Annotated in this window: 42 protein-coding genes and 1 tRNA gene (2 of these 43 running past the window's edge); 14 read left to right on the top strand and 29 right to left on the bottom strand. The window is 53.7% G+C overall.

Translation table 11 applies throughout. From position 1 onward, the window contains the following. Positions 1 to 1263 carry the 5' portion of a tRNA lysidine(34) synthetase TilS gene (gene tilS / locus GEOB_RS17025; protein ID WP_012648495.1) on the bottom strand. It extends 117 nt beyond the left edge of the window, so 1263 of the gene's 1380 nt are visible here — the first part of the coding sequence; its start codon is at positions 1261 to 1263; its stop codon lies off the left edge, out of view. A gap of 76 nt (positions 1264 to 1339) precedes the next feature. Continuing rightward, a tRNA-Met gene (locus GEOB_RS17030) sits at positions 1340 to 1416 on the bottom strand. Positions 1417 to 1671: 255 nt separating this feature from the next. Here GEOB_RS17030 and GEOB_RS17035 point away from each other — a divergent pair. Beyond that, a complete protein-coding gene (locus GEOB_RS17035) occupies positions 1672 to 1917 on the top strand; it encodes a YtxH domain-containing protein (RefSeq protein ID WP_012648496.1) in 246 nt (81 codons plus the stop codon). Between the two features lie 358 nt (positions 1918 to 2275). Next, a complete protein-coding gene (locus GEOB_RS17040; protein WP_012648497.1) occupies positions 2276 to 3277 on the top strand; it encodes a GGDEF domain-containing protein in 1002 nt (333 codons plus the stop codon). Between the two features lie 2 nt (positions 3278 to 3279). Here the strand turns inward: GEOB_RS17040 and GEOB_RS17045 are convergent, their stop codons facing one another. Continuing rightward, positions 3280 to 4146: an SDR family oxidoreductase gene (locus GEOB_RS17045; RefSeq protein WP_012648498.1), complete on the bottom strand. Its 867-nt coding sequence runs from the start codon at positions 4144 to 4146 to the stop codon at positions 3280 to 3282. A gap of 134 nt (positions 4147 to 4280) precedes the next feature. Here GEOB_RS17045 and GEOB_RS17050 point away from each other — a divergent pair, with 134 nt between their 5' ends. After that, positions 4281 to 4847, top strand: a complete 567-nt coding sequence (locus tag GEOB_RS17050) for a tetratricopeptide repeat protein (protein ID WP_012648499.1) — start codon at positions 4281 to 4283, stop codon at positions 4845 to 4847. Positions 4848 to 4857: 10 nt separating this feature from the next. Here GEOB_RS17050 and GEOB_RS17055 read toward each other — a convergent pair whose 3' ends face one another. Together GEOB_RS17055 and GEOB_RS17060 are read right to left on the bottom strand one after the other, a co-directional pair. After that, a complete protein-coding gene (locus GEOB_RS17055; RefSeq protein WP_012648500.1) occupies positions 4858 to 6417 on the bottom strand; it encodes a 4Fe-4S binding protein in 1560 nt (519 codons plus the stop codon). Continuing rightward, a complete protein-coding gene (locus GEOB_RS17060) occupies positions 6414 to 7295 on the bottom strand; it encodes a DUF362 domain-containing protein (RefSeq protein ID WP_012648501.1) in 882 nt (293 codons plus the stop codon). Before GEOB_RS17060 ends, GEOB_RS17055 begins: the two co-directional genes overlap by 4 nt. Positions 7296 to 7425: 130 nt before the next feature. Here GEOB_RS17060 and GEOB_RS17065 point away from each other — a divergent pair, with 130 nt between their 5' ends. Next, a complete protein-coding gene (locus GEOB_RS17065; protein WP_012648502.1) occupies positions 7426 to 8847 on the top strand; it encodes a nicotinate phosphoribosyltransferase in 1422 nt (473 codons plus the stop codon). 9 nt (positions 8848 to 8856) lie between these two features. On the opposite strand, the gene GEOB_RS17070 is transcribed toward GEOB_RS17065, so the two are convergent. Continuing rightward, positions 8857 to 10518: a class I adenylate-forming enzyme family protein gene (locus GEOB_RS17070; protein ID WP_012648503.1), complete on the bottom strand. Its 1662-nt coding sequence runs from the start codon at positions 10516 to 10518 to the stop codon at positions 8857 to 8859. 153 nt (positions 10519 to 10671) lie between these two features. Here GEOB_RS17070 and GEOB_RS17075 point away from each other — a divergent pair, with 153 nt between their 5' ends. Continuing rightward, the gene (locus tag GEOB_RS17075; protein WP_012648504.1) at positions 10672 to 11274 is read left to right on the top strand and encodes a nicotinamidase; all 603 of its coding nucleotides are present in this window, start codon (positions 10672 to 10674) and stop codon (positions 11272 to 11274) included. A gap of 102 nt (positions 11275 to 11376) precedes the next feature. After that, the gene (locus tag GEOB_RS17080; RefSeq protein WP_012648505.1) at positions 11377 to 12438 is read left to right on the top strand and encodes a 3-deoxy-7-phosphoheptulonate synthase; all 1062 of its coding nucleotides are present in this window, start codon (positions 11377 to 11379) and stop codon (positions 12436 to 12438) included. Positions 12439 to 12564: 126 nt separating this feature from the next. Here the strand turns inward: GEOB_RS17080 and serA are convergent, their stop codons facing one another. The 8 genes from serA to GEOB_RS17120 form a co-directional block, all read right to left on the bottom strand. Beyond that, positions 12565 to 14187, bottom strand: a complete 1623-nt coding sequence (serA, locus tag GEOB_RS17085) for a phosphoglycerate dehydrogenase (protein ID WP_012648506.1) — start codon at positions 14185 to 14187, stop codon at positions 12565 to 12567. Between the two features lie 45 nt (positions 14188 to 14232). Beyond that, positions 14233 to 14856, bottom strand: coding sequence for a phosphoribosylanthranilate isomerase (locus GEOB_RS17090; protein ID WP_012648507.1), 624 nt, complete (start codon positions 14854 to 14856; stop codon positions 14233 to 14235). 67 nt (positions 14857 to 14923) lie between these two features. Continuing rightward, on the bottom strand, positions 14924 to 15727 hold the full coding sequence (gene trpC / locus GEOB_RS17095) for an indole-3-glycerol phosphate synthase TrpC (RefSeq protein WP_012648508.1): 804 nt from the start codon (positions 15725 to 15727) through the stop codon (positions 14924 to 14926). A 14-nt stretch (positions 15728 to 15741) separates the two neighbouring features. Continuing rightward, positions 15742 to 16794, bottom strand: a complete 1053-nt coding sequence (trpD, locus tag GEOB_RS17100; RefSeq protein ID WP_012648509.1) for an anthranilate phosphoribosyltransferase — start codon at positions 16792 to 16794, stop codon at positions 15742 to 15744. Between the two features lie 30 nt (positions 16795 to 16824). Then, a complete protein-coding gene (locus GEOB_RS17105; protein ID WP_012648510.1) occupies positions 16825 to 17406 on the bottom strand; it encodes an anthranilate synthase component II in 582 nt (193 codons plus the stop codon). A gap of 73 nt (positions 17407 to 17479) precedes the next feature. Then, positions 17480 to 18955 (bottom strand): anthranilate synthase component I, encoded by a 1476-nt coding sequence (gene trpE, locus GEOB_RS17110; protein WP_012648511.1) that lies wholly within the window; start codon positions 18953 to 18955, stop codon positions 17480 to 17482. An 84-nt stretch (positions 18956 to 19039) separates the two neighbouring features. After that, positions 19040 to 20965 (bottom strand): cache domain-containing protein, encoded by a 1926-nt coding sequence (locus GEOB_RS19495; RefSeq protein ID WP_012648512.1) that lies wholly within the window; start codon positions 20963 to 20965, stop codon positions 19040 to 19042. A 3-nt stretch (positions 20966 to 20968) separates the two neighbouring features. Next, positions 20969 to 22087, bottom strand: coding sequence for an ABC transporter substrate-binding protein (locus tag GEOB_RS17120; protein WP_012648513.1), 1119 nt, complete (start codon positions 22085 to 22087; stop codon positions 20969 to 20971). Between the two features lie 396 nt (positions 22088 to 22483). Here GEOB_RS17120 and htpG point away from each other — a divergent pair, with 396 nt between their 5' ends. Next, the gene (gene htpG / locus GEOB_RS17125) at positions 22484 to 24415 is read left to right on the top strand and encodes a molecular chaperone HtpG (RefSeq protein WP_012648514.1); all 1932 of its coding nucleotides are present in this window, start codon (positions 22484 to 22486) and stop codon (positions 24413 to 24415) included. A 103-nt stretch (positions 24416 to 24518) separates the two neighbouring features. On the opposite strand, the gene GEOB_RS17130 is transcribed toward htpG, so the two are convergent. The 10 genes from GEOB_RS17130 to GEOB_RS17175 all read right to left on the bottom strand — a co-directional run bounded on the left by GEOB_RS17130 (position 24519) and on the right by GEOB_RS17175 (position 34588). After that, on the bottom strand, positions 24519 to 25025 hold the full coding sequence (locus GEOB_RS17130) for a rubrerythrin family protein (protein WP_012648515.1): 507 nt from the start codon (positions 25023 to 25025) through the stop codon (positions 24519 to 24521). Positions 25026 to 25113: 88 nt separating this feature from the next. Next, the gene (locus GEOB_RS17135) at positions 25114 to 26013 is read right to left on the bottom strand and encodes a cation diffusion facilitator family transporter (protein ID WP_012648516.1); all 900 of its coding nucleotides are present in this window, start codon (positions 26011 to 26013) and stop codon (positions 25114 to 25116) included. Further along, positions 26013 to 27737 (bottom strand): single-stranded-DNA-specific exonuclease RecJ, encoded by a 1725-nt coding sequence (gene recJ, locus GEOB_RS17140; RefSeq protein ID WP_012648517.1) that lies wholly within the window; start codon positions 27735 to 27737, stop codon positions 26013 to 26015. The genes GEOB_RS17135 and recJ overlap by 1 nt, the downstream gene beginning before the upstream one ends. Before the next feature lie 71 nt (positions 27738 to 27808). Continuing rightward, positions 27809 to 28372, bottom strand: a complete 564-nt coding sequence (locus GEOB_RS17145; protein WP_012648518.1) for a tetratricopeptide repeat protein — start codon at positions 28370 to 28372, stop codon at positions 27809 to 27811. 15 nt (positions 28373 to 28387) lie between these two features. Further along, complete coding sequence (secF, locus tag GEOB_RS17150) at positions 28388 to 29287, bottom strand: protein translocase subunit SecF (protein ID WP_012648519.1); 900 nt, start codon at positions 29285 to 29287, stop codon at positions 28388 to 28390. A gap of 12 nt (positions 29288 to 29299) precedes the next feature. Continuing rightward, entirely contained in the window at positions 29300 to 30898 is a 1599-nt protein-coding gene (gene secD / locus GEOB_RS17155) for a protein translocase subunit SecD (RefSeq protein WP_012648520.1), read from the bottom strand. Positions 30899 to 30925: 27 nt separating this feature from the next. After that, positions 30926 to 31246: a preprotein translocase subunit YajC gene (yajC, locus tag GEOB_RS17160; protein WP_012648521.1), complete on the bottom strand. Its 321-nt coding sequence runs from the start codon at positions 31244 to 31246 to the stop codon at positions 30926 to 30928. A gap of 65 nt (positions 31247 to 31311) precedes the next feature. Next, entirely contained in the window at positions 31312 to 32439 is a 1128-nt protein-coding gene (tgt, locus tag GEOB_RS17165) for a tRNA guanosine(34) transglycosylase Tgt (protein ID WP_012648522.1), read from the bottom strand. An 8-nt stretch (positions 32440 to 32447) separates the two neighbouring features. Continuing rightward, the gene (gene queA, locus GEOB_RS17170; protein WP_012648523.1) at positions 32448 to 33479 is read right to left on the bottom strand and encodes a tRNA preQ1(34) S-adenosylmethionine ribosyltransferase-isomerase QueA; all 1032 of its coding nucleotides are present in this window, start codon (positions 33477 to 33479) and stop codon (positions 32448 to 32450) included. 2 nt (positions 33480 to 33481) lie between these two features. After that, complete coding sequence (locus tag GEOB_RS17175; protein WP_041267189.1) at positions 33482 to 34588, bottom strand: SpoIID/LytB domain-containing protein; 1107 nt, start codon at positions 34586 to 34588, stop codon at positions 33482 to 33484. A gap of 408 nt (positions 34589 to 34996) precedes the next feature. On the opposite strand from GEOB_RS17175, the gene GEOB_RS17180 reads away from it, so the two are divergent. The 4 genes from GEOB_RS17180 to GEOB_RS17195 all read left to right on the top strand — a co-directional run bounded on the left by GEOB_RS17180 (position 34997) and on the right by GEOB_RS17195 (position 39482). Further along, positions 34997 to 37066, top strand: coding sequence for an HD domain-containing phosphohydrolase (locus tag GEOB_RS17180; RefSeq protein ID WP_012648525.1), 2070 nt, complete (start codon positions 34997 to 34999; stop codon positions 37064 to 37066). 123 nt (positions 37067 to 37189) lie between these two features. After that, entirely contained in the window at positions 37190 to 38152 is a 963-nt protein-coding gene (locus tag GEOB_RS17185; protein WP_012648526.1) for an ABC transporter ATP-binding protein, read from the top strand. Then, positions 38149 to 39123, top strand: coding sequence for an ABC transporter ATP-binding protein (locus GEOB_RS17190; protein WP_012648527.1), 975 nt, complete (start codon positions 38149 to 38151; stop codon positions 39121 to 39123). Before GEOB_RS17185 ends, GEOB_RS17190 begins: the two co-directional genes overlap by 4 nt. Before the next feature lie 86 nt (positions 39124 to 39209). Beyond that, a complete protein-coding gene (locus tag GEOB_RS17195) occupies positions 39210 to 39482 on the top strand; it encodes an ArsR/SmtB family transcription factor (protein ID WP_012648528.1) in 273 nt (90 codons plus the stop codon). Positions 39483 to 39527: 45 nt separating this feature from the next. Here the strand turns inward: GEOB_RS17195 and GEOB_RS17200 are convergent, their stop codons facing one another. The 4 genes from GEOB_RS17200 to GEOB_RS17215 form a co-directional block, all read right to left on the bottom strand. Next, positions 39528 to 40865 (bottom strand): TldD/PmbA family protein, encoded by a 1338-nt coding sequence (locus GEOB_RS17200; protein WP_012648529.1) that lies wholly within the window; start codon positions 40863 to 40865, stop codon positions 39528 to 39530. 17 nt (positions 40866 to 40882) lie between these two features. Then, complete coding sequence (locus tag GEOB_RS17205) at positions 40883 to 41332, bottom strand: N-acetyltransferase (protein ID WP_012648530.1); 450 nt, start codon at positions 41330 to 41332, stop codon at positions 40883 to 40885. A 35-nt stretch (positions 41333 to 41367) separates the two neighbouring features. Then, positions 41368 to 43029 (bottom strand): DNA repair protein RecN, encoded by a 1662-nt coding sequence (recN, locus tag GEOB_RS17210; protein ID WP_012648531.1) that lies wholly within the window; start codon positions 43027 to 43029, stop codon positions 41368 to 41370. Between the two features lie 144 nt (positions 43030 to 43173). Further along, the gene (locus tag GEOB_RS17215; RefSeq protein ID WP_012648532.1) at positions 43174 to 44028 is read right to left on the bottom strand and encodes an NAD(+)/NADH kinase; all 855 of its coding nucleotides are present in this window, start codon (positions 44026 to 44028) and stop codon (positions 43174 to 43176) included. A gap of 111 nt (positions 44029 to 44139) precedes the next feature. Between GEOB_RS17215 and GEOB_RS17220 the strand changes: the two genes are divergently transcribed. The 3 genes from GEOB_RS17220 to pfkA are packed head-to-tail and all read left to right on the top strand — an operon-like array spanning position 44140 to position 48915. Continuing rightward, positions 44140 to 46656 carry a glycogen/starch/alpha-glucan phosphorylase gene (locus GEOB_RS17220; RefSeq protein WP_012648533.1) on the top strand — a complete coding sequence of 839 codons (2517 nt, stop codon included), beginning with the start codon at positions 44140 to 44142 and terminating at the stop codon, positions 46654 to 46656. Then, complete coding sequence (locus GEOB_RS17225) at positions 46643 to 47959, top strand: replication-associated recombination protein A (RefSeq protein ID WP_012648534.1); 1317 nt, start codon at positions 46643 to 46645, stop codon at positions 47957 to 47959. Before GEOB_RS17220 ends, GEOB_RS17225 begins: the two co-directional genes overlap by 14 nt. Beyond that, entirely contained in the window at positions 47956 to 48915 is a 960-nt protein-coding gene (gene pfkA, locus GEOB_RS17230; protein WP_012648535.1) for a 6-phosphofructokinase, read from the top strand. Before GEOB_RS17225 ends, pfkA begins: the two co-directional genes overlap by 4 nt. 84 nt (positions 48916 to 48999) lie before the next feature. On the opposite strand, the gene GEOB_RS17235 is transcribed toward pfkA, so the two are convergent. Continuing rightward, positions 49000 to 57671 carry the 3' portion of a carboxypeptidase regulatory-like domain-containing protein gene (locus GEOB_RS17235; protein WP_012648536.1) on the bottom strand. It continues 34 nt past the right edge of the window, so 8672 of the gene's 8706 nt are visible here — the last part of the coding sequence; its start codon lies off the right edge, out of view; it ends in the stop codon at positions 49000 to 49002.

The raw sequence follows: 57671 nt of genomic DNA on the forward strand, positions 1-57671 counted from the left end.
CAGCGGTATGCGGCGCCGGGACAGAAGGGGTACCTTGCGATCGATGAAGAGGTTCTTGACTTTTTTTGACCCGGCCATGCCGAGTGGGGAAAATGCATCCCCCGGCCTGAAGGTGCGAATTTGCCAGGGGAAAGGCACTGTATCCATATCTAAATAGACCACATGCGCCGATATATTTTCCCAGGTCCCCGGTGCCTGGGCAAATTCAACTGTAAAGGAGCCTCCACATGGAATGGCATAGCTGCCAGGGCCCTCAACATGAAGTTCATACTGTTCCGGCGGTGTATAGTTCTCACTGCTGAAGACAAGCTTTTCGTAGCGGCGCATCACGGTAATTCCGCGGCTGAGATTGACTTTGCCGCTTGGCTTGCGTGAGAGAAGAAGAAGGTCCACATCGTTGAGATGCACAGCGCTGATAGTTGACAGATCGCCTTTGAGTTGCTGCAGTGCCTGCCGATACATGCGGATGCGTATTCCCCTGGGTTCCATATCCGCTCCAGCGACTGAGATTGATACCTCCCCCGATCCTACTAAGGCATGGTTGGCGAACGCAGTTGCAGTAACTGCCTCCAGTATTTTCTCGTCTTCGGAGAGAGCAACGGCGGTTGTAGCCAGACGCTCGGTAATGGCTGGATTATAACCCCTGAGGAATGGGATCAATTCATGACGAATGCGGTTGCGGAGGAAATTGAGATCGGCATTGCTGCTGTCGGTCCGGTAGCCAAGCCCCTTTTTGTCCAGGTATGATTCAATTTCCCTGCGGGTAACCGAAAGCAGTGGACGGATGATCAAGCCGGCAGTAGTTGAGGTCATGGCGCGTAAACCGCTGCCCCCAGCGCCCCTGATAAGCCGCATCAGCACTGTTTCCGCTTGATCGTCGGCATGGTGTGCAACTGCAACTGACCTGGCATTGCAGTTTATGGCAAGCTCCTTCAAGAACCGATAGCGGGCAACGCGGCCGGCTTCTTCCAGCGACATCTTACTCTCTCGGCTAAGAGCAAGTACATCCACAGCCTTTGTCACGAAGCAAACGCCGTATCCTCCGGCCAATTTGCGGACAAATGCCTCGTCTGCATCAGATTCGCTCCCACGGAGACAGTGGTTGAGGTGGGCTACTATGAGACGAAGCTTCGATGACCTGAGGCCGGCAAGCACATCCAGCAGGGCAACTGAATCAGCACCGCCGGAAACGGCAACGATAACCGTATCGCCAGGACTGATAAGTCTGTGTGCCCTTATGTAGCTATTAACCTTTCTCCACATGAATATCGCCTCGAAAATCCCAATGAATAAACTGCGGCTCCAGATACAAAAAAACCCCTCGTTGGAGGGGTTGAATTGGTGGCGGTGCAGGGACTTGAACCCCGGACACTACGGATATGAGCCGTATGCTCTAACCAGCTGAGCTACACCGCCAAAATATTTATAAGTACGCTATGAATTGTTCAATTAACCAAAGGCGGTTGACAAGAGACCTCACTATATAAAACACCCACGGTAGATTGTCAAGAAAAAAACCTGTCGGAAAAACAGGGGCGGTTTCTCCGTCTTTTCCAGTAAAATGTGGTCTTTTCACGGACACAAAAAGATGACAACAGGGCTTTTCTTGAAACAGAATATATGTTAATAATATTTCTGGTTTTACATAATGAACCGAAAGGAGCTCTATCCATGTCAAATAACAGGAGTAACGAAAACACCGCAATCTTGGCTTTTTTGACCGGCGCCGTCATCGCTGCCGGTGTCACTCTCCTTCTGACCCCTAAAACGGGAAAAGAGGTTCGTGAAAAACTCGGTGAAGCCAAAGACGAGGCACTGGACAAACTGAAATGCTGCGCCAAGGAAGCAAAATTCAGAATGACACCAAAAACCAAGGGTGAAGCTCTTCAATACGATGGGGGCGATGGTTGGATATAAGCCCTCACGGGACAAAGTAAAGAAGCGACGGGAAGGTTCTCTCTTGCCAGAGGAACAGAGCCTTCCCGTTATAATGCGTGGCTACATTTGTCCAATTCTGCAATACTGACTCTCCATTTTAATAGCCTCCCCGTCATTTCCAACCTTTTCACTTTCTTGTCAAACTTGAAAAACAATCCATCTTCCGATGATCGCGGCACTGAATTTTATCACTAAAGAATTTTTCAAGCCATCCCAGACCCCAATCAAGCATAAATTATTACTGAGGAATTGAAAATATTTCTGTGAGATTTATTGATGGCAGATTTATTGCGTCTGTTTTTCATTAGTTCCAACATTCAAAAAAGGCCATATCTCTATGTATGATGCCGTCCACAACCGGGTTTTTGAATATCTGGAAAAAAGATCCAAGATCTCGCTTCTTTTCTCCGGTTACATTCTTGTGGCTATCCTCGCCTACGTTGATTACGTAACTGGCGATTTCTCGATTATTCTCTTTTATCTGATCCCGATATTCCTGGTGGGCTGGTTCGTCAACAAACGCTCCGTTTTCTTCATCTGCCTGTATGCCGCCCTAGCCAGCCTATGCAACCAATTTCTCACACACCCTGCCACCACGACATTTCACCATTCATGGGACTTCATCATCGAATCCAGCTATATGATCCTCCTGGGGCTGATGTTCTCAACCCTGCGGGAAAAACATGATCAGGAAAAGCAGCTGGCCAGGATCGACCCGCTGACACGTGTACTGAATCGCCGTTACCTGTATGAAATGGCGGAACAGGAGATAAATAGATCCAGACGCTATGACCGCTTTTTCAGCATTGCATATCTAGACCTGGACAACTTTAAGGCAATCAATGACACAAAGGGGCATCATGTGGGCGATGATCTTTTATGCGTTGTAGCCGGTACCATTGTGGAAAATATGCGCTGTGCAGACATGGTGGCTCGCATCGGTGGGGATGAGTTCGTCGTTCTCATGCCGGAAACTGGCGCATCAGACGCTAGATCAGCCCTTGTCAAGCTGCAGGAGAGGCTTATGGAACGGATGGGGGCAAGGAACTGGCCGGTCAGCTTCAGTGTCGGCCTGGTAACCTATTATTGCCCTCCGACATCGGTTGATGAAATGTTGAAAAAAGCGGATGGGCTGATGTATGAAGTCAAATCCCAGGAAAAGAACTCTTTCCGGCACGAAGTGGTCGAAACAAGTATGCTGAGGGAGCATCCTTCGCCGCCAAGGCCGGTAAGGATGCACTCGGGGAAGTCACTTTTATCAGGCGGATTCACAATAACCATCCTTACTGATTTAAAAAACAAAATTGATACGGCAAAAAAAGATCGGACGATTCAGTGAAGCTACACACAAGCTTTCAAACCGTCCTCAAGTGAAGGGTAGAGCAACTTGACCCCCAGCTTACGTAACATTTTGCCATTGTCCATGCGTCGTGTTTCGGAAATGTAGGAGAGCATCAGCGGGCTCATCACCTGGTGCGCCTCCTCATGGGAAACTTGACGGGGACGCGGGAAGCCAAGCAAATCAGCGGCGGCATTGAAGTACTGGGTCATGGTACCGGTCTGTCCATCGCTGATATTGAAAATATCTCCATCCTCCCCCTTGTCAGCTGCAGCAACGCATATCCGGGCCAGATCGGCGGCATGAACACGATTGGTTGGCGGCGACAGGTGCTCATACAGAAGCGGCTGCCCAGAGGCCAGTTGGGTGACCGGCAGCCGTCCCGGCCCATAAATGCCCGTTACCCGCAAAATTATGACCTCGACCTTCTGTTCCTTCCCCCAACCCTGAAGCACGGTTTCGGCGTCAAAACGCCGCTTTGCCCGGGCAGTCTGCGGATTGGGTGGAGTTTCTTCGGTGACGACTGCATCCCCGCAGTCGCCGTAAACACCGCTGGTGCTCATGTATATAATCCGGCGCGGCCCATTTTCTGCCTTTATGGTTGCGCAAAAGTTGCGCATGCGTGAGTCCTGGTAACCTCCACCCGGTGGAGGAGCCAGGTAATAAACCAGGGCATCCTTTAACGGCAGATCTGCCAAGGAGGCGGGATCATCCAGATCTCCCGAAATCCCCCGAATGCCAAGTGTCTGCAGCTGCCCCATCTTTGCCTCTGCCCGTGAAAGGGCGGTGATGGTTGCTCCTGTCTCCTTGAAAATAGCGGCAACACGCTTGCCAATATCTCCACATCCTATAATCACTACATTCTTCACCGGTTATCCTCCATCTTTTACGAACTTCACATCAGTCTCTTAGCAGAATCCTCCTTCTGTTTCCAGAAAAAATCCTTCTCCAACTGAAGTTATCGTTTTTTTTTGCTATACTGGAAACAAATGAGGAGAAAATAATGAAAAAAATTATCCTTACTTTAATTTGGAGTTGTCTCATTCCGTTGATGGCCTTGCCGGCAGCATATGCCCTGGTGGAAAAGGAACCCCCGATCGAAGAAGAACAGGGGTTCGAGTTCCTTGGTGCCGCCGAATGGATGCAGAAAGGGCTGGAGCTGAATGGCCAAGGGCAGTATGAGGAGGCCGCCGAGGCGTTTCTAAAGGTAATATCCGTAAACCCCGACGATGCTGTCGCCTGGTTCAGCCTGGGCACGGCCAAAGCCTTCAGCGGCAGTTATGAGGAAGCGGCCGGGTTCCTCAGCCAGGCACTTGCTTTTGATCCCGACCTGATGGTTGCCTACAGCAACCTGGGAGCAGTATATGGGAGACTGGGGAGGTTCGAGGAAGCACTCGATGCCTATTCCCAGGTGCTTCGTCTCAGACCTGACGATACAAACGCCCGTTACAACAGGGGCATCGTTTTTGCGGGTCTGGGAGACCGGGACTCGGCCCTCAAGGAGTATGAACTGCTGCTGGCAACGGATAAGGAATTGGCAGCCGCGCTTCTTCAGTTCATCGGCATGTAACAGAAGTAGATCAGGTTTTCTCGCCCCCATAAGGATCTTCAGCTTCCCTTTTTCCCGGATCTGCTTTAAGCGGTGAACGATCTTTGACGGCAAATACCTTAATCCCCTCTTTTCCTTCCAATGGGCAGACATTCTCGCAGATACCGCAGCCGTTGCACAGCTCATCCACCACATACGGCTTCTGAAGCAGGATCTTCCTGCCGTTCAGATCAACATCTTCTACCGATTCAGATCTGATGGCCTTTTGCGGTATGGGGCAGTGCTCCTCGCAGACAATGCAGTTGGTTTTGCGGGCAAAGGGGAGACAGTGGTTCTTGTCCAATACAGCCTTGCCTATGACCGCCAGTTTTTTTTCGGCCACGGGCAGATTGGGAATTGCCCCAGTGGGGCAGACCTGACCACAGAGGGTACAGTTGTATTCGCAGTAACCCAGTCGAGGAATGACGACAGGAGTGAAGAGGGACTCTGGCCCGGACTGCATGACTGCAGGATAGAGAGCACTTTTAAGACAGACCTTCATACACTCGCCGCAGCGAACGCACTTCTTCAGGAATTCCCCCTCAGCCCTGACCCCCGGTGGCCTTAACACCAAAGCCTCCGCTTCAGGGTGGCGAAAGCGAAAGAAACCTGACAGGAAAAAGCCGGACACCAGTCCCCCCAGGAGGACCCGCCGCTCGGGGAGATAGGGTTGATCGTTTTTACCCAGGAACCGGAAGTTGAAACTGATCCTCCGCAAGCGGCAGGCCCGAAGACAGTCCATGCAGAGGATGCATTCATCCTGCTGCAGGATTTCCCTGTCGAAGGAAGTGGGACAGACGGTACTGCAGGCCTTGCAGTCCGGACAAAGATCGACCGGCATTCTTTTGAGAGGCGAAAAACGGGCGACCATTCCCAGCAGGGTGCCCAAGGGACAGATATTCCTGCACCAATTGCGCCGTTCATAACGTTCGAGAAAGATGATGGCGATAAACATCAAGGCCGAAACGAAAGCGAGCGGATAGAAAGTTTCCCGGAACGGAAGCAGGTGGTCGCGCATCACCCCGTAAGCCGGTTCGAGAAAATCGCGCTGCTCTCCCACCAGCTGGTAAAGCTCCGTCCATCCCTGGCGCACGGCATCACCCATGAGTGGATAGAAGAAAAAGGTCAAGGCTCTTAGGAAAATGGCTATTGGATCCAGAACTCCCGCCAGATTGATATTGAACAGGGCCAAAGAAAGGAGGGGAAGGAGCAGCCAGTATTTGAGATTTCCTTTCAGGAATTTCAGCGGCGCCGTTTTTTTGATCCGGTCGGTGACCAGGTCGAGAAAGGTGCCCAGGGGGCAGATCCAGCCACAGAAAAAACGCCCCAGGATCAGGGTGAAGAGGATTACCAGCAGAGCCGGCAACAGCAGCCAGGTAAAAGATCGGACAGCTGCCAGATAGGAGGCCAGCACCAGCGGGTCAGTCCGAAAAAAGCTGTTTATGGCTGCAGGAATGGTATCGTTGCCGCGATATTCGGTCTGAACGAACAAAAAGAGAAACAGGATTAAAAACAGCAACTGGCTCAGTCGGGCGGGATTGATCTTCTTCATGCTTTAACTATTGTCACCTTTTTCAGATCCATTTCACCGAGTCCTCTCTTGCTGGCGGCAACAGTTACAGCAATATCCTTTGGTTTCAAACCGAAAAGAGTGGTCGCATAGGCATCGGCAGCAACTATGTCCGTGGAAGCTATGACTTTATTGAGAATTTTTACATCCTTAAGGTCGCCACCTTGCGGACCGTGGGCCGTCAGCACCCTTGTGGCATCCACCACCACCAGGTGTGTTTTCAGCACGCTGTTCACGTCTGCCAGTGCCGCGTCGATATTTTTGTGGATGCTCCCCCGGTTCCCCCCCATCACCCCCATGACATTCTTCAGCCCCAGGGTCAGCTTGGTCAGCCCATGATGCTTGGCAACGGGCACATTGATAAAAACATCGGCCTTGAGCACCTCGTCGTACAGGTCCCACTCGCTCAACACTCCCCCACTGATGGGCACCTTGCGGTAGCGGCCGCTATCCATGTACTTTACCTCGACTTTTTTCATCCCCTTAAGTGCCGCCGGTATACCGCAGTTTGCATAACAGCGCCGCTCGTCATTGCAGGTGCGGTCGAAGACCTTTACCTTTTTTGCTCCGGCGCGCAGGGCTTCTTCAACCACCGCCCTCACCACCAAGGGATTGGTGTTGGCTGCCTGCTCCGGGTTCCGGTCCCATCCCATGTTGGGTTTGACCACAACCACATCCCCTTTTTTGACGAACCTGTTCATACCACCTATGGCAGCAATGGCATTTCTCGTTACCTGAGCATGGTCCTTTCCCTCGGCAACAGCTACCACCGGACCGCCGGCGGCCATAAGATCCCTGAGCAGCCATTGATGGAAAACAGCCGAAATCCCTAAAAGCCTGAGAAATGCCCTTCTTTTCATTGGTCGCCCCCTCCGCTAGCGATGAAATTTCTGAATTTCAACTATACCTTTCACCCTTTCCATGTCAACACTGTTCTATCCATGACAGAGCAGGAAGATGTGTTATAGTTCTTGATCAAAGGAGACGCAGATGCGATTTTCACCCCTTATCACCGATCTCTATGAACTGACGATGCTGGCGGGCTACCTTGAGGAGGGAATGCACGAAACGCCGGCGGTGTTCGATCTCTTCTACCGCCAGAACCCGTTCAAGGGTGGCTACGCCGTTTTCGCCGGGCTGGATACGGCTCTCACCTATCTGGAAAACCTTGCCTTTGATAAAGAGGAAATCGCCTATTTAAAGGGGCTCAATCTCTTTCGCCCCCGTTTCCTTGAGTTTCTCCGGGACTTCCGTTTCAGGGGGCGGATAACGGCCCCTGCCGAAGGGACCGTTGTCTTTGGCAACGAGCCGCTTCTGACCGTGGAAGGGAACTTGGCCGAAGCCCAGTTCGTGGAAACGGCATTGCTCAACATCATCAACTTCCAGACCCTTATCGCCACCAAGGCAGCCCGCATTGCCCATGCGGCAGGAAATGCCAAGGTAATAGAGTTCGGACTGCGTCGCGCCCAAGGGCCCGATGGCGGTTCAAGCGTCGCCAGGGCCGCCTATATAGGCGGAGTACGCAGCACCAGCAACGTCATGGCTGGTATGCAGTATGACATTCCGGTAAAGGGGACGCACGCCCATAGCTGGATCATGGCCTTTCCCGACGAACTGACCGCTTTCCGCGCCTATGCAGATGTCTTTCCCGACAGCAGCATCCTGTTGGTCGATACCTATGACACCCTCAAAAGCGGCATGGTCAATGCCATCACCGTCGCCGGAGAACTGCGTGCCAAAGGACATGAACTGGTCGGGGTACGCCTCGATTCCGGCGATCTGGCCTACCTGAGCAGGCAGGCCAGACGCATGCTCGATGAAGCCGGTTTTACCGAAGCGAAGATCGTCGCCTCCAACGAAGTGGATGAATACGTCATCGAATCGATCCTTTCCGAAGGGGGAAAGGTGGACATCTATGGAGTCGGAACCAAGCTGGCAACCGGTATGGGAGATGGAGGAGGAGCCCTCGGCGGTGTCTACAAGCTGGTGAGGATCGGCGCAGAACCCAAGCTCAAGGTGACCAGCGATATTGCCAAAGCAACCCTCCCCGACCGGAAGAAACTGCTGCGCGCATTGTCAGAGGATGGTTCCTGCATCATGGACATTATTGCCCTGGCTGACGAGAAGATCGAAATCGGCCGAAAGGTCTACAACCCGGTCAACCCGCTGCAGTTTACCCATATTCCCACAGGGGTGCGTTTAACAGAACTGCGTACAGTTGCTATGGAAGAGGGCAAAAGGACAGGCTCTTCGTCGACTCTGGATCAGCTTGCGGACCGTTGCCGCCAGCAGCTCGCCTGCCTCCCCCAGGGATGTCTGCGCTTTATCAATCCCCACACCTATAAGGTTTCAATCAGCAGCGGGATTCATGATCTGCGTCTGAGGCTTATGGAAGAGCTGCAGCAGGCTTAGGTTCGAATCTCACCCATGGGACCCGGTCCCGGAAATGATTGCCACATCCGGCTTGACATCCTGGTCCTGCTTTGCTTCCAGCATGGTTGCGCTCAACGTAGCCATGCCGGCATCCTGCACCACCGCCGCACACTTCGGATAGTCGATTTTTGCAGTGGCCGTTTTCGGCAGGGCATCCATGAGCCTTACTTCTGCCGGCAGTTTGTATCTGGGAAGCAATTTTACACAGCGGTTCAGAATCTCCTTTTCCGAGCATCCCTTCTCCAGGGGCGAGGCCACAGCCAAAAGCCGCTGCCCCAACAGCAGGTCAGGCACACCGACAACCGCCACCTCAGCCAGAAGGCCTGTGGACATCATGACCTCTTCTATTTCCCGTGGATTTATCCGGTGGCCTCCTATTTTGAGCAGGTTATCTTTCCTGCCCACAACGAAATAGTATCCTTCGCGGTCTCGGTAACCAAGATCTCCCGTATGATAACCATTGTCATCCAGAACGTTCGCCGTATGAACGGAGTCCTTCCAGTATCCCTGCATGATGTTTGGGCCGGCGGCCACCAGTTCGCCCGTCTCCCCTACCGGCAGCTCCCTCCCCTGCTCATCCAGAACACGCAGCGTGACGCCGGCAATGGGCCTGCCGATGGAGTCGATCCTGGTCCTCAATGATTCGTGCTCCAGCACGGTCAGGCGTGCCGAGGCCTCGGTGGCGCCGTACATTATATAAAGCTTTGTATGGGGAGGCAGCACCTGCAAAAGTTCCTCCTTCAACTGCCTTGACATGTGTCCCCCCGCCTGGGAGCAATAGCGCAGAGAGCCAAGCCGGTCACGGTACTGCAACAGGGGTGAGCGCTGAAGCAGATAGGCATAGCTGGAGGGAACCCCGGAGAACCCGGTCACCTGTTCCTTCACCATCTGTTCAATCAACTGTCCAGTGAAGGCAAACTTGTTGTTGACGACCACCGTCCCGCCGGCGGCGAAATGGGTGTTAACCAGCGATTTTCCCATCACGTAGTGGAAGGGAAGCACGCTCATCTGGATATCGGATTCTGTGATCCTGAGAGCTTGGATGATTGCATGGGTATTTGAGACGCAATTCCGGTGGGAAAGCATAACACCCTTGGGTATGGCTGTGGACCCCGAAGTATAGACGATGCTTGCCAATTCGTCCGGGTGCACGGGAATCGCCGGGTTGTCGGCTATGACATTGCTGATGATATCTTCCCACGGGGTGACGGCAAAAGTGACGTTGCAGAAATCACGCGATGGTTCCTTTATCAGGAGTGCCTTCAGCTTACTCCCTTCCAATCCGGATGAAAGATCGAAAAAAATGTTCTCGTGGCGGGATGCAGTAACAATTGCTCCGGGCTGAAGCTCATTGAGCAGCAATTTCAGGCGGTCCGGGTGCATGTCCGTACTGAGGGGCACGGCAACGGCTCCCGCTTTCAGGGTACCATAATAGCTGATGAGATACTGAAGGCCATTCTCAACGAAAATGACGACTCTGTCGCCACGAGAGACCCCACAAGCCATCAAATGTGCTGCGAACTGGTTAGCATTGTTGTTGATCTGGAAGTAGTTGACCCTCAAGTCCTCATGGACGAAGGCGATCTTGACAGGCCTGACAATTGCGTTAGTCTCAAGAAAATGATGAATGAGCGTCTGTGACTTGTACATAGCCCCTCCTGGAACGAGATTGCAAGCAAAACCGGCACATCCCGGACAATTTATTAATTTGTAAATTTTAACAAATCAATAATAGCAGGAGTTTTGTCAGATACAAAGGCGACATGGTGATTTTTTTCCACGATCGTGAAAAGGAGCGTATTTATGCCAGTCAAAATTGAAACTAAGCCGGCACTGCTGATTGTGGATGTGCAGAGAGACTTCTGCCCGGGAGGTATGCTGGCCGTAGCCAAAGGTGACCGAATCATTCCGGCTCTAAACGGATACTGCGAGCTGTTCCGCAAGAAGAACCGACCTATTTTCTTTTCCAGGGACTGGCACCCCCAAGAAACGTCGCACTTCGAGGCCTTTGGCGGTGCCTGGCCGGTACACTGCGTCATGGGAAGCAAAGGAGCGGAATTTCATCCTGCCCTCAAGGTGCCGGAGGTGGCTACGATCATCTCCAAAGGTATGAATCCATCACGGGATGACTATTCTGCCTTTGACGGCGTCGACGACTCCGGCACTCCTTTTCCTGAGCTTTTACGGCGTCTGGATGTGGATACAATATACATCGGCGGACTGGCCACTGATTATTGCGTCAAAGAGTCGGCATTGGCAGCGCTGCGGCAGGGGTTTTCCGTAACCTTACTGGAAGACGCCGTCCGTGGAGTGGATCTCAAGCCGGGCGACAGCTCAAAGGCTATTGCTGAGATGAAAACAACCGGGGCCAAAACCACAAACTTGTCCACTATTGATTTAGGCTGACCTGCGACTGCAACCTCACCCATCATGGCGATTTCGTTGACATTTCAGGTCAAAAGAGCTAGAGTACCGCAGCTCTCACCCTAAGTCGACAAAGGAACAGCCATGATCAAGACCAACAACCTGAAAATCAAGAGCATTACCCCCATCATCGCCCCCACCGATCTGCGGCAGGTATTTCCCCTTTCCATCGAAGCCAGTGAATTCGTCAGCGCCAGCCGGGAAAGCATCAAGAACATCCTGCACGGCAAGGATCCACGCCTGATGGTGGTGGTCGGGCCATGTTCCATCCATGATCCCAAAGGGGCGCTTGAGTATGGGGCAAAGCTGGCCAAGCTTTCTGCCGAAGTTTCAGATCAGTTGCTCCTCATCATGCGAGTGTATTTTGAAAAGCCGCGAACCACCGTCGGCTGGAAGGGGCTGATCAACGACCCTGACATGAACGGCACCCACCTCATTTCCAAGGGGCTCGGCACTGCCAGAAGGCTATTGACCGAGATTATCACCATGAAAATACCGGTCGCCACCGAAATGCTCGATCCTATTACCCCTGAATACCTGGCCGACCATCTCTCCTGGGGGGCCATCGGAGCACGCACCACTGAATCCCAGACCCACCGCGAACTGGCCAGCGGACTTTCCTTTCCCATCGGTTTCAAGAACGGCACTGATGGTAATCTGCAGATCGCCATAGACGCCATGATCGCAGCAAGACATTCCCACAGCTTCCTGGGCATCAACCGGGAGGGGCTTACTTCCATCGTCCAGACCACCGGCAATCCAGACGTACACATGGTCCTGCGGGGTGGAAGAAAACCAAACTATTCTCCCGAAGATATCCGCAATACCGAAGAAAAGCTCAAAGCCGCCGGTCTCCTGCCGACCATCATGATCGACTGCAGCCACGGCAACTCCGAGAAAAACCATGAAAAACAGCCCATGGTGCTGGAAAGTGTTGTCCAGCAGATTGCTGCAGGCAACACCTCTATTTCCGGGGTGATGATCGAAAGCTATCTGGAGGGGGGAAATCAAGCGATGCCAAAGGATATTTCCCAACTGAAGTACGGCGTATCCATCACCGACAAATGCATAGACTGGCAGACTACCGAGACTATCCTGCGCAAGGCACACGCCAGCCTCAAGGCCTGTGGCGGGAGAAAACGGTGATTGGTTATTGGTGATTGGTTATTGGTGATTGGTGATTGGTTATTGGTTATTAGTGATTGGTGATAAAAAAGCCCCGCTGGGAATTCCCGCGGGGCTTTTTTTCACCATTCACCATTCACTGTTTCTTCAGGCGCAGCAGCCCCGATTGCACTTCACCGTGCGCATGTGGATGGCACGGATATAAGTGGCATCAATGGCTGTTTTCATTTCCTCAACAACCTCAGGCGGCACTGCAGAGTCCAGGGAAAGGATGACCATCGCTTCCCCCTTTTTCTCCCGGCGTCCCAGATTCATTGAGGCTATGTTAATGCCATGGGTGCCCATGATGGTGCCGATCTGGCCGATCATGCCCGGACGATCGGTGTAATTGAGAAGCAGCATGTGCTCGTCGGGAGCAAAATCCATGGAATAATCCCGCAGACGGACAATACGCGGTGCTCCCTCGAAAAGAGTACCGGAAACCGTGCGGCGTTTTCCCCCCTCCACTTCGACAATCAGGGTGATCAGGTTGGAGAAGGCCCCGGCCTGGGTCGATTTGGTCTCCTCTACGACAATGCCCATCTGCTCTGCAACAAGACTGGCATTGACCAGATTGACGTCCTGGTCCACCCGGCGATTGAGTAGTGCCGAAAGGCCACAGACGCTGAGGGGAGAGCAGTCGTAATGGGCAATATTGCCAGAATAACTGAAGATAACCTTGGCTATGTTGGTGTCCACCAGCTGGATACCGAAGTCGGAGAGCACGCTCATCAGGTTGAGGAACGGACGCATCTGGTCCATGAGCGCCATATCGAAACGGGGAATGTTGACGGCATTCTCCAGGGGCTGTTCATCCAGATAGTTGAGGATCTCCTTGGATACGTCGACCGCTACGTTGATCTGGGCTTCGAAAGTGTTGGCACCCAAATGTGGCGTCACAACCAACCTTTCCTGGGAAATCAGTTCTTTGAGCACTTCGCTTTTTGGCGGCTCTTCGCTCCACACATCCATGGCAGCGCCATAGACCTTACCGCTTTTAAGGGCATTTAAAAGCGCCCCTTCAGTGATAATGCCGCCGCGGGCAGCATTGATCAGAATAACGCCGTGCTTCATCATGGAAAGCTCCCGCTCTCCTATCATGTTGCGGGTCTCATCGTTCAAGGGTGTATGCAAGGTGATGATGTCGCAGTTCTTGTAGATCTCATCGTGGGATACCAGCTTCACACCAAGATCATGGGCGCGTTTGGCGGCAATGTAAGGATCGCAGGCGAAGACTTCGCATTCAAAGGCCTTGAGCCTGGTAGCGACCCGGCCGCCAACCTTGCCCAGACCAATGACTCCTGCGGTTTTCCCTTTCAGCTCGACACCGGTGAAGGGGGCGCGTTTCCATTCGCCGTTTTTCAGGCTTGCGTTGGCCTTGGTAATATTGCGGCAGAAGGCGAGCAACAGAGCCATGGCATGCTCGGCGGCACTGTTGGTATTGCCGAATGGCGCATTGACAACGATGACCCCTTTGGAGCTGGCGTAATCCACGTCCACGTTGTCGATACCGACTCCTGCCCTGGCCACCATTTTCAGATTTCTGCCTGCATCCAGCAGGTCCTTGTCCACGGTGGTTCCGCTGCGGGTGATAATCACCTCGTAGTCGCCGATAAGTGCCAGCAACTCCTCTTTTTTCAGGCCGAGACGAATATCCAGCTCCACCCGTGGATCTTTCTTCAGCAGCTCCAACCCTTCCTGCGCCACCTCGTCTGTTACGATAACCTTCATTGCTCTTTCCTTCCTTTGTTTAAATCAATCTCCGAACTTCGAACTTTACATAGAACCTAAACATTCCTTGGCCCGCTGGATGAACTGCCGCACCTTTTCCGGGTCCTTGACCCGGTGGGCCGCTTCCACACCGCTTGAGACATCGACCCCGTATGGAGACACGTAGTGGACGGCTTCTGCCACATTTTCCGGGGTCAGGCCTCCCGCAAGGATGATCGGACCGAACTTCTTGGCAATCAATGCCGTATCCCAGTTGAAGGTGACACCAGTACCGCCGAAGGCCTTTGGTGACCAGGCATCCAGCAGATATCCGGCCACATTGTATTCATCCATGTGGTCCAGGCTGGTGATGTCCTTGATTCGGAAAGCCTTGATAACACGCCTGTTGACCGCGGCGCAGAATTCCTGTGGCTCATCGCCATGGAGCTGCACCACATCCAGACGACAGCGGTCGGTAACGGTATTGATAAAATCAAGGGGCGCATGGACAAACAGGCCCACCACCTGGACAAACGGTGGAAGCACCCTGATAATTTCAGCTGCCTGGGCCGGCTCAAGATTACGGGGGGATTGATCGTAAAAAACAAAACCAAGGGCATCGGCGCCAGCTTCCACCGCCATCATGGCATCGGCAACAGTGGTTATACCGCAGATTTTCACCTTTGTCATTTGTGTATACCCTCAGGAATATGCTGATGCTTTATTGTAACACAAGTCAGAACTGTCCCTGAACCTGCTACTCGGTGAGAAGCTCCCGCAGCTTCGCCCCCATATCCGGCTCCCGCATCAGCGACTCCCCGATGAGAAAAGCACCAGCGCCGGCATGCTGCAGACGAATCACATCTGCCCTGAAATGAATACCGCTCTCCGCCACAATCAGCCTCTCCGGCGGAACCAGCGGAGCGAGCCCTTCCGTAACGGCAAGGTCACAGACGAAGGTTCGCAGATCCCGGTTGTTGATGCCGATCAGGGTGCAGTCGGTTTCAAGTGCCGTTTCCAGCTCGGCCCGGTCGTGGACCTCAAGCAGCACGTCAAGGGACAACTCTTTTGCCAGGGCCGACAAGCCCCGCAACTGGTGAATATCGAGCATGGCAGCGATGAGAAGAACCGCATCAGCTCCGGCAGCACGGGCCTCATAGATCTGGTATGGGTCAAAGATAAAATCCTTGCGCAGCAGGGGTAAGCCCACCTGCTCACGAATAAGAGCCAGATAGCTCAAGTGTCCCAGGAAAAAATGTTCTTCGGTCAGCACCGACAGGCAGGCGGCGCCATTTTTTTCATAAACGGCAGCAATCTCCACCGGATCGAAATCGGCCCGGATCAAGCCTTTTGACGGAGAACCCTTCTTGACTTCGGCGATGATGGCGGTCCAGCCGGATTCGCCTGCATTTCTCAATGCCTGCTCAAATCCCCGCGGCTGGTCTTCCAGGTCGGCAAGGCGCGCCTGCACCTCCGCCAGAGGCCTTGCCCCTTTCACGGCAGCAAGCTCCATCTTTTTATGGGCGACTATTTTCTTCAGAATGTCCGGTGCATCAGCCATGAATGATCCGCCTGCTATGCGTTGGTCAGCGCCTTGAGTTTTTCCAGCTTTGCCAGTGCTGCTCCGGAATCTAGCGCCTCGACGGCCAGTTTCACCCCTTCGGCCGGGTTCGCCGCCCTGCCGGCGGCCACAAGTCCGAAAGCAGCATTGATAAGGACCACGTCACGCTTGGGTCCTTTCTCCCCTTCAAGAATGCCCCGCACCGTTACCGCGTTGGCCACGGCATCCCCGCCGCGCAGATCGTCCATGGTACAGCGAGCGAACCCCAGGTCTTCCGGCTTGAACAGCCAGGCCTTCACTTCTTCGGGAGTTACCTCAGCCATGCGTGTTTCCGTGGTCAGGGTGATCTCGTCCATACCGTCCATGCCATAAACGACAAAGCCGCGTCGGCAGCCGAGATTTTTCAGGACATGGGCCAGTTTTTCAACTAACTCTTCCCGATAGACCCCCAGCACTTGGCATGGTGCCCCGGCCGGATTGGTCAGTGGGCCGAGAATATTGAAGATGGTGCGGATGCCGATTTCCTTGCGCGGGCCGATGGCAAATTTCATGGCGCCGTGCAGAGCCGGGGCGTAGAGAAAACCGATCCCCGCCTCATTGATGCAGTTTTCAACGGTTTCCGGCGTCACTTCAAGGCTTATTCCCAGCGCTTCCACCACATCGGCGCTGCCGCAAGCCGAAGAAACGGAACGGTTGCCGTGCTTGGCGACCTTGACGCCGCAGGCGGCAACGACGAAGGAAACGGTGGTGGAAATATTGAAGGTGTTGGTTCCATCGCCGCCGGTACCAACCACATCCAGGATGGTTTCCAGGTCGATGTTGATGTCGTCACGATCCAGGTCGAGCACGTTTTTGCCTACTCTGATCCGGGTTGCCCGGTCACGCATCACCCGTGCGGCACCGGCGATTTCAGCCACCGTCTCCCCCTTCATACGCAAAGCAGTGATAAATGCCGCAATCTGTGCCGGTGTCGCCTCACCGGACATGATCTGGTCCATGACCTGGATCATCTCTGACTGGGAGAGATCCTCCCGTTCCACTACCCGTGCTATCGCTTTCTTAATCATAACGTCCCCTCACTCTTCACCCTTCACTCTTCACGCTTGCCGTCCCCGGCTCATCTCCAGGAAATTACGCAGAATCTCCCTGCCCCCCACAGTCAGGATCGATTCGGGATGAAACTGCACCCCCCAGATGGGAAACTCCCGGTGCCTCAGCCCCATGATGTTGCCATCCTCAACCCAGGCCGTCACCTCCAGACAATCGGGAAGCGAAGTTCGCTCCACCACCAGGGAATGATAACGGGTCGCCTCGAAGGGGTTGGTAAGCCCCTTGAACAGCCCCTTGCCATCGTGGTGTATCTGGGATGTCTTGCCGTGCATCAGGTAATCACAGCGGATTACCTTGCCGCCGAAGGCAGCACCGATGGACTGATGGCCAAGGCAGACGCCGAACAAGGGGATTTTCCCGGCAAAATGCCTGATCGCGGGAAGAGATATGCCCGCTTCAACCGGCGTGCACGGTCCGGGGGAAATGACAATTTGCTCCGGCTTCAGCCGCTCGATCTCTTCAAGGGTAACCCTGTCGTTACGAAAGACCTGCACCTCCTCGCCCAATTCACCAAAGTACTGGACCAGGTTGTAGGTAAATGAATCATAGTTGTCGATCATCAGCAGCATGTGGCTTCCTTCGGAAAGTTCGAAGTTCGAGGTTCGAGGTTCGAGGTTCGAGGTCTAAAGTTCACTTACCAGGTTATTCCAGGCCCAGCTCCACTGTTTCTATGGCCTTGACCACCGCCATGGACTTGTTGACAGTCTCCTGGTATTCGGCTGCGGGCACCGAGTCGGCGACTATGCCGGCCCCGGCCTGCAGATGCACCATGCCATCCTTGATCACCAGCGTCCTGATGGCTATGGCCAGATCCATGTTGCCCGAAAAAGAGAAGTAACCCACGGCGCCGCCGTAAACTTCACGCCGCACCGGCTCCAGCTCGTTGATGATCTCCATGGCCCTGACTTTCGGCGCTCCGGAAAGTGTCCCGGCGGGAAATGTCGCCCGCACAACGTCAAAGGCATCCTTCCCCTCCTCCAGATCCCCCTGCACATTGGAAACGATGTGCATGACGTGGGAATAGCGTTCCACCACCATCAGTTCGGAAACCTGAACGGTGCCGGTTCTGCAGACCCGTCCCAGGTCGTTTCTCCCCAGATCCACCAGCATAACATGTTCGGCCCGCTCCTTTGGATCGGCGAGCATCTCCTCTTCCATGGCCAGATCTTCTTCCCCTGTCTTTCCCCTCGGCCTGGTGCCGGCAATGGGGCGAAGTTCAACCCGGCTGCCTTCCCTGCGCACCATGACCTCCGGTGAAGCCCCCACCACCAGCGTGTCGTCCAGACGGAGAAAAAACATGTACGGAGAAGGGTTGAGGGTCCGTAGCACCCGGTAGATGTCCAGTGGGTCAACGGTCAGCTCTGCCGAAAAGCGCTGGGACAGCACTACCTGAAAAATGTCCCCCGCCCGCACGTATTCCTTGCTTTTTTCCACAGCCTTTTCAAAATCATCCCTGCTGATGCCGGACTTGAAAGAGCATTTTTTTGCCGGGGAGGCAGAAACCTGTGCCGGTAGCGGTGTTTTCAGCTTTCTGATGAGTGCATCGATCTTTGCCGTCGCCTCTGCATAGGCGGCCTCCACCGTTTTGCCGTTGTCCAGATGGGCATTGGAAACGATCTTGATCTTTTGGCTGACATTGTCGAAGATGAGAATGGTGTCGGTGATGACGAAGTAGGAATCGTAGGCGCCGATGACTGCGGGTTTTGCCGCCGGCAGTTCTTCAAAATGGCGCACCATGTCATAGCCCAGGTAACCGACGGCCCCGCCGAAAAAACGTGGAACACCCTCGATCATGACCGGCTGATAACGGCTGAGGTGATCACGGACAAAACCGAGCGGGTCGGCACAGGTCAACTGCCGGGCAGTACCGTCTTCGATAATTTCCACATCATTGCCGATGGTACGGATGACAACGGAAGGATTGGAGCCGAGGAAGGTATAACGTGCCCATTTCTCCCCCCCTTCGATACTCTCCAGTAGAAATGCATATTTGCCGTCGTCAATCTTCTTGAAGGCGCTGACCGGGGTATCAAGATCGGCCATGATCTCCCGGTAGACGGGGATAAGATTGCCCTTTTCGGCAAGGGTGCGGAATGCGGCTAAATCGGGGTAATACATTGGAGCCCCCGTGGACAGGGTGAGGATGTGGTAGCGCTCTGATTAAAACGGAAAGGATTTAAATAGCATAGAGGCCGGAAGGTGTCAAGGAATGGGGGCTGATTGGGGCAGGGTAAAGTAAAAAGTGGCGCCTTTGCCCACCTCCCCCTCACCCCAGACACGTCCTCCGTGGCGGTGGATGATGCGCTGGACCGTGGCAAGGCCGATGCCGGTTCCCTCAAAATCGGCTTCACTGTGCAGCCGCTGAAACGCACCGAAAAGCTTCCCCGAATAGGTCATGTCGAAACCGACGCCATTATCCCTGACAAAAAATATCTGCTCTCCCTCCTTTATAATGCTGTCGAATACGATGGAGGCTTCCTGCTTTTTGGAGGTGTATTTCCAGGCATTTCCCAGCAGATTTTCCATCACGAGCCGCAACAGGTTTCTGTCACCGCTGACAACAATATCCGCTACACTCTTGAATGAAGCATCTCTCTGGGGCGCTGTCTCTTTGAACATCTCTATGATGGACCAGGCCATTTCACTCAGGTTTACCTGTTCGTGCTTCATCTCATTGCGGGATACCCGGGATAGCTCAAGAAGGTCGTCGATCAGGAGCCCCATACGGTCTGTTGCCGCGCATATCCGCCGCAGGTAATTCTGCCCCTGCTCATCCAGTGACGCCAGACAATCTTCGAGAAGTGCCTGGCTGAAACCATTGATGTGACGCAGTGGCGCACGCAGATCGTGGGAAACGGAATAGCAGAACGATTCGAGTTCCTTGTTTGCCGTTTCCAGCTGCAGGGTTCGCTCGGCCACCCGTTGTTCCAGCTCTTCGTTCAGGCGTCGAACCTCTGCATGACTCTTCGACAGTTCATCCTGGCTGTGCAGATACTCATCGATCTGCTGACGGAGTTCCTCTTCAATGGAAGTCAACTCCTCGTTCCGCTCCATCAGCTCTTCTTCCCGCTTGTTGATGGCGTCGGCCATATAGGCAAAAGCTCCCGAAAGTGCCTCGATCTCCCGGAATTCTCCGGGTACGGGAACAAGGGAATAGTCGCCTCCGGCAAGCTTCTGGGCGTTGGTCATGAGCCGGTTCAGGGGAAGAAGAATTTTGTTCAGGCTCCAGGTAGCTGCCAGAACAGAGAAAAAAAGCGCTGCCAGAAGACCGAGCAAGAATATTCTTTCCGTTTTTTTCACCGGTGCATAGGCCTCTTCCACGTCATGGGCAACAACGACCAGCCAGCCGGTTTCGGGAATTTGTACGGCGGTTCCTTCCTTTTCCTTACCTAAAAAGGTGTAACGATAGGTGCCGAATCGACCGGCAAGACCGTCACTGATAATGGGAAGATTATTCAGATTGAACTGCTGCCGGACAATTTTATCATCGGGATGGGCGATGACGTTACCGGCCCTGTTGACTACATAGACATAACTGTAGGACGTGTTGTCCAACTGTTTGGTAATGTTCGTCAACTCCCTCAGATTGACATTGGCGATGACAAGTCCGCCGTCGATGGGAACAGACACCGCAACTGTAGGTTCACCACTGATGGGCGAAATGAAGGTTCCCGACCAATAGATCTCCCCTTCCCGGCTGGCCTTGCGGTAAAAGTCCTGGCCGGTGAAATCTATTCCCAGGTAGTTCTCCCTGATCATTCCAGATGCTCTTCTGTAGCCCACATGGCTGACCTTGCCCCGTGCATCCAGGACGAAAATCGATTCGAAGAATTCATCCGCAGCAATTTCTGCGTTCAGGATCAGGTTCAGATTCTTGCTTTTTTTCAACGCCGGATCCATGTCCAGCTGTTCTGCCAGCTGTCTGACTATCTTCAGCTGGCCCTCAAGGTGACTGCTCACTTCACCGGCAACGGCCGTTGCCAGATTCTTGTTCTGGCGGGCAATATCGTTGCGCAAATCCTGAAAAAGGAAACGGTCGGCAACCAGACCGATAACCATGATCGGTGTTAATACGGTCAACAAAGTAATTATAAATAGTGCATTTTTCAAGGTAATCTTCTTTTTCACGTTTTATCTCACCCTCTGGAAGGTACCGTTTTTAATTACCATAAGAAAAGGTGTACGCTTGGGGTCACCGAATCTGTCTATCATTATTTGATCCTGCAAGCCATTGAAATTTGCCATTGACAGAATTGTCTGTTTCAGCTTTTTCGGGTCGCTGTCCCGTGTCAGCGCTGAAAAAACCAGTTTCGCCGAATCATAGGCATGTACCGAAGCAAAAGTCGGCTCGCGCCGGAATCTCTCCCGATAGTTTTTTCTGAACGCCACATATGCAGGTTGGTCGCTGTTGCGGTCAAAGGTCTGGTAAAAGTTGATACCTTCAACGGCGGTTCCCCCCTGACTCAACAACTCGTCAGTAGTTGACCATTCGGAAACTACGATCGGCATCCCAAAGCCTGATCTACGCAAGTGCTGGCAGATCATTGCCGTATCCATGGCGCCTGCGATAATGAACAGCCCCTGGGAACCACCGGCCTTGATCTGTTCTGCCAAGTGCGAAAAGTCAGCTTTTCCTCCCTTGAAGGGAAATTCCTGCACGATGCGTCCTCCCAGACGCTGATGGTTTTCTCTGAAATATTTATACCAACCCAGGGTGTGGGCTTCGTTTGAAATGTCATAGACGACGGAAATGGAACGAATGTCCAGCTTTTCAATGGCATGGGTGGAGAGAAGGTGCGCCACCTGGCTGCTGGGAGGGTAAACCCTCAGAAAGTAATCATCGATGCCGGTAAGGTCATTACTGCTGGTGGTGGGACTGAGCATGACCAGATGCGCACGGTTGACGACAGGAAGACCGGCCACCGACATGACACTGGTCATATGGCCGATGACTGCAACGGCTCCGGCATCCACCAATTCCTGATCCACCTTCTGCGCTTGTTGCGGATCCTGGGCATCGTCCTTTGACAGAAGCTCTATTTCCCTGCCGGCTATTCCTCCTCCGGCATTTATTTCCTCCACCGCCAGCACGACGCCATCTCGGCCGGCAATACCAAGATCGGCAAATTTCCCGGTCAAAGGCCCTGCATAACCGAGATAAATGGGCTTCTTATCCCGGCAGCCGGTCAGCACCAAAGCCGTCAGCAAAAGAATCATGCTAATAAGCTGCGGGAAAAAACGTCTGGCCATAAACATTCCCCCTTCCGTGGCAGAATCTCGCGGAATACTACATAGTTTCCATCCGGAAACTCCGGATGGAGAAACGCGGAAAGAGGGGATTTTGTTCTGGCAAGGAAATCAAGGGCTTGTGCGGAGACGTACATCGGTACGTCGCACAAGTAAGCCCGCAGATTGACGCTGCCAGGGCAGAAAAGAACCCTTTCCGGATGGAAACTACATAACATGTCGGCTGTAGCGGGAAGAAACTAAATGAAAACATATTATAGTTTTGCGGGTTAATTGTCCATAATTAGTACCCTTACTACATTCGGAAGGAAATAATGTAAATTGCACCTTGAAAAATGAGGCGACAATGATTAGTTTGTTCAGGACCGACCTACTTTTGCAAAAGGAGAAAAACCGTTCATGACCAAAAGCACGAAAAAGTTTGAAACCGAAGTCCAGCAGCTCCTTGACCTGGTTATACACTCGCTCTATTCCAACAAGGACATCTTCCTGCGCGAGCTCGTCTCCAACGCCTCTGACGCAATAGATAAAATCAAATTCGAGTCTCATTCAAACATGGATCTTCTGGAGGGGAATGCCGACTGGAAGGTTAAACTCATAGCAGACAAGAGCGCCGGCACCCTGACGATCCGCGACAACGGTATCGGTATGAATATGGCCGAGGTTGAGGAAAATATCGGCACCATTGCCCGCTCCGGCACCCGCGCTTTCATGGACAACCTGAAGGGCAAGAACCTCCAGGACAACCCCGAGTTGATCGGCCAGTTCGGCGTCGGCTTCTATGCGTCTTTCATGGTGGCCGACAAGGTGACACTGATCACCCGCAAGTCGGGGGATAAAAATGCCGCCTGCTGCTGGGAATCCACCGGCGACGGCAGCTATACTATCGAAGACTGCGAAAAAGAGACTCGCGGCACCGACATCACCCTGCACCTCAAGGAAGAGATGAAGGAATATCTGGACGAATGGAAGATCCGCGGCATCATCAAGAAATATTCAGATTATGTGCAGTATCCTATCGTTATGGACATTACCAGGGAAGAGCCGGTCAAGGGGGTGGACGGCAAGGTCATTGAAGGTGGCGGCACCATCGAAAAGACCACCGAAGAGACCTTGAACTCCATGAAAGCCATCTGGACCAGGCCCAAGAGCGAAATTACCGAAGAGGAGTATGAAGAGTTTTACAAACATATCTCCCACGATTACGACAAACCCTTCCGCACCATCCACTATTCGGCGGAGGGCACCAGCGAATTCAAGGCGCTGGTCTACATTCCCAGCCATAAGCCCTTCGACCTCTTCATGCGCGACCACAAAAAGGGCATCCATCTTTATGTTAAGCGGGTCTTCATCACCGATAATTGCGAAGCGCTGGTTCCCGATTACCTGCGCTTCATGAAGGGGGTAGTCGATTCCAGCGACCTGCCCCTCAACGTCTCCCGCGAGATACTCCAGGAAGATGTGCAAATCAAACGGATCGAGAAGAATCTGGTGGGCAAAATCCTCTCCACCCTGGCGGAGACAAAGGAGAAGACACCGGAGGATTACCTGAAATTCTACCGGGAGTTCGGGCCGGTACTCAAGGAAGGGATCCACTTCGACTTTGCAAACAAGGAGAAGCTGCAGGACCTGATCCTTTTCGAAAGCTCAAAGACCGATAGCGGAAACTTCGTCTCCCTGAAGGAATACGTTGAGCGCATGCCTGAGAACCAGAAGGAGATCTATTACATCACCGGCCCTTCCCGCTCAGGGCTTGAAAATTCACCACACCTGGAAATATTCCGCAAAAAGAGCTTCGAAGTCCTGTACATGACCGATCCGGTGGACGAGTGGGTGGTGCAGAGCCTGACTGAGTACGAAGGCAAGAAGCTTCATGCCGTTGACCGTGGCGACCTGGAACTGGACAGCGAAGAAGAGAAGAAAGAGAAGGAAGCAAAGCAGGAAGAGGCAAAGAAACAGTATCAGGGTGTTCTGGATTACATCAAGGAACAGCTGAAGGACCAGGTAAAGGAGGTACGATTTTCCAACCGCCTCACCGACAGCGCCTGCTGTCTCGTTGCCGATCAGCATGGCCTCAATGCAAATATGGAAAAAATCCTCAAAGCAATGAATCAGGATGTGCCCGAGTCAAAGCGGGTGCTGGAACTGAACCCGGACCATCCGCTGATGCAGGTACTGAGCGGGCTCTTTGAAAAAGACAAGGAAAATCCGAAACTGGCCGATTACTGCGGGCTGCTCTACGACCAGGCACTTCTCACCGAAGGTTCACCAATCCCCGATCCGCTCCGTTTCACCAAGCTGATTGCCGAACTGATGGTAAAAGCGGCGTAATCCCACCCTCCCCTAGCCCCTCCCATCAAGGGAGGGGGAACTAAAAAACCCTCTCCCCTGGTGGGAGAGGGTCGGGAGAGGGGGAAAATTCCCTCCTAATGTATCAGCTCACCTTATAGAAGGCCGACCCTGCCGCACCGCAGACAACGCATTTGTCTGGCGCTCCACGCTCCACCGTGTGTCCGCAGACCGGGCAGACATAATAATCAAACTCCTCTGCCGCAGCCCCCAGCGTATCCAGCGCCTTCTGGTAAAGCTCCGCATGGACCTTCTCGACTGCGTTAGCGAAAGTGAATGAACGCCTCGCCTCCGTCGCCCCCTCCAGCTCGGCATCTGCGATCATCTGCGGATACATGTTCTTGAATTCATGGGTTTCGCCGGCTATGGCCTCAACGAGATTCTCCCTGGTGCCGTTGATCCCCTTGAGGGCCCGCAGATGATTATGGGCATGAACGGTTTCAGCTTCGGCTGCAGCACGAAAAAGCCTCGCCACCTGGGGAAAACCATCCTTGTCAGCTTGTTTGGCAAACGCAAGATATTTACGATTGGCTTGGGATTCACCGGCAAAAGCCTCTTTGAGATCATTTTCCGATTTTGGAGTGTTTGACATTTTAATCCTCCTGGGTTGTGATTGCATGGGTCGGGGATAAATGATACCACATTGGGTGGAAATGCAAGTTGGCAGGTAAATAAAGAGTCTATAATCTTATCAGGTCCTCATGTTCCTCCTCATGGGGATTGATATGAATCATCACGTCTCCCACGTTGGAAAAACTGTCGAAAACCAGCTTTTTAACCTGCGTGGCAATGGCATGGGACTGCTTGACCGTCATCTCCGGGTCCATATCCAGCTTGAGGTCGATGATCACATATTGGCCGGAGCGACGACCCTTTATCTCATGCACATGTTCGACACCCTCGACATCTTCAGCCAGTGCCGTCACAGCGTGAAGCATCTCCTGTGGCGGCAGGCCGTCCATGAGATCATGGGCCGCACCGCTGAAGGTCTGGTAGCCGATATGGAAAATAAAGAATGAGGTAAGACCGGCAGCCAGGGGATCCATGACCTTGAAGCCGAAAAAGGCGCCGGTAACCCCCACCAGTGTGGCAATGGAGGTGATGGCATCTTTGCGATGATCTTTGGCGATGGCCATGACAGCAGGACTCCCCAGATCACCTCCGACCCTGAGGGAAAAGCGGCACAGCCATTCCTTGATCAGTATGGTAACGAAGGCAGCCAGCACGGCTATTAACTGGGGCTCCTCGTACACTCCGGCAGAGATAGTTTTCACAGCTTTATAGAGAATGCCGAAACCGGTGATAAAGATGACCAGCGAAACGAGAATTGCAGATATGCTCTCAGCCCGGCCGTGACCGTAGGGATGTTTTTCATCGAAAGGCTTTCGGCCGATCCTGAGGGCTATGATCGTTGTCAATATGGCAATGAAATCGCAGGCGCTCTCCACACCGTCGGCAAAAACCGCTTCAGAACCACCGAAATGCCCTGCCGCGATCTTCATTATCATCAACACCGCATTCATCCAGAAGCCAAGCCTGATGACCCGGTCGGCCTGATTGAAACGTTCGGCCCTTTGCACTATATGCCCCCTGCCCTGCGCAGATCCTTCACCGTCAACTGCAAAGAACTTCTGCCATTCCAGTTATTTATAGCAGGGGAAAAGGCTAGGTCAATGCGTTCTCCCACCGAAACCCTCCCTGCCATGGAAAAGGCGATCGCCTCGAATTTCTTCGCCTCAACCTGCAGGCGTAATTTCAGATGGGTATCCTTCACTATCCGGCTCTCCAGGACCTCCGCATCCTGGAGGAGAAACACTGGTTCCGGGTTCCCCATACCAAAAGGCTTCATCCGCTCCAGTTCCGACACCAGATCCAGGGTAAGATCTTCTGCCTTCAGCTCGGCATCGATCAAAAGCACCGGTATCAGATCCTCTGGGGTGAGCAGCCCATCGGCTATCTCATTGAACCTTTCGACGAATGCTTGCAGGGTCTCTTCGGCAATTGCAAGCCCGGCTGCATGTTTGTGACCGCCGAATTTCACCAGATGCTCGGCGCATGCAGTCAGGGCCTCGTGCAGGTGAAAGCCGGCGATACTGCGGCCGGAACCTTTGCCATTGCCGTCTTTCAAGGCAATGAGAATCGTCGGGCGATGGTAAAGATCCACCAGCCTGGATGCCACAATACCTATCACCCCCGAATGCCACTCTTCCGAGGCAAGAACAATACTTTTCCTCCCTTTGAAGGCTGCATCATCCCTCACCATCTGCAGGGCATCATTCAGTATCTCCCGCTCCACAGCCTGCCGCTCGGCATTGCTGGCATCCAGAGCTGCCGCCAAAGGCTCAGCGCTCTTCAGATCTTTGCAGAGAAGAAGTTCCACAGCCATTGCGGCGTTCTCCAACCGTCCCGCAGCATTGAGCCTGGGAGCCAGGCGGAACCCCACCGCGCCGCAGCCTACATCTCCTGTTATCCCGGCAACCCTCTTCAGTGCCTGGATACCCGGCCGATGGGATTGGCTTAACTCCATCAAACCATATTTGGCAAGGATCCGGTTTTGATCGATGAGCGGAACAACGTCAGCAATGGTGCCAAGGGCCACCAGATCAAGATATTCCCGCAGATTTGGCTCTGCCCTGCCGGAGAAGAAACCCTCTGCCCGAAGGCGGCTTCTCAGGGCAATGACCAGATTGAATGCAACGCCGACACCGGCGAGAGCTTTGAATGGATAGTTGCATCCCTTCTGGTTGGGATTAATGACGGCGCAGGCATCGGGCAGGGCTTCCCCAGGAGTGTGATGATCGGTGATAATCAGGTCGATGCCGGCTTCGGCACAGAGCTTGGCCTCGGCCAGTGCGGTGATGCCGCAGTCGACGGTCACCATGACGTCCGTTTTGAGTCGGGCAGCCTTATCTACGGCGTCTGCAGAAAGGCCATAACCATCAACGAGGCGATCCGGAATGATATAACAGGCATCAATACCGATGGTCTGAAAAAAAGTAAGCAGCAGCACCACCGAGGTTATACCATCCACATCGTAGTCGCCATGAATGCAGATTTTTTCCTTGCCGACAGCGGCCCGCAAAAGCCTTTCCACCGCAGATTCCATACCGAGCAGCATATATGGGTCGTGAAGTTCGGCGAGACTTGAGGTAAAGAACGAGGCAGCTGCTTTACAGTCGCAGGGGACGCGGTTAAGAAGCAGCCTTGCAAGAAGGGGGGTAGCTACCCCCGCACTCACAAGCCGCTCCACATCATCCGGCTCGCTCTTTCTCAGCTCCCACCTTTTTTCCAGTTTATGGTGCATCGATTTTTCCCAGGGAAACTTTCCATAAAAAAAGACCCCGCCGAGGCGGGGTCTTTTACTGAATCGGCATCTTACTTCGAACCTGATTTGAGCTGGTCCATTTGCATTTTTATCTGTTGGGCCGTCGGACTTGTTGAATCCAGTTCAAGATAACGGGTCCAGGCCTTGACCGCCTTGTCCGGCTGTTTCAGATCGAAGGCATAAACGACCCCCAGATTGTAGAGACTCTGCAGGTGTTTGGGATCCACCTGCTGTGCCTTCTCAAAGTTGGCAATGGCCTTGTCGAACCAGCCGATTTTCCGGTACATGATACCCTGGTCTGTCAGAACGTTGGTGTTGGCGGGATCAAGTTCCAAAGCCTTGGCATAGGCATCGACGGACTTTTTTGCCTGATCGGTGTCGAAATAATCGTTGCCCAGCTGGATCCATGCCTGGAGATTCTTCGGGTCGGCGGCAACAATTTTTTCCGCTTCGGTTATTCTCTGTTGGTAATCGGTTGGAGAACCGGCTCCCTGCGGCACTCCGCCGGTAACAGGTACAGTCTCTTTTTTTGAGCTGACACTGAAGATGAGGAACCCGCCGAGAAGACCGATGATCAATGCTACTGCTATTCCCAGAATGCTTTCCTTACTCATGCTCAAGAACCTCCTTTAGGCTTTAACTTGACCGGGGGTCTTTTCCCACAGAGCAACTATGGGGCTGGCGACAAAGATGGAGGAATAGGTAGCAACAACAACCCCCACAACCAAAGCAAATGCGAAGTCATGGATAACTTCCCCGCCGAACAGCAGCAGGGAAATGGCCGCCAGAAATGTCGTCAGCGAGGTAATTATGGTTCGAGACATAACCTCATTGATACTCTGGTTGAAGATCGTGAACATGTGCTCTTTCAAGTTCTTATGCATGTTTTCCCTGATTCGGTCAAAAACGACAACCGTGTCGGTGAGGGAATAGCCGGCAATGGTTAGTGCTGCGGTTACAAGCAGCAGATTCACCTCTTTGTTAAGGACAAAGAAGATGGCAAAGATTGCCAGCACGTCATGCATGGTGGCAACGACGGCGCCGATGCCGAATTTGTAGTCAAAGCGCCAGGCTATGTAAAGAATTATGCCCAGCATGGATATGGCCACGGCAACAAGCGTGTCCTTGCGCAGTTTGTCCCCTATTGACGGTCCGATCTCAGTGGAACTTTCAACAGCAAAAGGGTTGGCGGCGAAGTCCTTTTTCAGGGCTTCCTGGACTGAATCAGCCACATTCCCCGTACTTTTCCGCATTTTGATCAGCAGTTTGTTGCCTTCCTTTATTTCCTGCAACTCGGCATTTTCTATCCCGTTTTTAGCCAGGCTGCTTCTGACGCTTTCCATGGTAAAGGGCGCAGAAAACTTCAGCTGCATGGCGGTGCCGCCGGAAAAATCGATCCCCATGTTGGCAGCTCCCCTGGCAATCTGGATGATGCCGATGAGGCCGATAATGGCAATTATGGCGGAAATGGCAAAGGAGATTTTTCTCATGCCGATGAAATCGATTTTTGTCTTACCGATGAATTCCATAGTTCATTCCCCCTATATACTCAGTCTTTTCACATTCTTGCGCTCGAGGAAAAGATCGAAGATCACCCTGGTTGCCAGGAGCGAAGTGAAGAGGTTTATGATGATACCAAGGCTCAGGGAAACGGCGAATCCCTTGACCGGGCCGGTGCCGAACTGGAAAAGCACGGCTGCCGTGATCAGCGTAGTGACATGGGAATCCATGACGGTCAGGAATGCTTTGTCATAGCCGGCATCCAGCGCAGCCTTTGCCGTCTTGCCCAACCGCAGCTCCTCTCTGATCCTTTCGAAGATGAGAACGTTCGAGTCCACTGACATGCCGACCAGCAGAACGATAGCGGCAATGCCGGGTAACGTCAGTGTAGCACCCAGAGCAGCAAGTGCCCCCATCAGATAAACGATGTTCAGGACCATCCCCATATTGGCGACAAGCCCGGAGAGTTTATAGTAGACAGCCATGAAACAGATGACAAGAGCCACACCGATGAGACCGGCGATCAACCCTTTGTTGATGGAATCCTGACCGAGGGAAGGACCAACGGTCACATTCTGGATGATCTTGACCGGTGCAGGCAGTGATCCGGCACGAAGGACTATTCCCAGGTCGGAGGCTTCCTTCTCTGTAAAGGAACCGGAGATCTGGGCACTCCCCCCCGAGATGCGCTCGCGAATCACCGGAGCGGAATAGATATTGTTGTCGAGAACAATGGCAAAGCGCTTGTTCACATTGGCTGCAGTTACCTGGTCAAAAAGCCTGGCGCCGGTTGAGTTGAATTCTATGGCCACATAGGGCTGGTTGTATTGGGAGTCGATCCGCACCTGGGCATCGGTAAGAAGGTCTCCCGTTATCATTGCCTTTCTCTTCACCACCAGAGGAGTCTCGGACACTGCTCCGGTGGCAGGATCTGTCTTCTTCTCGTAAAGAATTTCATCATCTTCGGGGATCGTGGAAGGGGTTGCCGTAACGGCGTTGACGTTTTCATCCACCAGCTTGAATTCAAGACGTGCGGTCTTGCCGATCAGCTCGATGGCCCGCTTCGGGTCCTTGATGCCGGGAAGCTGCACGACCACATGATTTATCCCTTCACGCTGAATAACCGGCTCTGAAACGCCGAACTGGTCGATCCTGTTGCGGATGGTTTCCAGCGCCTGCTGTACAGCCTTGTCCTTCCTGACCTGAGCCTCTTTCTCGTTTATTCTCAGCTGCAGATTTACAAAGCCCCCCTCATCAAACAGGGGGAGCAGTTCAAGGTCCGGGTACTTTTTCTTTATCAGCTTCTGCACGGTGTCGGCAGAACCACGGTCATAAAGCACAAGCTGTACCCGGTCGGAACCGATCCTGCCCACCCGCTTGAAGCGGATATTCTGGGCATTGAGACTGTCCTCAAGGTCGGTGGAGATCAGATCCAGCGAGCCTTCGACCGCTTTCTGGGTCTCCACTTCCATAACCAGGTGGCTCCCCCCCTGCAGGTCAAGGCCCAGGTGGATCTTATCCTTGGGCAGAACTCCCCACCAGGACGGCAGCTTGGGAACCAGCGTCGGGGTCATGTAGAGAAAAGAAATCAAAAGGAAGCCAACAATCAGGCTGATTCGCCAGGTAAAACCCTTGCTCATGGATGAAGCTCCTTTCACTTATCAAGATCAGTCTTTTTTCAGGCTGGCGATGAAACCTTTGTTTATTTTGACATTTACCCCGGTGGCCACTTCAAGGGTAACGACATTTTCATCGATGGCAGTCACCTTGCCGTGCATGCCGCCGGCGGTGATTACCTGATCTCCCTTTTTAAGGGAATCAAGCAGAGTGCGGTGTTCCTTTGCTTTTTTCTGCTGTGGGCGGATGAGGAGAAAATAAAAAATGGCAAACATGAAAATCAGCGGCACAAGGTTCATCAGAGCAGACTGCCCCCCACCGGCAGCCTGTCCACCGGCAGGTGTTCCCATCGCAAAAGCCAAACCAAACATTGTCGAACCTCCATTTATAATTTTGTGTAAGCTTCCTGTTCCCTTTTTTCAGGCATATAAATACATTACAGAGTACCGTCTATACCAGATCTTTTTTCGTAAAAATTTTTCCTGAAGCCAGCAAATCTGTCCTCTGCAATGGCCTTTCTCGCCGACTCCATGAGTGAGAGATAGTAATGAAGGTTATGCCAGGTATTCAAGCGTGAAGCCAGTATCTCACCGCTACGGAACAGGTGACGAAGATAGGCGCGGCTGTAATTCCTGCAGACGTAACAATCGCACTCAGGATCGATGGGGAGACTATCTTCTGCATAGCGTGCACCTTTGATGTTCAACCTGCCGAACGAGGTAAAGACCATGCCGTTCCTGGCATTCCTGGTTGGCATAACGCAGTCGAACATATCGAAGCCTGCATTGATCCCCTCTATCAGGTCCTCCGGTGCACCGATTCCCATGACATAGCGGGGCTTGTCCATGGGAAAGAAGGGCGCCGAAAAGTTCATGACCTCATGCATCAGTTTCTTCTCTTCACCTACGGAAACCCCACCCAAGGCGTAGCCGTCAAAGCCTATTTCCTGCAGTGCCAGGGCGCTCCTCTCTCGCAGCTCGGGCACCATCCCCCCCTGAACAATGCCGAACAGTGCCTGATCCTTGCCCTTTTTAGCGTTCTTGCAGCGCAGTGCCCAGCGCGTGGTCATCTCCATGGATTTGGCCACATAGGCGTAGTCAGCCGGGTAAGGCGGGCATTCGTCGAAGCACATCATTATATCGCTGCCCAGGGCCTCCTGGATGGCGATAGAGGTCTCCGGCGATATGAAGTGATAGGAGCCATCCAGGTGGGACTGGAATTTGACACCCTCTTCGGTTATCTTGCGCAGTTCCCCCAGGCTGAAAACCTGAAACCCACCACTGTCGGTCAGAATTGGCCCTTGCCAGTGCATGAACCGATGGAGTCCACCCAGCCGCGCCACCAGCTCATGGCCGGGACGCATGTAAAGATGGTAGGTATTGGCCAGGATGATCTGGGCACCGGCCTGAACCAGTTCCTCCGGGGTCATCGCCTTGACCGTTGCCTGGGTACCGACCGGCATGAAAATAGGCGTATCGATCCTGCCGTGTGGTGTTGTCAAAGAACCGAGCCTGGCACCGCTGGTGCTGCAGGTTTTTATGAGATTAAAATGTATGGCCGACAATTAAACCTTCAATAGATAAACATCGCATCACCGTAGCTGAAAAAGCGGAACTTTCTCCTGACCGCCTCGGCGTATGCGTTGAAAAGCCTGTCTCGACCTGCAAATGCTGAAACGAGCATCAGCAGGGTTGATTCCGGCAGATGGAAGTTAGTGATCAGGGCATCCACAGTCTTGAATGCATAACCGGGAACGATGAAAATATCCGCCTCCCCCTCTTTTGCATCAAGGCTGCCATCTTCTGCAGCGGCGTGTTCCAGAGCCCTGGTGGTTGTCGTACCAAGGGCAATCACACGCTTCCCCGCTTTTTTCCTGTCAGTGACGGCCTTTGCCGTTGTCTCCGGTATCCGGTAGTATTCCCGGTGCATCCGGTGTTCGCTCAGATCCTTCACCCTGACAGGCATAAATGTGCCAAGCCCCACGTGCAGGGTCAGAGGCAGGATATCGACCCCCCGTGCCCGAATCTTCTGCAAAAGGCTTTCAGTGAAATGCAGTCCGGCTGTCGGGGCGGCCACAGCTCCCCGCTCCCGGGCAAATACCGTCTGGTATCTTTCCCCATCGATTACATTTGCCGGTCGGTGGATGTAAGGGGGGAGCGGCATGCTGCCGATCATCTCAAGGCGGTCGAGAAAGCCTTCTTCAGGAGAAAACGAGACAATCCATGTATCATGCTCGCTCCGCTCCACGATCCGGGCCGTAACCCCTTCCGATAGAAGGATCAGCGATCCGGGCGCGGGTGATTTCGAGCACTTTATCAGACATTGCCACACCTGTCCTGCTTCGTCCCTGCGCCTGACAAGGAACACCTCCGCCTTACCGCCTGTTTCCTTCCGGCCCAGCAGCCTGGCCGGTATCACTTTCGTGTCGTTTATCACCAACAGGTCGCCGGCAACAAAATATTCTGCAATATCGGCCACAACGCCTTCACCGATCTCACCGCTTTTCCTGTCGAGGGTCATCAGGCGAGCCGATTCCCTTCGGTGTGCCGGCTCCTGCGCTATCAGCTCCGGCGGGAGATGATAATTGAAGTCTTTAAGCTGCATGTTCAGTCTGCCGTTATCTTTACCAGCCTGGTGCCTGGATAATAATAGGAAAGAATCTCCCGGTAATCAAAACCGTCACCGGCCCTCTGTTTTGCCCCCCATTGGCAAAGCCCGACCCCATGCCCGTAACCGACCCCGGCAAAGGTTATACCATCAGCGGAAGAACGGATGTCGAAATTGGTACTTTTTATGGTGCTGTAGCCGATTGCCTTACGAAAATTGGCGGCACCGATGGTGAGACGGCCCTTTGCCGAAATTACGGCCACATCTTGCAACCGGCCGCTCCTGTTATGACGCCCGGTTTTGATTTCCCTCAGGCCTGCAGCCTGATAGCCGGCATTTTTCAGTAAAGATTCCAGCTTTTTCAAAGAAATGGTCTGCTCCCACTTTACGGATGGTGCGGCAAGACAGTACTTGCAATCAACACCGGGAAGATAAGGCACCACACTTCCCCAGACATTTTCGGCGGCCTCCGTATGTCCACCGCAACTGGAATGGTAGAATGCCTGAATGACGGCGCCGTCATGGGTAAGCACCTGGCCGGCAGTCTCCTTGACTCCGCGGGCCGCACGGCTGTCCTCGATGTCGCTACCTGCGTAGACCTGATCCATGACGCTGGATTCCAGATGGTAAAGGGCCCCTTTTCGGGCAGCCTTCTGGTATATGGCATAGGACCGGGCAATTACTGCCTGTGCTTTTACGGCCTCTATGGGCCATTGGGAGGAAATCTCGCAATTGATCAGGCCGACCAGATAGTCTTCAAGGGGCAGTTCATCGACCACGAGCAATCCCTTGTCGGCAGGAAGAATTTCCAGAACCCCACGATAACCCTTGCCGTTAATGAGCAGGAAGGCAGGTGCGGTTGCCTTCAACCTGCCTACCGTTCTGTTGTTTACAGAGATACCGTCTCTGACCCTTTTGACATGGATCGGCGTATCGAGCCGCAAAGGCTGACCATCGCCATCCATGAGCAAAATACCGTTACCTTCCAGAGAAAAGCTCTCAGCTCCCTTAAAAACCGCCACTCTTATAATTTCAGGCCTTGTGTCGACACCAAGGACAGCAGCAGGGAAAAGAACCAGCAGGATTATGATACAGAAAACTCTCAAGAAGTTACCTTTATTACGGCCTTTAAACTGGACGATAAGACCATAGAACACCGGCCAAAGTCAATAATTTTATCATTCAAATTAGGCGTTTTTTACTTGACGCCTTGGCAAGCGAATTGCTTTACTCATTAATGAAATTCTTCGCCGCGGGAAAGCAGATACCCTTCGCCGGGAGGTCAGGTGGCTGCTATTGTGTTTCATATTTGCGGTAATCGGAAGTGATCGCCATAGATGCCCTGCAGCTACAGAAGGAGAGAGCACCCGGCGGAGATTGCAAAATTTGAATGCATTAACAATATCGATCGTTTTGCACAATAAACAGTGCCAATGAAGCAGAATTAACCGCCAAATCACTCAAAACCTTGGGCAAAATGAGAATGTATGTCCAGCAAGCAGAATACAGGATAGATGATTAATTCTCTTAAGATAAAAATAATAGGGCTTGTTACTGTTACCATCATAGGCATCGTCTCGCTTGTCTCCTATGTTACCTACAGACAGCAGAAGGAAATGCTCTATGACATGGCAACTTACAACACCAATGTGCTCAACGAGACGGTGAAAAACAGCATCAGCGATGCCATGCGTTCTGGCCGGTCCCAGGAAATAAGTGCCATTTTCAGCCGCCTCCGCTCCAAGGAATTCATCTCATCCCTGCGTATCGTCGATGAAACGGGCAAGATTCTCATTTCAGCAGATCAGACGGAAATAGGACATTTTCTACCCGAATACGAACGACACGAGCTAAAAACAAATTTTCAGCAAAAATTCACCCTTTCCGAGAATCGAAGGGTCTTCGATTCTTTCGCCCGTATTCCCAATAATCCTCTCTGCCATAGATGTCACAGTCCGAGCATCAAAACTCTTGGATTCTTGGAAACTGAACTGTCCATGGGTTATATGGAAAGGTTCCTTGAGAAAGAAAAAAGAACTGCTGCCATTTCTACGGTACTGATCATAGGCTTGATCATTATTATGGTTTCGGTATTTCTCATTTTCTATGTGGATAAACCGATCAGGAAATTGATTTCAACCATGGAAGAGGTAGAAAAAGGAAACTTCGACCACAGGACCATAATCAGCAGCAGCAATGAAATGCGCATTCTTTCCCAGAGCTTCAATCGAATGGTCGAAAGATTCCGTGACATGATGGAGGCCAATATCGTCCATGAGAGGGAGCTGGCCCGGGCACAGGAAAAGCTGAGCCACCACCGCGAAACCCACCTGATGAATCAAAAACTGGAAGAACAGATCAAGGAAATCGAAACGCTGAATGTCAACCTTGAAGAGCGGATCGAGGAAATCGAAGAAGCAAATTACAAGATTGCCGATCTGGCGGGTGAACTGGAAGACAAGAATACGACCCTGGAAAATGCCGTTTCCAAGCTATCCACTCTTTACAAGGTAGGCCTGGCCATAAATTCCACCATGGAATCGGAGAGCCTTTTCAAGCTGATTGTGAAAACCACTATGGATACACTACGTGCCCAGATCGGCTACATCATTCTTTGGGACCAGGAACAGCATGAGATGCTGATTACAACTCTGATTGGACATGACGGGCTTTCTCCTTCGGGTACGGTGTTACCCCGGAAACAGTCCAGCGTCTCCAGCTGGGTTATCGAAAACGGCAAGCCGCTGCTCATTGCCGATATCAATCAAGCTCCGGAGTTTGACCGATTCAGTGCCATGGGTTATGAGCGCAAGACCCTGATCTGCGCTCCTCTCATCGTAAAAAACGAGATTATCGGTACCATTACCGTCGTCAACAAGATCGACAACTCCACCTACAATCATGAGGAACTGGAACTATTTTCCACCATCGCCGCTCAGGCAAGCATCGCCATCAAAAACGCAAAGCTTTATGACGAGCAGCAAAAGACCTATCTGAACACCATTCAGGCCCTTGTATCGGCCATTGAAGCCAGCGACAGCTATACCCGTGGCCATTCCGAGCGGGTTACCTACTATAGCCTGGAACTGGCCAAGAAACTGGAGCTGCCCCAGGATCGTCTCAAGATCATCGAAAGGGCAGCGATTCTCCACGATATAGGCAAGATAGGCATTGACCTGACCTTGCTCCACAAGGAAGGAAGGCTGACTGCGGAGGATATCAACGATCTTCAGCAGCACCCCACCATCGGCATGAAGATCCTCGAGCCGATAGAGTTTCTTCAGGATGTAAGGCTTTGCATCGGTCAACACCATGAACGCTACGATGGCCAGGGTTATCCCAACTCCATTCCCGCATCCGGATTGCTCCTTGAATCAAAAATTCTCGCCATAGCCGACGCCTTTGATGCAATGACCTCAGACCGCCCCTACCGTAAGGCTCTACCGGTCGAGGTGGCCATCAATGAGTTGTACAGCAACGCCGGCACCCAGTTCGACCCCGAACTTGTACCTCACTTTGTGGACCTTCTCAAGGATTCCCAATTTCAGAGCAGCAGGGTAGGCAGAGCCACTGCCATGGCGTGAGCCCTCCGCCGGCAAGACAAAAGTCCCTCCGCGCCCTCCAATCCAAAGCATTTGCCCCTCCCGCCGAATCATGGTATATAAGATCAAAAGTCCGGCACACTCCTACACCATTCAGGATTTCCATTGCCAACTCTCCTCCAGGTACAAAATCTTACCGTCAACTTCAGAGTCCCCCAGGGAACCCTGCAGGCTGTCAGCGGTGTCAGTTTTTCTCTCGACAGGGGCGAAACACTGGCCATTGTCGGCGAATCCGGCTGCGGCAAAAGCGTAACCGCCTACTCCATAATGGGGCTGGTTGCGTCGCCGGGCAATATAGCTGCCGGAGAAATAGTCTTTGCCGGCAGGGACCTGCTCAGGCTCGATGAGCAGGAGATGCGCAAAATCAGGGGTGACCGGATTGCCATGATTTTCCAGGAACCCATGACCTCTCTCAATCCGGTGCTTTCCGTAGGCACGCAGATCATCGAGGGCTTGCGGCTCCATCGCGGCCTGTCCCGGCGGGAAGCCAGGGAGGCAGGAATCGGCCTGCTCGAACAGGTGGGCATTGCCTCCTCAGCCGTGCGATTTGATGAATATCCGCACCAGATGAGCGGGGGCATGCGGCAACGGGTCATGATTGCCATGTCCATTGCCTGCAATCCCGAACTCCTTATCGCCGATGAACCGACAACAGCACTGGACGTAACCATTCAGGCACAGATACTGGAACTAATGGACCGGCTGAAAAGGGAAAACCGGATGGGAATGATCCTGATAACCCATGATTTGGGAATAGTAGCAGAACGTTCACACCGCACGGCGGTCATGTACGCAGGGAAGATTGTCGAATACGGCCCGACGGGGGAAATATTACGCAAGCCGGGCCACCCGTATACCGAGGGGCTGCTTAAATCTCTTCCCCAGGACACCAAACCTGGTCAGCCACTGCAGACAATATTCGGATCTGTCCCGGATCTCCTGGTCAGACAGCCCGGCTGCGGATTTTGCAACCGCTGTCCGGGGAAGGACTGGCACTGTGAAACAGCTGAACCGGAAATGAAAGAAATCGCCGGCGGCCACTTTGTCCGCTGCTGGAAAGTCCAATGAACACGCTCATTGAGGCAAAATCCCTTGCTAAACATTTTCCTGTAAAGGCCGGCCAGTTCGGCAGGCAACAGCTATTGAAAGCAGTTGACGGAATAGATCTGCATATCGGTAAAGGGGAAACTCTCGGCGTGGCAGGAGAATCCGGCTGCGGCAAATCTACCGTAGCAAAACTGCTGATGGGCCTGATAAAGCCATCTGGCGGGAGCATCACCTACCAGGGGAAGAGCCTGGTTGACATGGGCAAGGTAGAGCGCGCCTCCTTTCGCAAAACCGTGCAGATGATTTTTCAGGATCCGTTCTCTTCCCTGAATCCTCGCATGAGAGTGGGAGATATCATCGGCGAGCCGTTCACCGTTCATGGCCTTGCATCCGGTGCCCGCAAAAGGGATCTGGTAATTGGCCTCATGGCAAAGGTCGGCCTGTCGGAAGAGCATTTTTACCGGTATCCCCACGAGTTTTCGGGGGGACAGAGGCAGAGAATCGGCATTGCCAGGGCACTTGCCGTTTCACCGAAGCTGCTCATCGCCGATGAACCGGTCTCTGCCCTGGATATTTCGATCCAGGCGCAGATCATCAATCTGCTCATGGAACTGAAGCGGGAATATGGCCTTTCCTTCCTCTTCATAACCCATGATCTCTCCGTGATCCGTCATCTGAGTGACCGGATAGCCATCATGTACCTGGGAAAGGTGGTGGAATCGGGGACCAGAGACGAAGTGCTGGACCGGTATCTCCATCCCTACACCCAAGCGCTTCTCTCGGCAGTGCCGCGTATTGATCCCGACAGGACAACCGGAAGAATAGTCCTCCAGGGTGACCTGCCTTCACCCATCCATCCGCCGTCCGGTTGTCCCTTCCATACCCGCTGTCCCTATGCCGAGAATATCTGCAGCAAGGAACCGCCGCCTCTGGAGGAAAAGGAACCTGAGCACCTGGCCGCCTGCCATTTCAGTCAAAAGCTGTTTCGCTGATTCAACCTTTTTTATTGACAAAAAACGATTTAAACTCTATAGGTTGTAGCGTTTTTGCCATTGAGGATCACAACACTGGAGGCAATGTGGAATTTGATAAAACAAGGAATTTCGATACTGAAGCGGAGATATTGAAGGTGCTGGGTCATCCGGTCAGGCTGAAAATAGTTGCCGGACTTTGTACGAAGGAATGCAACGTGAAGTACATCTGGGAATGCCTCGGGCTGCCCCAGGCAACGGTTTCACAGCACCTGGCGCTGCTGAAGAACAAAGGGATCATTGAAGGAAAACGGGAAGGTGTAGAAGTTCACTACACGGTGGTGCATCCGCTGGCAAAGAAGCTGATCGCCGTCCTCTGAGAACTTTCAAACCACAGCCGACAACTCCCCTTCCAAAGGGGATTTTTATTTTCCGCTTACATCCAGTTCTTCTATTCTCAGGGCTGGGGAACCGACCGCCCCGAAAAAGCGCAGGTCATCGCCGATCCCGCCCACGTCCCGGAACAAATCCATTATATTACCGGAAATGACAATGCCCTTTACCGGGTAGGCGATTATCCCTTTCTCTATGTAAAAACCTGCCGCTCCCACTGAAAAGTCACCCGAAACCGGATTGGCCGTGTGCATTCCCATCACCGACGTCAGGAGCACCCCCTTATCCAACTGGTCGTAGAGCTTGTTTACGGGTGTGACCCCGTTTTCGATGAAGAAATTGGTGACCCCCATGTGGGGAAGCCCCTTAACCCCGCCACGCACCGCATTACCCGTGGAAACAACCTTATCCTTGCAGGCGCAGTAACTGTTGTAGAGAAATCCTTTAACCTCGCCACCTTCAACAAGGACCGTCCTCTGCCTGGGCACCCCTTCCCCGTCAAAGGGGGTCGTTGCCATACCGCCGGTGAGGAGTCCGTCATCGACGATTTTCAGGTTTCCGGCAAAAAGACGACTGCCCTTTTTCCCGGCCAGAATGGATTTCCCTTTCTGCACGTTTTCGGCCAGAAAAGAAGCTGCCAGCACCTCCAGGACCTCGGTTGCCACATAATTGTCCAGGATCACCGGGCATTTCATGGTGGCGATGTTGCGGGCGCCAAGCATGCCCGTCGCCTTGACAGCAGCGTTCTTTGCGATAGCCGCCATGTCCAGCCGGCTGAAATAGTTGCTGAAGCCGAAATCCCAGCCCATCTGCGACTGCCCCTCTTCTTCAGCCACGGCAGATACACTGCAGGAAACCGAGGTGCCGAAGTAGCTCCCCTCTACCCCCAGGGAGTTTCTGATGAACACTCCATAGCTGGATTCACCATAGCTGCTCTTTCTCACCTTTTTTATCCGGCTGTCCTCGGACAGGGTGAGCCGCTCAAGCTCAAGGGCGCGGGCAATCTTTTCCTCTTCTCCCACATCCGCCAGACTTTCATCCACAAGGCCGGATACCGTTTGATAAGTTGCCGGTGGGGGAAAACAGTTACACTCATCCTTGGTCTGTGTTTCGGCGCCGATTACCGCATTGGCAACCATCCGTTCCAGGTCCTTGCCATCCATGCTCGTGGAAAAGGAAAATCCCATCCCCCCTTCCTTGAGCACCCGGATGCTGACCCCGACCGGCTCGGAACATTTGAAGGTATCCACCTTCTGCTCCCTGACCTCTATGGAAAGATTGCGGGATGCGCCGAGCATGATTTCATAGCCATTCAATACATGGCCTTTAAGCAGTTTTTCAACTCTTGCCGCTTCACGGTGGAAGTCCATGGATTCTCCGGTGCAGGTTATAGTTCGAGGATCATGGCGATCTCATCGCAGTCGGGAAACTTAACGCACTTCATGCAGTCCCCCCAGACCTTGTGGGGGAGCTCAGACTTGTCGACAACGTGAAACCCGAATTTCGCGAAAAAATCAGGCTTGTAGGTAAGGCAGAAAACCTTTTTCAGTCCAAGCAGCCTCGCCTCGTCAATACATGCCTGCACCACCTGGGTGCCGATCCCTTTACGACCGGCGTCGTCGGCCACAGCTACTGAACGGACCTCGGCCAAATCCTCCCAGACGATGTGCAGGGCAGCGGTGCCGACAATGCGTCCCTCGATCTCGAATATGTTGAAGTCGCGAATTGCCTCATACAGCTCGGCAAGTGAACGGGACAGCATGTCCCCGCGGGAGGCATAGAAGGTTAAAAGCTTCTGGATATCCTTGACATCATTTATCTCAGCCTTGCGCAACATTACAGATCCTTTCTCGCGGTTGCGGGAAGGTATTTTTACCTAACCGCCTCCCCTATCATCTCCCGGGCATGCTCCAGGGTCGTGTCGGTAATCTTGATCCCTCCCAGCATCCGTGCCACTTCAGCTACCCGGTCATCATTGGCGAGCGGGACGGCAGAGGTAATCGTACGCCCCGACTCCACCTTCTTTTCCACTTTGAAATGCAGGTCGGCATAGGCAGCCACCTGGGGAAGATGGGTAATGCACAGCACCTGCTGGGCTGCCGCTACCCGCTTAAGCTTCTCGCCTACCAAGGCAGAGGTTGCCCCGCCGATACCCGTATCAACCTCGTCAAAGATAAGAGTCGGCACGTCGCTTTCCGGGTGCAGCTGCTTCAAGGCCAACATCAGCCGCGACAGTTCACCTCCCGATGCTATCTTCGCAAGTGGCTTCGGAGTTTCCCCAGGGTTTGGCGAAAAGAGAAACTCGGCACGTTCCAGGCCGGTTGATTTTGCCTGGGGGAGCCTTTCAAAGGCTACCTGGAAGCGGGCATTCTTCATGGCCAGCTCGGACAGCTCCTTCTCCATGGCCGATTCCAGCAGTTTTGCCGCGGCGGAGCGTTTCGAGTAAAGGCCCTCCCCTTTGACCCGTAAGGCATCAGTCAGATCCTCAAGCCTCTTCAGAAGCCCGTCCCGGTTTTCCTCCCGTGACCTCAGCTCTTCCATTTCCCGGTCGATGGTTTCCTTGTATGCAAGCACCCCCGGAATATGGGGGGCATATTTCTTCTTCAACCGCTGGATCAGCTCCAGCCGGTCTTCAACGGCCTGCAACCGTTCAGGGTCTGCTTCGATCCTGGTAGCGTATGTCCTCAGCGCCAAGGCCACGTCCTCCAGCTGGATGGAAGCTGCATCCAGTGAGGCCAGAGTATTTTCCAAAGCAGGATCGATGGCTATCATCTCGGCAAGCCGTCTCTTCACCTGGGCCAGCCGGCCAAGGACGGCGTCATCGGCACCATACAGCTCGGCATATGCTTCCTGGCTATTCTGCAGAAGTTTCTCTCCATGGCTGAGAAGTGTCCGCTCCCGATCCAGTTCCTCTTCTTCCCCGACAATCAGGGCCGCATTGGCGATTTCATCGGACTGGAAGGAAATGAGGTCCAGGCGATGGGCTGCATCCCGTTCATCTTCCTCCAATGCCTTGAGTTTACCACCAACCTGCCTGTATTCATCATGGAGAGCGGCAAATTCCCTGCGCAGCTCAAGCAGCCCCCCGTAACCGTCAAGGAGCAGCAGGTGGTTTTCCTGGCGCAGCAGGGTCTGGGCCTCATGCTGGCCATAGATATTTATCAACAACCTGGAAATTTCTGCCAGTATGGAAATGGTCGACAATCCGCCGCCGATAAAAACCCGGTTTTTGCCAGAACGGGAGACGACCCGCTTGATCAGCAGTTCGCCGTCGCACTCGATACCGATTTTATCAAGTTCTGCCAAGATCGAAGGACGACCGGAGAGATCGAAAATGGCTTCCACAACCCCTTCTTCAGCCCCGGCACGGATAAGGTCGGCCGACCCGCGGCCGCCAAGAATCAGATTCACCGCATCGATGATGATCGATTTTCCCGCACCGGTCTCACCGGTCAGGATATTGAGGCCGCCACGGAAGGAGACCGTCAGGGAGTCGATGATGGCGATATTTTTAATGGAAAGGTCTGTCAGCATTTAAAATCCATTGAAATTTATTGATTTGCGTTCAAAAATGCCCAGGTGCAAGGCGCGCGAGGCCGAGGAGTGAGGCGTACATCGGTACGCCGCAGAGACGAGGACCGAAGGGCAACACAGCAGATGGGCGTTTTTCAACGCAAATCATCTTTCGCCCCATTTCAGCTTGGTCCGCAGCACCTCAAAATAATCCTTGCTCCGCGACTGGACCAGCCGGGTCTGGCGCTCTGCCCGCTGGATACGGATTTGATCGCCGTGTTTCACTTCGAAGCCCACCTGCCCGTCCAGGGTAAGGAAAACATCCTCGTTGACCGATTGCAGGCTGATGGTGATCAAAGCATCGCCTGACACGACAATCGGGCGATTGGTAAGGGTGTGGGGGCAGATGGGAGTAATCACCAGGCAATCCAGCTGCGGGTGGATGATCGGGCCGTTGGCGGAAAGGGAATAACCGGTTGAACCGGTGGGAGTGGAGATGATAAGGCCATCGGCCTTGAAAGTGGTCAGATAGCGGCCATCGACCTCAGTTTCCAGATCGATAATCCTGGCCAGCGCCCCCTTGTTGATAACCACATCGTTCAGGACCTGGCGGCCTTCGATCTCAGCCCCGCCCCGGTGCAGGGAAACACGCAGCATCATCCGCTCAGATACCTCGTAATCCCCCTTCAGACATCGTTCCAGAGCAGGATACATCTCTGTCAGGGTGATTTCCGTGAGAAAGCCCAGGCTTCCCAGATTGACGCCGAGAATCGGCACTTGCCTGTCTCCCACCAGTCGGGCCACAGAGATCAAGGTTCCATCGCCACCCAATACCACCACCAGATCGGCCTGCTCGGGAATATCATCTCTTTTCGCGGTATATGAGCAGCTGATGTGTTTTGCCAGATGCGGTTCCACCAGGGGAGAAAGCCCCCTTGCCAAAAGCCATTCGACCAGCTCTTCAGCTATTCCCACGCAGCGGGGGTCATGTACCTTGGCAAAGATTGCTATTTTTTTCATGGCGCAAGCCTTTATCTATGGTATAAAAAATAAGGCTTTACTAGCACATATAAACCACCATGTCCAATGGAAACTCCATGGCAGCAAGAGTTCCGGACAAAGGGCAAGCCTATGAACGAATATGATGCCAACCCGGCACCTGAACTTGATAACCTCATCCTCATCATCAAATCCTTCCTCGAACATATCGAATACACCCTGGGCAAAGATAAATATACCGCCACCCGATACGATGCCTTCAACGCCCTGGCCTACGCCGTGCGGGACAAGCTTGTGGAACGCTGGCTCGATACCCAGCAGGCCTACTACAATAGTGACAACAAGCGGGTCTATTATATCTCCATGGAATTCCTCATCGGACGGTCCCTGATCAACAGTCTGATCAACCTGGATATCCTGGAGGATTTCAGGGAGGCTATCACCTCCCTAGGCTATGACTTCGAAGAGATCTTTGACGAAGAGCAGGAAGCCGGTCTCGGCAATGGCGGCCTGGGGCGCCTGGCCGCCTGCTTCCTCGATTCCATGGCCACCATGTCCATCCCGGCATACGGCTATGGCATTCGCTATGAATACGGCATCTTCCGCCAGAAGATCGTCGACGGCGCCCAGATGGAACTCCCCGACAACTGGCTCCGTTACCGCAATCCGTGGGAACTGGACCGCCAGGAGCACCTGCATCCGGTAAAATTTTATGGACGGGTCCTCACCACCACCAACAAATTCGGCAAAACCGTCAGCGAATGGGTCGATACGGAAGATGTCATGGCCATGGCCTACGATACGCCCATTCCCGGCTACAAGAACAACTCGGTCAACACCATGCGCCTGTGGAGCGCCAAGTCAAGCCGTGACTTCGACCTCAAGTTCTTCAACGAGGGGAACTACATCCGCGCCGTGGAAAAGAAGATGCAGACGGAAACCATCTCCAAGGTGCTCTATCCGGCCGACAACGTTATCGAGGGTAAGGAGCTGCGTTTCAAGCAGGAATATTTTCTCGCTTCGGCAACCATCCATGATGTCCTCTACCGCTTCAAGAAAAAGCACACCGATCTCAGGCTCCTGCCCGACAAGGTGGCCATTCAGTTGAACGATACCCATCCTGCCCTGGCCATTCCTGAACTGATGCGGGTGCTGCTGGACCTGGAAAACGTGGACTGGGACGATGCTTGGCAGATCACCAGGAAAACCTTCGCCTATACCAATCACACCATACTGCCGGAAGCCCTCGAACAATGGCCGGTCTGGTTCTTCGAGCAGATCCTCCCCCGGCACCTGCAGATCATTTTCGACATCAACAAGTATTTTCTGGAAGAGGTTGCAAAACAGTTCCCAGGCGATAACGCACGCCTGGCCCGCATGTCCATCGTGGAAGAGCACTGGGAGCGGAAGATCCGCATGGCCCACCTGGCCATCGTCGGCAGCCATTCGGTCAACGGCGTTGCCGCACTGCATAGCGAAATCCTCAAACATCAGCTGTTCCGGGATTTCTACGAGATGTACCCGGAGCGGTTCAACAACAAGACCAACGGCATAACCCAACGGCGCTGGTTGAAGATGTCCAACCCTTCCCTTTCCGAGCTGATCGGCGAATATATCGGGGATGGCTGGGTCACCGACCTCTATGAGCTGGAAAAATTGCGAGCGGTCGCCACCGAACCGGAATTCGCAGCCAGATGGCAGGCAGTGAAAAAGCTCAACAAGGAGAAGCTGGCGGCTTACATCCTTAAACACAACTGCATCCAGGTCAACGTTGATTCCATTTTCGACTGCCAGGTAAAGCGGATCCACGAATACAAGCGGCAGCTGTTGAACGTGCTTCACGTTATCACCATGTACAACCGGATCAAGGAAAACCCGGCAGGCGACTTCGTTCCCCGCACCTTCATCTTCAGCGGCAAGGCAGCCCCCGCCTATGTCACCGCCAAGCTGATCATCCGCCTCATCAACGCCGTCGCCACTATTGTCAACAACGATCCGGAGGTGGGCGACCGGATGAAGGTGGTTTTTCTCGCCAACTACAGCGTCTCCCTGGCCGAACATATCTTCCCGGCGGCAGACCTGTCCGAACAGATCTCCACCGCAGGCACCGAGGCCTCCGGAACCGGCAACATGAAGTTCGCCCTGAACGGCTCCCTCACCATCGGCACCCTGGACGGCGCCAATATCGAGATCATGGAAGAGGTGGGGAGAGAAAACATCTTCATCTTCGGCCTGACCACGGACGAGGTCAACAATACCAGGAACAAGGGCTACAATCCCCGTGACTATTACAGCAAACTGCCGGCATTGCGAAGGGTGCTGGACCAGATCGCCGGCGGGTTCTTCTCTCCCGGCGCCCCCGACCTTTTCCGTCCCATCGTCGACCTGCTGCTGAATCAGGGAGATTACTACATGCTGCTGGCCGACTACACCTCCTACATCGCCTGCCAGGATGAGGTAAGCAAGCTTTACCGGGACCAGAACGAATGGACCCGGCGGGCAATCCTCAATACCGCCGGCATGGGCAAATTCTCCAGCGACCGGACCATTGCCGAGTACGCCAGAGATATCTGGGGGATCAGCCCGGTTTGTGTCAAGGGTGCCGAATCGCGCCAGCATGGTGACAGTTCCGCCCATGGATCTTTTTGACCGCAGGGCGGCGGAAGATGCCGCCAAGGAAGCCCCCCTCGCAGAAAAGATGCGGCCACGGACCATTGCCGAATATGTGGGGCAGGAACAGCTTCTTGGGGAAGGCAAGCTGCTGCGGCGGCTGATCGAAAGCGACCAGCTGACTTCCCTCATCTTCTGGGGTCCTCCCGGCTCGGGCAAAACCACCCTGGCCCGCGTCATCGCTGGTGCCACCAGTTCCCACTTCATCTTCTTTTCCGCCATCCTCTCCGGTATCAAGGAGATCCGCGAGATCGTCAAGGAAGCGGAGGAAGTGCGCAAGTTCCAGGGCAGAAGAACCATTCTCTTCGTCGATGAAATCCATCGTTTCAACAAGAGCCAGCAGGATGCCTTTCTCCCCTATGTGGAAAAAGGTGTTTTCACCATCATCGGCGCCACCACCGAAAATCCCTCCTTTGAAGTGATCGCCCCGCTCCTTTCACGGTGCAAGGTGCTGGTGCTCAATACCCTGAGCGAGGAAGAGCTGCAGAAGATCATCCGCAACGCCCTTACCGACCGTGAACGGGGGTTAGGCAATCTGGACCTTGCCATTACCGATGATGCCTTGAGCTACATGGCCGAGCAGGCCGGAGGCGACGGCAGGGTCGCCCTCAACACCCTGGAAACGGCAGCGCGACTGGCAGAGAACGGCACGATCACCATTGAAAATGTCCGGGAGGCGGTGCAGAAGAAACCGCTCCTCTACGACAAGGGGGGAGAGGAGCATTACAATGTCATCTCCGCCTTCATCAAGTCCATGCGGGGCAGCGACCCGGACGCCGCCGTCTATTGGCTGGCAAGGCTCATCGAGGCGGGGGAGGATCCTCTCTTCATCCTGCGCCGCATGGTAATACTCGCTTCCGAAGATATCGGCAACGCCGATCCCCGCGCCCTGCAGGTGGTAGTGTCTGCTCTCCAGGCTTTTCAGATGGTGGGGATGCCGGAGGGACGCATCATCCTTTCCCAGGCGGTCACCTACCTGGCCACCGCCCCCAAGTCAAATGCCTCATATCTGGCAATAGACGAGGCACTGGCCGAAGTTAGGAAGAGCGGAGCCCAGCCGGTCCCTATGCATATCCGCAATGCGCCTACCAAGCTGATGAAGGATCTGGGCTACCACGCCGGCTACCGCTATGCCCATGACTTTGCGGGTGGATACGTGGAGCAGGACTACCTGCCCGAGCGGCTCAAGGGACGGGAGTATTACCGTCCCGCCGGCTATGGCTACGAGAAGGCCATCAAGGAGCGGATGGAGTGGCTGAAAGGAAAGAAGGAGGATTCATGAGGAAAATCGGCATTCTAACCAGCGGCGGCGACTGTTCAGGGATGAACGCTGCCATCCGCAGCGCGGTACGGAGCGGCCTGCGAAATAATGTGGAAATGGTGGGGTTTCGCAAGGGATACGTGGGACTTATGAAACCCGATTACATCACCCTCGATTCCAAGGCAGTCTCCGGCATCCTCCACCGGGGGGGAACGTTCCTCCAGTCGGCACGCTCGCCCGAATTTCGCACCATTGAAGGGCAGCAGCAGGCCCTGGCCAACCTGAAAAACCTGGGGGTGGAAGGGTTGATCATCCTCGGGGGTGACGGTTCCCTGACGGGAGCATTGGCGCTGCACAACCTGGGCTTTCCGGTTATCGGCATTCCCGCCAGCATCGACAACGATATTCCCTTCACTGATATGGCCCTTGGGGTGGATACGGCGCTCAACAACATCATCTACGCAGTGGACTGCATCAAGGACACCGCCAGCTCCCACGCCCGTGCCTTCGTCATCGAGGTCATGGGGCGCAACTCCGGTTACCTGGCCAGTATCAGCGCCATAGCAGCCGGCGCCGAATACGCCCTGGTGCCGGAGCGGGATTTCGACCTCTCCGAAATCTGCCAGCAGTTGCGGGCCCGCTACGAAGAAGGACGGGACAACGCCATCATCATTCTCGCCGAAGGGGCGGGCAACGCCCACCAGATCGCCGACAGCATCAAGGACGCCATCGGCTTCGAAACCAGGGTAACGGTGCTGGGCCACTACCAGCGGGGCGGCGCACCCACCGTCTTCGACCGGCTCCTGGCGAGCCGCCTGGGAAAAAATGCCGTGGATTTGCTTCTCAAAGGGGAAAAAGGGCTGATGGTGGGTCTCTCCAACAACTCCATCATCACCACCTCCCTGGAGGACGTGGTCAAGGGGGAAAAAAAGCCACACGATGAGATGCTGCGGCTGGCGGAGGTGTTGGGGATATAGCAGACTGTTCGAAACTGTTGCTGATTGTATAAAAAGACATAACTACGGGCGGGGGATTTGGATTCCCCGCCCGTTTCTCTTTTCCTACTGCATAACCCTGATCAGATCGACCCCTTCGAAGACCACAGAGCCGACCTTGCCGGTAACATGCACCGGAACCCTGTCACCGCTCGGCAGCAGGTTAATCACCTCGCTCCGCCTGAACTTCACCATCAGATCTTTGATGCCGTCCTTGTCGCAATCGCCGACGGCGTAGGGACGAAGCTCTGCCGATATTGCCCCTTCAAGCCTGATGGATGCAATGTCGATGTCTGAAGGATTGTAGCCCTCCGGCAGTTCGATGCGCACGGTGACCCAGGTGCCGTTGCTCTTGGGATTGAGGGTATCGGGGTCGAAGTCGATGGTGGCGCCTATGCTTGTCACCGGCAAATGCACGGTGAAGCTCGCCATATGGGACCAGGCACCGTAGAGGGCACCGTCGAATGCCCTGGCACGCCACTGGTATGCGGTGTTGTCGGTAAGGGGTGTATTCAGGGTAACGGAGGTCATCCCTGAGGCGTCCTGGGGGATGCCTGTGACTGTCGCTGCCAGTGTCGGGCCCGCATAGATCTCGAAGTCGTAGCCTTGTATGGAGCTGTCGGGATCTGCGGCATTGGCAATGGTCAGGGTCGGTGTCGGCGTTGAAACACTGCTCCCTTCGGCAGGCAAGGCCGGTTTAGGTGCGCCGGGGGCATCGTTGGCGGTGTTGACCATGAAGCTCATCGCTTGAGTCCATTTATCGCTGGTGAGGTAACCATCGAAGGCGCGCGCCCGCCAGTAATAGGTCTGGTTCTCCGTCAGTGTCACCGGAACCGTCCAACTGGTGACTGCGGCTGTCTCAATGACACCGGCTGCCCGGCTGACGAGGCTGGTCAAGGCAGCATCGGCATAGACCTCAAACTCGTAGGTCAGTGGATCATGGTCAAGGTCGGCGGCATTGTGCACCGACAAGGTCGGGCTGTATTGATTCACCCCTGCCCCATCGGAGGGATTGGCCGGTGTGGGAGTCGTGGGTGGATCGTTGACGGTATTGGCAAAGAAGCTGATGGTTTCCGACCAGGTGCTTTCCGCTGCCCCGTCACTTGCCTTGGCGCGAAGGTAATAACGGGTGTTGTCCGAAAGACCGCTCAGATTCCAGGTGGTGCTCCCCTCCCCTTGGGGAATGCTGCCTGAGCGGACGATATTAGGCGAATCGAAGGTCGGTACCGTATCCGCTTCGAAGAAATAGGTAATGACAGACGAATCGGGATCGGTGCTGTTGGTGACGACCACATGGGTTGTCAAAGCGGCCACAGTCGAGCCGTTGAGGGGTGCCGTGATGACCGGTGTCGTCGGGGCATCGTTGGCGGTGTTGACCTGGAAGCGCACCGTTTGCGACCAGGGTCCTTCCATCTGCCAGTCGTCGGCCTGGGCTCGCCAATGGTACCAGCCGTTCTCCTGGAGGGTCACAGGTACGGTCCAGGAGGTGGTCGCTTCTCCGGAAGCAACGCCGGGGGTTGAGGCTATGATGTTGGTGAACTCGGGATCCAGTGCGACGGCGAAGTTGTAGGTGAGGCTGGTGCTGTCGGGGTCTGAAGAGTTGTTGATGGTCAGCGTTGGACTTGACAGTGCCACAGCGGTACCGTCTGCAGGGGCGGAAACGGTCGGCGCTGTCGGGGGATCGTTGATGGTGTTGACCCGGAAGGAGACGGCAGGCATCCACGGGCCGTACAGTTTGCCGTCAAAGGCACGGGAGCGCCAGTAGTATGTCTGGTTCTCAATCAGAGCTGCCGGCGTCCAGATGGTCATGTTTGCGGTTTCCGGTGCCTGTCCGGAGGCGGCAAGGTTGGTCAGGCCGCTGTCGGTGTAGACCTCGAATTGATAGGTGAGCCGGTCGTCGTTGGGATCGGCGGCATTGCTGACGGTAAGCTGCGGCGTCAGGGTTTCCACGTCGGCTCCACTAATTGGGCTTACCAGCGCCGGGGCCGAAGGTGCGCCTTCCACGCGGAAATAGGTGCCGGCGAGGGTTTCCTCTACCCCGTCGATGGTTGCTCGCAGGATAACCAGGTAGTCCTTGGCGCCGTAGTTCTGGGTATCGATTTGGCCGGTTCCTGAATGGATTTGCCCCATGGCGAGGCTGGCCGTGTCGGGGATGGGGTTATAGGTGGTCTGGTCGCTTATGTTGATCGTCTGCACTGACAGGGGGATGTTGACAAGGTCCGTGTTCCCGATGTTGGTAACGGTGTATGAAACGGCTACCGGTTCTCCGGTCAGGATGCTCTGCTTGTCGAGGGTTACCTGTCCTTTCAGGAGAGCGGTGGGCTTCGTGATGCTGCCAATGACCAGATTACAGGTGGATTTGGTGATAACGGTGCCGGTGTTGTTCAGGATCTGCATTGTTACCAGGTAGGTTGCCGCCGGGTTGGCTCCCACGTTCCAGTATTTATTGATGGTGGTGGTTTGGCCCTGGTTAAGCTGGGGGATAGAAGTCGTATCGGTGTAGAGGGCCTGCCCCTGGCTGTTGGTGATGGTTACCAGCAAGGAGAGGTTCTCCATGTAGGTGTTTGCTGTAAGCGTTCCTGTCAGATTTGCCTGATCATTGGGGTTGTAGGCGATCTTGTCGGTGACTATTTTGCCGGTAACGCTGGCGGCTATTGGCGGTGCGGTGTACGCCACGGTTTTGGTGAGGGTCCGGCTCAGGTCGCCGGTGATGGTGAAGGTGTAGGTAGTGTCGGCTGCGATCTGTTGAGTGTACTGGACCGATCTTGTCTCTCCGGCAGGGATGGTTATTGTCTCTGCCGTGGTATCGAATGATTTGGCAACGGCAATGACCGCTTCTATCTTGCCGCTGTTGGTGAGGACAAGGCTCACCTGGAACGGGTCGGCTCCTGCGCTGTCGGGGGCGGTGAGTGCCGCAGTGACCATGGGGCTTGACGCTTCATATTGTTCGGTGATGTCGGCAATGATGACACTATTCTGGGTTACCGCTCCTTTGAGCGTATAAATGCCGTCGCTGCCTGCTGTGGTGGTAAAGCTGAACGGACGGCTGCCGTTGGCCGCAATGTCGAAGGTGTCAGTATAGAGGGTTGCCCCTTGGTTATCCTTCACCTGCAGGGCAAGGGCTGCTGCCAGGCTGGTGATGTTCCTGACTTCGCCGCTTATGGTCACTGTTTCGCCCGGTTTGTAGATCTTCTTGTCGGGTGAGAGAAGTAGCTGGAAGTTCCCCTGTTCGATGTAGAAGGGGTATTCGGCGGAGGCAACGGCTTGTCCGGTGCTGGAGGTGAGGGTGCCCTGGAAGTAGAGCTTGCCCAGAACACCCAGGGTGCCGATGGTTTTATTCAGGTCAGCGACGGCTACTGGAGCAAGATCGACGGGCACGTCCGTCTGCCAGAGCACTTCGCCCGGGTCGGCCAGGTAGGTGACGGTGAGATCGTTGAGCAGTGGCGTTACATTGGTATCGGTTGTAGCCAGCGTGGCCTCCACCTCGATCCACCGGGCGGCGGGATTAGTGATTGGTGAACCGCTTGCGGTGATGTAGTCGCTCCAGATGGCGGTGGTGAGGCCGGCTTCGGTGTCGGCGGTGCGGGTGCGGAATTTGATGGAGGTGCCGGTGGGTTGGGTGGTGTTAAAATTTATTTTCCCCCAACTGGTATTCGCCGCGCCAGAGTCTTGCTTTAAAGTCACTACTCCTGCACTGGCATATACACCGTTTTCTGTATAAAAAGCATCTACATCAACAGATGCTGACTCATCAAGTAAGGTATCAGCATTCGTAGTTAAAATTCTGATAGTTGCTGGTCCGGTTTCCATGCCAGATTTCAAATGATATGTGCTCCACATAGCACCATCCCAGTACTCTGCGTAGGCAGAGGTTCCCGTTCTTCGAAGCTTGAAATAGCCAGAAACCCAGTTACTCGGGGGTACACTAGAAGCCCACCAGTTACTATTAATATAGGAGTTAGCCTGCAGTTGAGGAAGTTTTGATGGATAAATGTTTGTCTCATAAAGCCAAAAACCTGATGAAGGACCCGTCTTGGCCGTGAGGTAATGGCCTATATCCCCTTCCGGATGCGATCTAACGACGGTGAATTTAGCGTTTTTATACTTTTCAATGGCTGCAAAATCACCTGGCAGGGAAGCTTTTAAAAAAACAGAAGTCGCGCCATTACCATCACTTTTTTGATGCATAAGACCGTTAGCTTCAGTTGGCAAGTAAACTCCAGCGGATCTCCATCTATCCTCATTCAGCACTCCATCGTCAAAATTATCATTCAGTGGTAGTAGTCTAGCCGAGTCCACTGTCTGGTTTACTGTCATGATCCGGCCGGAGCTGATTTTGAAATTATCCCAATGAGTTTCAACAGGGTTATTATACCCATTGTTGGTGGTCCACAGTCTTACATTTAAGGGGCCATCCCAAATATTTGTTGACCATAGTTGTTTCCAGGCACCATTTTCCCAGCAATATGCAATTGCTGTAGTCCCATTTCTAGTAATTCGAAGCTTACCGCTGGAATCGGTTGTACTAAGATTAGGGCTATGATTCCATGAACTTCCATTCCAATAATCGGCACTATAAACATTCTGGCCATAGGATATTTTGCGTTCTACACGAAACTCACGATTTGCTGCCTCGATCCTGAGTAAGGCCCAGAACTCACCAGAAGAAGGGTTTACCAAGCTAAAATCAACCTGAACATCGAAATCACCTTGTAATTGAGAAGAAGCGTTTCCCACAAGACTCGCATATCCCGCCCCCGGACCTGCCGATTGTATTAAAACACCGGTGCTTTCTTGTTGTTTACTGGTGCCATAGTTGTCTTCTACCCATTTACCTGTGTCAATACGATCATCGTCAAAATCATCATCCGGAATAATCCAGTCATTGACCCCGTAGGTGTCCACCCCATTACGCACACCGGTCTGGAAATCGGCTTGGGTAATCCAGGTCTTCTGCTTGTAGCTCCCCGGCCCGGTGACCACCTGCAGATGCACATTCCCCCCCTGCAAGGGGGTGCCGGTGTTGGTTATTGCGCCGAGGCCGGTGATGTTCTCGGTTGCCAGATAGACCTCTTTATCTGTTTGCATCTGAAGGCTGGCTTTTATCCCAGCGATGCTGAGTGCATAGGGAACAATTTTTTCTACAGTTGTTTTACCATCCTTGAATTGGACGTTGAGGGTATAGGTACCATCCACAGCACCGACCGGAATGGGCAGGCCAAGGGGAATAGAAGACCCAGCTACTGCAATCTCGGTAGCTGATTTTTCGGCAATGAGTGTTGCCTTTGCATCATAAAGGCTGGCTTGGTAGTCAACTGGTGTATCAATGCCGCCGGTATTTGCAATTACCACTGTAATTGTATTTCCGGCGCTATAGGCGGTCTTGGCCACTGTTGAGGTCAAGGATGATTCCGGAACAGCCCAGAAGGCTTTTTCCGTAACCTCTGATCCGGAAGGAAGGCGAAGAGTAACGGTGGCAGGATGTAGACCGGCATTTACCGTTTCCGGAACTGGGAAACTGTAGATGACTGCAGTGCCAGAAGCCGAAATACCTGCAGGAAGAAATTTGGTTTCAGTATAGGTTGCATCCGGGATGGATACGGTGGCAGTTAATCCGGTATCGAGGCTGAACTTACCGGTGTTGGTTATGACAACGGTGAGATTGCCTGCTTCCCTGATGCGATAGGTGCTTTTATCGAAGGAAGCATTAATGTCAACGGTATTGGTCAGCACCACTTCAACCGGCTTGATCGTTCTGGTTTCATCGCTCAGGATATAGGACAGGGTATAGGTACCCAATTTCAGAACTGCAGTACTCACATTATAGGTAAGCATCTTGCTCTCAGCCAATGCAAGGCTCAAGGCCTGGGAGGAGCTATATGCCACCTGCCCATCCGGGTCTTTCAGGGTGACGGCCAGGACGCCTGACGATACGGGAATGGTACCGGTATTGGTCAGGTTGAATGTCACGGTATTGGTGGTGGAGAAGGTGGTCGGCAATGTTGGGCTTATGGATACTTCACTAACGGCAGAACCGAAGCTGTTCGAAGCGGTTTGCATGATATTACCGGCCTCGGAGTATAGCTCGGCCTGGATCAGATAATTTCCAGACACTGCATTTTGCGGCATGACAAAGCTGACAGTCTGTGCAACATCGCCATCTGCCGCTAAACTCAGTGAAACTGTCGTATCGAATACTTTAGCGACATAGGGATCTAGTACCCTTACATGGAGGAGTGGCGAGAGGTCTAACGACTGCTTGTTGTGAATGTTTACCGTAACAGGGACGGTTTCTCCAGACTTGTAAAGCGCCTGGTCAACTTTGACAGTCATATCGGCAGAGGGGGTAATCATCATGGCAAGAGCGGGACTGAAGATGAACGTCTCACCAGGAGCGAGGGTACTGCCGATGCGGGCACTGAAATACCCTTCAGCACCTGCGGAAATGGTTACATCTCCAGGAGTTATGTCAGTAATTGCATAGGTTCCGCCTGCTAACGTCGCTGCTTTCAATGTTGTATTTCCGGTTGCTGTCTCCATTACGGCACCGGCAAATGGTGCATCGGAGCCGGCATTCCTCACCACGCCCTGCACGGATGCTGAAACAGTGCCGGTGGATAGGACAATTGTTCCGGCATTGGTAGTCGCTCCAGCGGTAATGTAGGTCTTCAAGGTACGTGGAGTATAACCATCCAGGGCAACCGTTATCTGCTGCATTCCGTAATGAATGCCATTCAGGGCAAACGTACCGGTGCTGTTCGTCACAGTGCTAACTTTAGGATCGTTGGTCAAGGACAAGGCTACACCTGCAAGAGGTAGAGAAGTCACCGCATCAACCACCGTCCCGCTAATACCTCCGTTTGTCACCAATGGGGTGAGAGCAATATCCATGGTCTGGAGCCATGGCTGCTTCCCAACGGTGTAGGATTTGCCCACATATCCGACAGAGAAGGCCTTGACGGTTATCTCGGCATCGTTGATGTCGGCTATGGCATAGGTACCGGCAAAGTCGGTGCGGGAGGTCAGGTTGCCCGGTTGAACCATAACTTCCGCCCCCGGAATGGGCAACCCGCTCTTTGCATCGGTCACCTTGCCGGTCAGGGTCATCAAGAAAGACATCTCCAGGCGGATCGTGCCCAAATCTGTGGTAGTGCCGGCAGAAATCACCACCCGGAAGGTATGGCTGGCGAAACCATGCATACCCACGACCACCTGGTAGGTCCCCGGCTGCAGGTTGGCGATAGTAAAGTACCCGCCCCCTTCCGGTTCGACCGAAACCGACGTCCCTCCGGAGACGATCACCTGCACCCCAGTCTCTTCCGGCAGATGCCCGATGGGCCTACCCCAGAAGCTGTCCACCACTCGGCCCACCAGGGTGCCTGTTGTAGCCGTTGGTGGGGAGGTGCTCAAACGCGGAGAAAAGGTAAGCGTCGTTCGGGCGTAGACAGTGCCGGTGGAGGTCAAGGCTTGATAGCCTGCCTTCTCGGCAGTGATAGTGACATCGCCAGGGGTGACATAGGTAAAGGTGAAGCCTCCGTCGGCTCCGGTTGTGGCAGTGCCGCTCCAGGCCCCTGATACTGTGATTGCCACACCAGCCAGCGGCTTACCTGTGGGGTCGGTCACGGTGCCGGCGATGGTACCGGTGGAATAAGCGGAAAGCAGGGAGATGGTTCCGAGGCTAGAGGTTGCCCCTGCAACAGCGGTTGTGGATGCGCTGTTTGCGGCATAGCCAGAGAGTGTAAAGGTCAGCTTCTGCGTACCTGTTGGTACATCGGCCAACGCAAAGCTGCCGGTGGCGTCGGTGGTTGCGGCAAAGAGGGTGTTGCCGTCAATCGCCACCGCTACGCCGCTCACCGGCCTCTTTGTCACCGCATCGATCACTGTGCCGGTAATTGTAGCACCAAGCGGCGGCGCCGGAGGCGGCGACGGTTTGTTTTCAGAGAAATACAGCGCTTTCAGCGCCAATGCAGTCGAGTAGGGATCGTCATTCCAGGAGCCGTTGGCGGATTGAGTGGTGGTGAGGTAATTGACGGCATTCCCCAGAATGGTTGCATCATTGGAAACAGCTGCCAGGGCAACATAGGCCAGGGCTGTTTCATAAACGGTAGAAGGAGAACTGCCGAAGCCGCCGTCGCTGTTCTGATGGGCGATGAGGAAGGCGGTAGCTTTGGCTACGGCATTGGCAATGATGGTCATTTGGGGGAACTGCTGCAGGGTCGCCGAGACGACAGCGGTCATATAGACGTTGCTGCTGTCGCCGGCATAGAATCCCCAGCCACCGTCTGCATTCTGGCTGGAGGTCAGATACGCCAGGGCCGGGTTGATGATGGTGGGGTCGGTGTAGTTGGCGGATTTGAGGGCTTGGAGGGCCTTCGCGGTATCAAGCAGGGTTGTTTCATACCCGGCATCGCCGCCCCAACCTCCTTTGATTCCATCTACAGAGGGAGTAAGGGAAGTGACATCACTCAACCCAAGGGTGCGGAGCCTTTCTGCTATGTAGTCAACTGGCTGCGGTGATAGTGCCTGCAGCCATGAAGTGCCGGTTGTATAGGAAGTGGAGGCGGTCTGATTCAGCAGTTTCAACGTTTCCAGGACAGAAACAGTGGCTGCGGTGGTTTCTACCTCCGACGTGCTGGTATTCCAGGTGCCGTCAGGGTTTTGGGATGCAGTAAGGAAGGTCAGGCCGCCAGCGATTTGAGGGAGTTGGGCATGTGCGAATGTCGCTAGATTAAACACAA

This window comes from Geotalea daltonii FRC-32 (assembly GCF_000022265.1).
GTDB lineage: Bacteria > Desulfobacterota > Desulfuromonadia > Geobacterales > Geobacteraceae > Geotalea > Geotalea daltonii.

What these genes read in the sequence shown, in the direction of transcription:
- GEOB_RS17220 (WP_012648533.1), top strand. Translation starts at nt 44,140, where the DNA reads ATGAACGAATATGATGCCAACCCGGCACCTGAACTTGATAACCTCATC.
- GEOB_RS17200 (WP_012648529.1), bottom strand. Translation starts at nt 40,865, where the DNA reads ATGGACTTCCACCGTGAAGCGGCAAGAGTTGAAAAACTGCTTAAAGGC.
- GEOB_RS17040 (WP_012648497.1), top strand. Translation starts at nt 2,276, where the DNA reads ATGTATGATGCCGTCCACAACCGGGTTTTTGAATATCTGGAAAAAAGA.
- recN (WP_012648531.1), bottom strand. Translation starts at nt 43,029, where the DNA reads ATGCTGACAGACCTTTCCATTAAAAATATCGCCATCATCGACTCCCTG.
- trpC (WP_012648508.1), bottom strand. Translation starts at nt 15,727, where the DNA reads ATGGCTGATGCACCGGACATTCTGAAGAAAATAGTCGCCCATAAAAAG.
- recJ (WP_012648517.1), bottom strand. Translation starts at nt 27,737, where the DNA reads ATGCACCATAAACTGGAAAAAAGGTGGGAGCTGAGAAAGAGCGAGCCG.
- secD (WP_012648520.1), bottom strand. Translation starts at nt 30,898, where the DNA reads ATGAGCAAGGGTTTTACCTGGCGAATCAGCCTGATTGTTGGCTTCCTT.
- GEOB_RS17090 (WP_012648507.1), bottom strand. Translation starts at nt 14,856, where the DNA reads ATGACAAAGGTGAAAATCTGCGGTATAACCACTGTTGCCGATGCCATG.
- GEOB_RS17055 (WP_012648500.1), bottom strand. Translation starts at nt 6,417, where the DNA reads ATGAAGAAGATCAATCCCGCCCGACTGAGCCAGTTGCTGTTTTTAATC.
- htpG (WP_012648514.1), top strand. Translation starts at nt 22,484, where the DNA reads ATGACCAAAAGCACGAAAAAGTTTGAAACCGAAGTCCAGCAGCTCCTT.
- GEOB_RS17225 (WP_012648534.1), top strand. Translation starts at nt 46,643, where the DNA reads ATGGATCTTTTTGACCGCAGGGCGGCGGAAGATGCCGCCAAGGAAGCC.
- GEOB_RS17065 (WP_012648502.1), top strand. Translation starts at nt 7,426, where the DNA reads ATGCGATTTTCACCCCTTATCACCGATCTCTATGAACTGACGATGCTG.
- GEOB_RS17060 (WP_012648501.1), bottom strand. Translation starts at nt 7,295, where the DNA reads ATGAAAAGAAGGGCATTTCTCAGGCTTTTAGGGATTTCGGCTGTTTTC.
- trpD (WP_012648509.1), bottom strand. Translation starts at nt 16,794, where the DNA reads ATGATTAAGAAAGCGATAGCACGGGTAGTGGAACGGGAGGATCTCTCC.
- GEOB_RS17215 (WP_012648532.1), bottom strand. Translation starts at nt 44,028, where the DNA reads ATGAAAAAAATAGCAATCTTTGCCAAGGTACATGACCCCCGCTGCGTG.
- secF (WP_012648519.1), bottom strand. Translation starts at nt 29,287, where the DNA reads ATGGAATTCATCGGTAAGACAAAAATCGATTTCATCGGCATGAGAAAA.
- serA (WP_012648506.1), bottom strand. Translation starts at nt 14,187, where the DNA reads ATGAAGGTTATCGTAACAGACGAGGTGGCGCAGGAAGGGTTGGAGCTG.
- GEOB_RS17145 (WP_012648518.1), bottom strand. Translation starts at nt 28,372, where the DNA reads ATGAGTAAGGAAAGCATTCTGGGAATAGCAGTAGCATTGATCATCGGT.
- GEOB_RS17080 (WP_012648505.1), top strand. Translation starts at nt 11,377, where the DNA reads ATGATCAAGACCAACAACCTGAAAATCAAGAGCATTACCCCCATCATC.
- GEOB_RS17120 (WP_012648513.1), bottom strand. Translation starts at nt 22,087, where the DNA reads ATGGCCAGACGTTTTTTCCCGCAGCTTATTAGCATGATTCTTTTGCTG.
- pfkA (WP_012648535.1), top strand. Translation starts at nt 47,956, where the DNA reads ATGAGGAAAATCGGCATTCTAACCAGCGGCGGCGACTGTTCAGGGATG.
- GEOB_RS17075 (WP_012648504.1), top strand. Translation starts at nt 10,672, where the DNA reads ATGCCAGTCAAAATTGAAACTAAGCCGGCACTGCTGATTGTGGATGTG.
- GEOB_RS17130 (WP_012648515.1), bottom strand. Translation starts at nt 25,025, where the DNA reads ATGTCAAACACTCCAAAATCGGAAAATGATCTCAAAGAGGCTTTTGCC.
- GEOB_RS17070 (WP_012648503.1), bottom strand. Translation starts at nt 10,518, where the DNA reads ATGTACAAGTCACAGACGCTCATTCATCATTTTCTTGAGACTAACGCA.
- GEOB_RS17205 (WP_012648530.1), bottom strand. Translation starts at nt 41,332, where the DNA reads ATGTTGCGCAAGGCTGAGATAAATGATGTCAAGGATATCCAGAAGCTT.
- GEOB_RS17180 (WP_012648525.1), top strand. Translation starts at nt 34,997, where the DNA reads ATGATTAATTCTCTTAAGATAAAAATAATAGGGCTTGTTACTGTTACC.
- GEOB_RS17050 (WP_012648499.1), top strand. Translation starts at nt 4,281, where the DNA reads ATGAAAAAAATTATCCTTACTTTAATTTGGAGTTGTCTCATTCCGTTG.
- GEOB_RS17105 (WP_012648510.1), bottom strand. Translation starts at nt 17,406, where the DNA reads ATGCTGCTGATGATCGACAACTATGATTCATTTACCTACAACCTGGTC.
- GEOB_RS17190 (WP_012648527.1), top strand. Translation starts at nt 38,149, where the DNA reads ATGAACACGCTCATTGAGGCAAAATCCCTTGCTAAACATTTTCCTGTA.
- GEOB_RS17035 (WP_012648496.1), top strand. Translation starts at nt 1,672, where the DNA reads ATGTCAAATAACAGGAGTAACGAAAACACCGCAATCTTGGCTTTTTTG.
- yajC (WP_012648521.1), bottom strand. Translation starts at nt 31,246, where the DNA reads ATGTTTGGTTTGGCTTTTGCGATGGGAACACCTGCCGGTGGACAGGCT.
- trpE (WP_012648511.1), bottom strand. Translation starts at nt 18,955, where the DNA reads ATGTATTACCCCGATTTAGCCGCATTCCGCACCCTTGCCGAAAAGGGC.
- queA (WP_012648523.1), bottom strand. Translation starts at nt 33,479, where the DNA reads ATGCAGCTTAAAGACTTCAATTATCATCTCCCGCCGGAGCTGATAGCG.